This window comes from uncultured Pedobacter sp., from assembly GCF_913776295.1.
Lineage (GTDB): Bacteria > Bacteroidota > Bacteroidia > Sphingobacteriales > Sphingobacteriaceae > Pedobacter.
This window is the reverse complement of sequence record NZ_CAJYOJ010000041.1, coordinates 1-56,879: the sequence shown is the minus strand read 5'-3', so window position 1 is coordinate 56,879 and position 56,879 is coordinate 1. Positions and strand designations below refer to the sequence as shown.

Below are 56,879 nucleotides of genomic sequence, written 5' to 3'. Positions count from 1 at the left end.
TATGGCTGTTCAGTTCCATTAATATTTCATCCTGGTTCTGCTGATTGAGGCCTTTGACCTGTTTTCTTATTCTGTACAGATAATCCTGATAAATCCGTTCAGCCGACTGATCTTTAAATGGTATTTCTTTTAATTTCATTTCGTAATTTTTAATATGGATTGGTTCAGGTTATGCCAGTATTCCTCCATTTTGGTCACCGTGTTTTTCCCTTCGTGCGTAATGCTGTAATATTTTCTTGGGATGCCCGATTCTTGTTCCACCCATTCTGATATAATGAGTTTTTCATCTTTAAGCCGGTTCATAAGTGGATATAAGGTTCCTTCGGCGATTTCGATTTCCGTAATTTTTTTTATTTCATTGATCAGATCATAACCGTAATAGGCTTTTCCGCTTTTTAAAACATTGAGTACAATAAAGGATAAGGTTCCCTTTTTAACCTGCGATATCCATTTATGAATAAAGTCTTCGTTCATAGTGTAAAGGTATAACAAAATACATAGTATAACAATGTATATTTAAATTCAATTGATTTTTTTATTTAAATAGCTGAAAAAGAGTTGCATAATATCTAAGGATTTGATTTGAGTATTTGTTGCCGGGCACTGTTTCCCGCAATGTTGTTGTTGTTACATCCTGATAACAGTGGAAATCCTGTCTGGTTATCATGATTTGAATACGCTGCCATACATCGTAGCTCAGCATTAAAGGATTGTAAAAAGATGGAAATGGATGGCGGAAACAAACTTAAATTTTAATACCCCTACTGCTTTCCAAATAATTAAAATATCAGGTAAAAATTGTCGAAAAGTGTAACCTTGCTTTCGATTACAAATTCTATCTGTTTTGTCGCTTTAAAACGTAAATAGGACACCTTTTTTACACTGATTGATAGTGAAATACAGCTTCATTTTTGCTACCTTTGCACGCAAATTTATTATTCATACCGCATGGGCTTAAATATCCACTACAAGGAAGATTTTCAAAATCGTCATATTGCTCCTAATGAGGCTGATACAGCCGAAATGTTGCAAATTGTTGGCGTAAATTCTATTGACGAGCTGATTAAACAAACCGTTCCTACGGCAATCAGGTTAAAACAACCTTTAAATTTGCCGGCAGCGAAATCAGAAACTGAATATCTTGGTGCTTTAAAACAAACTTCATTGTTGAATAAAGTTTTCAAAAGCTTTATCGGTCAGGGTTATTACGATACCATTACTCCTGGCGTTATTTTACGTAACGTGTTTGAAAACCCGGGATGGTACACTCAATATACGCCATACCAGGCGGAAATTGCACAAGGCCGTTTACAGGCTTTATTAAATTTCCAAACCATGGTAATCGATTTAACCGGAATGGAAATTGCCAATGCATCTTTATTGGATGAAGGCACTGCAGCAGCAGAGGCCATGTTTATGCAATACAGTTTACGCAAAAACCAGGCGGCTAAAAAGTTTTTCGTTTCAGAATTACTTTTCCCTCAAACCATCGATATTTTAAAAACACGTGCCAATCCTTATGGCATCGAGCTGGTTATCGGAAGTCATTTAGATTTTGGGGCTACAGAAGAATTTTTCGGCGCAATTGTACAATATCCGGCCGGAAACGGTGAAGTTTTCGACTATGCGAACTTTGCATCAGCATTACATAGCCAAAATATTAAATTAACGGTAGTTGCAGATATTTTAAGCTTAACCTTACTAACGCCTCCGGGCGAGTGGGGAGCTGATGTTGTTGTAGGTACTACACAGCGTTTAGGAATCCCAATGGGTTTCGGGGGACCACATGCAGCATTCTTCGCAACCAAAGAACAATATAAACGTAACATACCTGGTCGTATTATCGGTGTGACCATCGATAGCCATGGTGATTATGCTTTGCGTATGGCTTTGCAAACGCGTGAGCAGCATATCCGCAGAGATAAGGCAACATCAAACATTTGTACGGCACAAGCCTTATTGGCTATTATGGCCGGTTTTTATGCCGCTTATCACGGTCCGAAAGGATTAAAAGCCATTGCGGAACGTACACATGGTTTGGCCATCAGTTTGGCATCTACCCTTAAAAATTTGGGTTACGAGCAATTAAATTCTGCTTATTTCGATACCATCCGTTTTGATTTAGGTGATTTAAAAGGTGGCATTCATGCTTATTGTTTAGACAATGAAATCAACTTACATTACGTGGGTAATACGATGACCATTTCTGTTGATGAAACCACCACTTTTGAAGACATTACTTTAATTGCTAAAATCTTTGCAAGAGCAAAAGGTATTGCTGGCGATCAGGTAGAGGTAGTAGAAAATGTAGAAACGGTTGTTCCGGCATCTCTACAACGTACTTCTGCTTATTTAACACACCCAATTTTTAATTCGCACCACTCGGAACACGAAATGTTGCGTTATATCAAATCATTGGAAGCAAAAGATTTATCACTTTGCCACTCGATGATTGCTCTGGGTAGCTGTACCATGAAATTAAATGCCACGGCAGAAATGATTCCGGTTACCTGGTCTCACTTCGGTCGCATCCACCCATTTGCCCCAGCCGATCAGGTATTAGGTTACTACTCAGTTTTTAACGAACTGGATAAGTGGTTAAGTGAAATAACCGGTTTCGCGGCAATGAGCTTACAACCAAATGCGGGTGCTCAGGGAGAATATGCTGGTTTAATGGTGATCCGTGCTTATCACCAAGATAGGGGGGATTTCCACCGTAACGTAGCCTTAATTCCGGCTTCTGCACACGGAACAAACCCTGCTTCTGCGGCAATGGCCGATATGAAAATTGTGGTGGTTAAATCTTTGGAAAACGGTAACATTGATGTTGAGGATCTAAAAGCGAAGGCAGAATTACATAAAGACAACTTATCGTGTTTGATGGTAACTTATCCATCTACACACGGAGTATTTGAAGAGAGCATTATCGAAATCTGCGAAACCATTCACGCTAACGGCGGACAGGTTTATATGGATGGTGCCAATATGAATGCACAGGTAGGTTTAACAAGCCCGGCCAATATCGGTGCTGATGTTTGTCACTTAAACTTGCACAAAACTTTCTGTATCCCTCACGGCGGTGGGGGGCCGGGTATGGGGCCAATCGGCGTGGCTAAACACCTGGTCCCTTATCTTCCAGGTCATGCTGTGGTTGATATTGACAAAGGAAAATCTATTTCTGCAGTTTCATCTGCACCATGGGGCTCAGCTTCAATCCTGATCATTTCTCACGCCTATATTGCAATGATGGGTGCTGAAGGTTTAACCAATGCTACGAAATATGCTATTCTAAACGCAAATTACATGAAAGCGCGTTTAGAGCAACATTATCCAGTACTTTATTCAGGTGCTCAGGGCCGTTGCGCACACGAGATGATTTTAGATTGCCGTTCATTTAAAGCTTTCGGAATTGAAGTAACTGACATTGCAAAACGTTTAATGGATTATGGTTTCCATGCACCAACGGTTTCGTTCCCGGTTGCAGGTACCTTAATGGTTGAGCCTACAGAATCTGAGCCTAAGCATGAGCTTGATCGCTTCTGTGATGCTTTAATTGCCATTAAAAAGGAAATAGATCAGGTAGAGAATTTAACTTTTGATAAAACGGATAATCCGCTAAAAAATGCACCTCATACGGTATCAGTGATTACTGCTGACAATTGGGACCATGCTTATAGCCGTCAAACTGCTGCTTTCCCACTTCCTTATGTGTTAGAGCGTAAGTTCTGGCCTTCAGTTGGTCGTGTGAATGATAGCCATGGAGATAGATCATTGATCTGTGCTTGTCCTCCGGTTGAAAGTTATTTGGAAGAAATAGTTCCTTAGGGAGGTAGAAGGCAGGAAGGTAGAGGGTTTAAGGTTTTTTGCAGGGTGCGTAAAGCATGCAGCAGAAAATTTTAAACCCTTTTCAGTTTATGGGGAGCAGCGCATTTTAAAGTATAGAATGGGACCTTCAACCTTAAGCCTTTTACCTTATACCTTTATTGGAAATGAATGTCGGTTTCACATCGGCGGCTACAGCCCCGCCATTTGCTTCAATCTTTTTGTAGTGTTTTCTCTTTCTTGTCGTCATTGCGAGAAGGAACGACGAAGCAATCTTTTACAGTAAGTGCCAACAACAAGGATTTCCGCTGCTGTCAGGTTTAGAATGAACGTTAGAGGGCTGAATCTCAACTGTAAACAATTTTCTACTCGATAAATTAAACCCTTACATCTTGCCACAGTCAATAGCATGATTTAAAATAAATCAGATTATTTTTCAAAAAACTTAACATAGGTCAACAACAAGAGATAGGTAGTTCATCTATATTTGTATCAAATTTTAAAAAACCAGAAAATGAAATTAAAAATCTCTTCAATTTTTTTATTAGTTGCAGTTGTTTCTTTATCAGCTTTTACAACTATTAAACCAGTAACTTATACAGTAGATGTAACAAAATCAACCATTACCTGGATTGGTAAAAAGGTAACAGGCTCACATAATGGTACAGTGGCTTTACAATCAGGTACCTTAGCTGTTAACGGTAAAAGCGTAACTGGTGGTACTTTCGTAATCGATATGACTTCAATTAAAGATGCTGACGGCAGCGCTAAATTAGAAGGTCACTTAAAAGCAGACGATTTTTTTGGTACAGCTAAATTCCCAACTTCAACTTTCGTAATTACTAAAGTTGCGGGTTCAGGTGCTAACGTAACGGTAACCGGTAATTTAACCATCAAAGGTATCACTAAACCATTAAGCTTCCCGGCAACTGTATCTGTTAATGCAGATGGTACAGTTTCAGCTTTAGCTGGTAAAATTGTGGTAGACAGAACTAAATACGACATTAAATACGGTTCGAAATCTTTCTTTGATAGCATTGGTGACAAAGCAATTGACGATAACTTCGAATTGTCTGTAAAATTGGTAGCTAAAAAATAATTTTTCCAGTCTCGGAAAATTCGAAGCCTCGGCATTTGTCGGGGCTTTTTTCGTTTAACCGCAAATCACGCTAAGGTTAACCACATAGGACGCTGAGTTTTGCACAGAGAAGCGTAGAGTTTATTAATAATACTAAATATGCACCCAACTCTGTTTACTTTGTGTCTTTCTCCGTGGCCCTTTGTGGTAAAAAAAAAACGCTGCGCGCTTAGCGCTTCCTTCTTTGCGTGCTTTGCGAAAAAAAAATAGAAGGGCTTAAAGGCTTCGGCATATTAAGAAACAGAAAATTGCAAAGTTCAAAGATCTCTCCCCGCCTGTACGGGCAAGGCCTGTCCGCACAGGCGGGCATTCCACTGCGTTTCAGATGACGGAACGACGTAAGTGCACGCCGAAATAAAAATATATTGATTCTTACATTTCAATGCACAACAAAACCATTATGAAGTTGTTCACCCTAAACCCTAAACCCTAAACCCTAAACCCTAAACCCTAAACCCTAAACCCTAAACCTACCTAATCTTAAATCCACCTTCAACAGCATCCACAAAACCAGTTGCTACACTTTTTCCATGGTAGAACAAACATTCCCAGTTTTCTTCTGCGGCTCTTTTCCCAAACTCTTTTCGTAATTCCATTGCTTGGCGACCGTCGAAATCATATTTGGCAATAAAATTTTTAACCAGTTCTTCAGGTTCAGGTAAAACATCGCCACCAAAAAATACTTTTTGATTGCCTTCTGTTAAAAGAAAAACCTGGTGGTTTGGGCAATGCGCCCCGGTAAATTCGTAAGCAATGGTTTCATCCAAAGCACCATCACCCTCCACAAACTTCAATTGTGCATTGCGCTGAACGAAATCGAAAATATCGGTATGGTAAGATGATGATGTGCTACTGAAAGCAGTTTCCCATTCTCCCCGGTTAATTACATATTCTGCAGCAGGGAAACTTAATTCTACTTGATCATTGCTTTTTTTATGGATCATACCACCAGAATGGTCGTAATGTAAGTGCGACATTAAAACTTTGGTCACATCAGTGGGATCGAAACCTGCATTGCGAATGTTTCGATGTAAAATCAGTTCGCCCTGGTCATCACTAAAACCTAAACCCGTATCGAAAAGTATGAGGTCGTTTTTCAGCTCAACCAAAAAAGGCTGTACATTGATGAATAATGAAGCGGGTCTGTCTTTAAAACTGTGTATAGCGGAATCGAAAGGCACAAATTTCTTTGTTGCATCAACTGAATATGTGCCTTCGAATAAGGTGTGTACTTGCAAAATATGAATCTTTTAATGTGTGTACAAAGGTAACAATCTAAAAATTAGTATTTATCATAAAGCCAGGTCTAATCAATTTCAACAGGGCTTTTCAAAATGATATGATTAAAACCACATTCGTTATTGGAATAAAATTTAACTTTTTCTGTTTAAATGCTTTGTAAAGCATTACGCTAAAGTTTAGCGCCGTCATATCCAATTAAAACGTATATTTACTGTTCGGAGACAGTATAAAATGGAAAAAAGATGGGTACTTGCGTCAGATTGTAATGATGATACGGTAACAAAAGTAGCACAACAACTTAACATAGACCGCTCATTGGCACAGATTCTCGTGCAGCGGAATGTATGTGATTTTGATCAGGCAAAAGATTTCTTCAGACCAGATCTTAATCACCTTCATAATCCTTTTTTAATGAAGGATATGGATATTGCTGTTGCCCGTATTGAAAAGGCATTGGGTAACCATGAAAAGATATTGATCTATGGTGATTACGATGTGGATGGTACCACTTCGGTTGCTCTGGCCTTCAGTTTCTTCTCCAAGCTCACTCAAAATATAGAATATTACGTCCCAGACCGTTATCTGGAAGGCTATGGCATTTCTATTGCCGGGATTGATTATGCCAATGAAAATGGGTTCTCCTTAATTATCGCGTTAGATTGTGGTATAAAATCAATCGATAAAATTGATTACGCTAATCAACTGGGGATCGATTTTATTATCTGCGATCACCATTTGCCGGGAGATGAACTTCCTCAGGCCATTGCAGTTTTGGATCCTAAGCGTGCCGATTGTGCATATCCGTTTAAAGAACTGGCTGGCTGTGGCATTGGTTTTAAATTGGCGCAGGCTTACGCTCAAAAACATCAGCTCCCAAAAGAAAGTTATCTGCAATATTTAGATTTAGTGATGGTGAGTATTGCAGCCGATATTGTGCCTGTAGTAGGCGAAAACAGAATTTTAGCGTACTATGGGCTGAAAAAACTAAATTCCAACCCTTGCGAAGGTCTACGCGCCCTGATGGAAGTTTCGGGCAAAACCGAAAATTATTCCATTACCGATGTGGTTTTTACATTAGGTCCGCGGATTAACGCCGCTGGCCGGATCGATCATGCAAAACATGCCGTGGCCATGTTACTCTGCCAGGTTGATGGTAACGCATTGGAACAGAGTGAACTTATCAATCTAAAAAATACCGAACGTAAAACCTACGATCAGGACATTACCCGCGAAGCTTTGGCATTAATTGGCGCCAGTGAAATCCTCATCAACAGAAAAACAACTGTGGTATTTAACGAAAACTGGCATAAAGGAGTTATCGGAATCGTGGCTTCGCGTTTAACAGAGAAATATTACCGCCCAACCATTGTACTCACTAAGTCTAACGGGCATGTTGCTGGTTCGTGCCGATCGGTAGTGGGTTTTGATTTATATGAAGCTTTAAGCGGATGTGCACATTTATTGGATCAATACGGTGGACATAAATTTGCTGCTGGTTTAACTATGCAGGAACAAAATGTAAATGCCTTTGCCGATAAATTCGAAGAAATTGTATCGGCTAGCATTACCGAAGAGCTACTTACCCCCATGATCAGGATTGACGCCGAAATTAAACTGGCACAGATAGATGGTAAATTTTTCCGCGTTTTATCGCAAATGGGGCCATTTGGACCAGAAAATATGGCGCCAATATTTGTTACCCATAACGTATATCTTGCTCAGCATGCCATGGCGGTTGGTCAAAATCATTTGAAAATTAGCATTAAACAACAAAATTCGCCTATTTTTGAGGGCATTGCATTTGGTTTGGCAGAATTTCAAAATCTTTTACAACCAAGGGTGCCGTTTTCTGTTTGTTATACGTTAGAAGAGAACGTATGGAGAGATAAGAAACGTTTGCAGTTAAATATTAAAGGAATAAAAGTAAATTAATTGAAACCTTACAGGTTTTTAAAACCTGTAAGGTTTAGCTGATAAATATGATATTAAGAGCCGAGAATCTCGTTAAAAAATATAAACAGCGTACTGTTGTTAACAATGTTTCCTTTAACGTAAGTCAGGGAGAAATTGTTGGTCTTTTAGGCCCAAACGGTGCGGGAAAAACCACTTCCTTTTACATGATCGTAGGTTTAATCAAACCGAATGAAGGGCGGATCTTTTTAGAGGAAGAGGATATTACCGAAGATCCGATGTACCGCAGGGCGCAAAAAGGAATCGGTTATCTGGCACAGGAAGCATCTGTTTTTAGAAAACTTACCGTAGAGGATAATATCCTGGCCATTTTGGAAATGAGTAACTTGACTAAAGAAGAGCAGCGTGATAAACTGGAAGAACTGATCAATGAATTTAGTTTACACAAAGTGCGTAAAAATCGTGGCGATTTATTATCTGGTGGTGAACGCCGCCGTACCGAAATTGCCCGTGCTTTAGCTGCAAACCCTAATTTTATTTTGCTGGACGAGCCCTTTGCCGGGGTAGATCCTATTGCGGTAGAGGAAATCCAAAGTATTGTAGCGAAACTGAAGCATAAAAATATTGGTATCTTGATTACCGATCACAATGTTCAGGAAACGCTATCCATTACTGACAGGGCATATTTGCTTTTCGAAGGAAAAATCCTGGAGCAGGGTGTTCCGGAAGTGCTTGCTGAAAATGAAATGGTGAGAAAAGTATATCTGGGCTCGAATTTCGTGTTGAAACGTAAGAAATTTGATATTTAGAATAGTTAACAAACAAAATTCAACCTGGCGTGTTGCCTAATCGCAACATTAAACCAAAAGCTATTAATTTTATTGTGCATAAAAATCGCTGTGTGTCTCCGCGTAATCAATTCGTAAGTATGAAAATCTCTGACAAAACGAGGGTCATTCACTTTAACATTTAGAGATGGCAATTGTAAATTCAATTTTTACCTGGTTAATGAAAAAGCGGATCCACCAGATCGAGCTTTTTATGAAATATCCGCACGATGTTCAGGAAGAATGGTTTCATAGCTTGATTGATAGTGCAGAAAATACTGAATGGGGTAAATTGTACGACTATAAATCAATTTTAACGCAGCAGCAATTCCAGCAGCGTGTTCCCATTCAAAACTACGATACCCTGAAACCTTACATTGAGCGTATGCTTAATGGTGAGCAGAACATTTTATGGCCGTCTGATATCAAGTGGTTTGCAAAATCATCGGGTACCACGAGCGACAGGAGTAAGTTTATCCCCGTTTCTGAAGAATCGTTGGAGGAGTGCCATTTTAAAGGCGGGAAAGATATGCTTTCCATCTATTGTAATAACCGGCCCGACAACCAGATGTTTACCGGAAAAGGTTTGGTTTTAGGTGGTAGCCATCAGGTTAACCAGTTAAACGAAGATTGTTTTTATGGTGATTTATCGGCTGTACTGATTAAAAACCTTCCGATATGGGCCGAATATTACCGCACACCCGATATGTCTATCGCACTGATGGACAATTACGAAATCAAAATGGATAGAATGGCAGAAGCCACCATTAATGAAAACGTAACCAGTATTTCAGGCGTACCAACCTGGACCATCGTATTGGCGAAAAAAGTACTCGAACTTACCGGAAAGCAAAATTTATTGGATGTTTGGCCTAACCTTGAATTATATATCCACGGGGCAGTAAATTTTGCGCCTTATCGCGAACAGTTTAAACAGTTGATTCCTTCCGCTGAGATGTACTATCTGGAAACTTACAATGCATCGGAAGGCTTTTTCGGTATTCAGGATCAGGACCACTCGGAAGAAATGTTGCTGATGCTGGATTATGGGATCTTCTATGAATTCGTGCCGATGGAAAATATAGGAGATGAAAATCCTAAGGCACTACTGTTGGGTGAGGTAGAATTACGTAAAAATTATGCTATCGTTATTTCTACAAACGGTGGTTTATGGCGATACATGATCGGCGATACTGTCCAGTTTACCTCACTTTCTCCATACCGTATAAAAATTACCGGACGTACTAAACACTTTATCAATGCCTTTGGCGAAGAAGTGATTATTGATAATGCAGAACAGGCCTTAACTAAAGCCTGTCAGCAAACGGGTGCTGAAATTAAAGATTATACTGCCGGGCCGATTTACTTCAAAGATGAAAAAGCAGGCGGACATGAATGGATCATTGAATTTGATAAGCAGCCCGATGATTTCCAAAAATTTGTGGATGTGATGGATCAAACCTTGCGCGAGGTGAATTCTGATTACGACGCCAAACGGTTTAAAGATATGGCGCTGGCCCGTCCTAAAGTGCATAATGCTCCTGCCCATACTTTTTACAACTGGTTAAAGGCGAAAGATAAATTGGGTGGACAACATAAAGTGCCCCGTTTAGCCAATGAGCGCAAATACGTAGATGATATTTTGGAGATGATGAAATCTTCTTAGCATATATTGATTATATTTGTTTTAGTTCATAAGAAAACTATGGAAGCTACAGGAAAATTAACAAACGTTCAGTTAGAGTTATTAAAATTATTTCAATATAATTTGCCTGATGCTCAACTAAATGATATTAAAGAGATGTTAGCAACGTATTTTGCTAAATCTGCGTCCGATGAGATGGATAAACTCTGGCATGATAACAATTGGGATGACAATACAATTGAATCTTGGAAGAACGAACATTTAAGAAAAAAATAATCTAGTTAAAGTTGTACTGGATGCGAATATACTTCTTGTTTCAATTCCTAAGAAATCAAAATACAGAGCAATTTTTGATGCATTGCTTGCTAAACGTTTTGATGCCGTGGTCAGTTATGATATCCTTTCAGAATATGTCGAGATTTTAGAACAAAAAACAAATTTTCTTGTAGCAAGTAATATTGCTGAGTTGTTGCTAAACCTTAAAAATGTAGAAAAGGTAGATATATATTTTGAATGGAAACTTATTTCGTCAGATTTAGATGATAATAAGTACGTAGATGCTTACGTGTGTAGCAATGCTGATTTTATCATTACAAATGACAATCATTTTAAAATCTTAAAACAAATAGAATTCCCTAAAGTTAAAGTATTAACAATTGATGAATTTTTATCATTGATTGGATAATATCGTTACTCAATCATGAAAAATATCTTGTTTTTTTTCTTTGTTTTGGGATTGTCTATTTACCAATCAAAAGCCCAATTAAAAGAAAGCTACAAAGCACAGATTGCCTATAAAATTGTAGAAACCTCTCCTCGTTGTAAACAGCTTACCAAAGGGCTCTACGAAAGAGTTGTTAAAAATGGGGGTACCTCTTATGGCATTATGCTCGAAAGTAGTCCAAATCCTAAAACAGATCCATCTCAATCTTACTCACAAAATTATAATTTTAACCTGCACGAAAGTTATACCGATAGGATGCCTATTTTAGCTCGGTTTGTATTTGATCCAAAAAGGCAACAGCTTTACGAAGAAGATGTGGTAAACAATAAACTGATTGCTATCGATTTTGACAAAAAGTTATTGAAACTTTTTAATAAGAAGTAAAGTTTCAGGCTGTTGACAAATGAGCAGAAGACAATGACGACACTTTTGGCCGTTAATTTGTAAAGCGTTAATTATGAAATTGAACAGAAATAAAATACTTGGTTTTTTTAAGAAATCGCAAAGTAAGGCCTCGGTAATTTTGGGCGACAAGACCAAAGCAAGTAATACCATAAAAGATGCTTTGGGTAAGGCGGTAACCAACAAAGGAGATCTGGAGGGAATTTGGTCGAAACTGGTTCTGCTTTTTGCGGTAGCTAAAGACTATGTAAATGGCGATTATACCGAAATCCCGAAAAGATCGATCATTGCCATCTTAGGAGGACTGATTTATTTCCTATCCCCAATTGATGTCATTCCGGATTTTGTTCCTGTTCTGGGCTTTATTGACGACATATACATCTTAAATCTGGTATACAGACAGGTACTCAAAGATTTGGAAAAATATAAAAACTGGAAAGATGCACAAGGAAAAGTAATTGATATAAATGGCCCAACCGCATAAAAGTTTTTTAGAATGGTTGGGCGAACACCTCTTTAGTTGTCCTTTTAAAGCCCATTTCGGTATTGATTGCCCAGGGTGTGGCCTGCAGCGCTCCGTTCTGGCATTATTTCGCGGTGATTTAGCTGCATCCTTAAAGTTTTATCCTGCAACAATTCCCCTTATTTTTGTGGTAATGTTCACTCTTATTCATCTAAAATTAGATTTTAAGTATGGCGCACAGCTGATTAAAATCATCTTTGCAGGAGTTGCAGTAATTATTTTAATCAACTACATTTACAAAATATACACTTACCAATTGATCTAAATATAGCTATGTCAGAAGAACAGGAAAACCCTCAGGAAAATAAACCTATTGATCTTTCAAAGAATCAGAATCCCGAACCAGCACCTTTTCAGCCTCTTGATCAGGGACCAGCAACCCCACCACCATTCCAGCAGCCGCCGCCCTTTCAGCAACCACCGCCATTCGGTCAGTTTGGAGGAGGTTTTGGTCAGCAAAATTTGCCAAATGCTACTGCCGCTCTTGTATTGGGCATTTTAGCAATTCCGGCTTGTTGTTTTTATGGCATATTCGGATTAATATTTGGCGTAATCGCCTGGATATTAGGTGCCGGCGATATGAAAAAATATCAGCTCAATCCTAATTTATATACCGAGTCATCATATAAAAATGCAAAAGCAGGTAAGATCTGTGGAATGATCGCAACCATTTTAAGTGCATTATTTATCGTGATCTTCATATTGATTATAGCTGGTGCGATTACCAATCCTCAAATGTTTGATAATTTTATAAAAGGGATGAAATAGGTCATTAATTTTACCTTAAAAATATAAATCGAATGGTGCATGCCATTCGATTTTCTTATTTTTGTAAAATTGAAATTGTAAATAAAAAACTAAGATAATGTATCCAGAATATTTAGTAGAGCCAATGCGTAAGGAATTAACGAACGTTGGTTTTCAAGAGTTAAAAAATGCAGCAGACGTAGATCAGGCCATTAAAGGCGAAGGAACAGTGTTAGTTGTTGTGAATTCAGTTTGTGGCTGTGCAGCAGCAAATGCACGTCCGGCAGCTCGCGCAGCCGCCGCACACGAAAAACATCCTGATAAATTGGTTACTGTTTTTGCTGGTATGGAAAAAGAAGCAGTAGATCAGGCTAGAAGTTATATGATGCCTTTCCCGCCATCATCTCCCGCAATGGCTTTATTTAAAGATGGTAAATTGGTTCATATGATCGAACGCCATCAGATTGAAGGCAGGCCGGCACAAATGATTGCCGATAACCTGATCGGTGCTTTTGAACAATACTGTTAAAATTGATTACACAGATTGAGGGGATTACACCAATAAAATGATTCATGAAATTATATTGAAAAGGTGAATGGAAGCATTCGCCTTTTTGCATTTAATAATCTCCGTCATCTAGAGCCGAGTGTAACGTAGTCGAGAGATTTATGGAGATAGATCCGCACCTGGTCTAAGGGGCGCTAAGACTAGAGAAGCTACTTCGTGGTCAGCATCTTTCTACCATTAAGACCCTGAAATAAATCCGATTGCTATCGGATCAGGGTGACGGCTTGAAAAAAAAATCTTCAATCAGTGCTTTAAAAATCCTTATTCAGCAATTTTTCTAATTCTCCGAAAGAAACATTCATCCGTACACGGCCTTGTTTAGCGTAAGATATCTCTCCGGTCTCTTCCGATATAATTACGGCGACAGCATCAGTCGTTTCCGAAACGCCGATACCTGCCCGGTGCCTTAAGCCAAATTGTGGGGGCAACTGGTCGTTATCTGTTAAAGGCAAGATGCAACTGGCGCTTTTAATTCGGTTTTCAGAGATCACCACAGCACCATCGTGCAATGGACTGTTTTTCTGGAAAATGCTTTCCAATAAACGTTTCGATATTTTGGAATCAACCAATTCGCAGCTATTGGCAAAAAACTGTTCGTCGTAAAATTTAACAAATACGATTAAGGCTCCTGTACGCGTTTTCTTCATGCTTTTACAAGCATCGATAATGGGCTTTATACGGGTTAAATTGTTCCTTTCAATTTCTTTACGGCCAAATAAGTAGCCCCACCAGGCTTTGTTTTTTTGTAAAAAAGCATTCTTCCCGATCAGTAAAAGAAAGCGCCTGATCTCCGGATGAAAAATTACAATCAAGGCAATAATCCCCACGCTCATAAACTTGTCTATAATGGCAGTCAATAATTCCATGTGCAGGGCTTTTACTATCCAGTAAAAAACGGTGATAATAAACATCCCAACCAACAGATTAACGGCCAATGTATTGCGGATTAGGGTATAAACGTAGTAAATTAATAAAGCCACCAAAATAATATCAACGATATCAGTTGGCGATACTTTAAGGAAGTCAAAATCAAAACCTTTCATTATTGGCAAGATAGCAAAACGGATTCCAGTTTACAATATTAGATTAACCGTTTAAAGTTTGGTTAATTGTTTAAACTGGTTAATTGGTTAAATGTTTGGGAGTATAAGAATTAATTCTTTAATATTGATTTGCGTAATGCATTTAGCTTGTTTGTTAATTCATCAAGTTTCAACCTGAATGAAGTATACTCTTCTTCATTTATATACTCCAAATCATAAGCTCCAATAATGTGATTAATGGTTTCTATTGCACTAGAATAAGACATGGATATAAAATGTGCCTTGTCCTTGGAAGTAATTCTAGCTGAACCTTCTGCTAAGCAATCACCAATACTGCTTGCAGATCTTTTGATCTGACTTGTTAAGCCAAATGTTTCATCTTTAGGGAATTTTCTAGTTAAATTATAAATGTCTTTTCTAAAAATTCTGGCTTTTTGCCAGGTTTCTAATTTCTCAAAGGAATATACATGCATCATAATTAAATTTAAGTGTTGACGTCAGCCAACAGAGGTGTCGTTTAAGATGAATTTACGGCTTTAAGTGTACATACTCAATTAATTTACTTATTACATGAGTTCAATCAATAAATTTGAAGTATTTCAATAGCTAGTCAATAATCCTCAGTTAACCGATTTAAACAATTAACCGATTAACCTTTTAACTTCTCCACCAACCTTACACACTCAATCGCTTCTTTTACATCGTGTACCCTTAAAATCCCGGCACCCTTTTGTAAAGCAATCGTATTGAGTACAGAAGTTCCGTTTAGCGCTTCTGCTGCAGTGATACCTAGTGTTTTATAAATCATTCCCTTGCGAGAGAAACCTGCTAAAACAGGGAGTTTGAAAATTTTAAATGCTTCCATCTGTCTGAGCAGTTCGTAATTATGTCCGATAGTTTTTCCGAAGCCGAAACCAGGATCAATAATGACGTCATGAACATGCAGGGCCTTAAGTGCGGCAACTCTTTTTGACAGATTATCTATTACCTCTAGCAATACATTGTTATATGTAGGATTTTGTTGCATGTTTTGCGGAGTTCCCTGCATGTGCATCATAATATAGGGGACTTGTAGCTTCGCTACTGTTTCGAACATCTGCTCGTCCAGATTGCCAGCGGAAATGTCGTTAACGATGTGCGCACCTACGGCAATGGTTTCTTCAGCAACCTTCGCTCTGAAGGTATCTATGGAAATAATGGCTTCCGGAAAAGTTTTTGTCAAACTTTCTACCACCGGTATCAAACGGTCCGTCTCTTCATCGACAGAAATATCCTTAGCGCCGGGCCTTGATGAATAACCGCCAATATCAATAAATGTAGCACCCTCATTTAAAAACCGGGCTGCTTTGTTCAAGGCTTCATCTATCGTTTTTGTACGGCTGTTGCTGTAAAAGGAGTCGGGGGTAATGTTTAAAATCCCCATTACTTTTGGCGAGCTTAAATCAATAAGTCTGCCTTTTATATTTAAGCTTTGTTTGGACTCAAAAAAGTTTTTTTCTGCCATAATAAACCCTTTCGGGATTTGGGTTTCGCTTTAAAAATGTATCTTTAGCTTTTGTTTTTTCAGGACAAAAATACACTAAAAACTAAATAATTATTGGCTTTGGCACAAACAAATACCTCTATAGAATTTGATGAAGTGATTGCGGTTTGCAGATCATTATTTTTAAAAAAAACTAAAGATTACGGCACTGCATGGCGGATTTTAAGGCCAAGTTCGATCACTGATCAGATTTTTATCAAAGCACAACGTATCCGCACCCTGGAAGAAAAAAAGGTAAGTAAGGTAGGAGAGGGTGTGGTATCTGAATATATCGGGATTGTAAACTATTGTGTGATTGCCATGATGCAGCTTGAACTGACGGAAAGCGACCCGAATGAAATGCCTTATGAAGAAGTTGAAAAAAGGTTTGACGAAAAGGTAACCGAAACTAAAGATTTGATGTTTGCCAAGAACCACGATTATGGAGAGGCCTGGCGGGATATGCGCATCAGTTCGTTAACCGACCTGATTTTGATGAAAATTTTTAGGGTTAAACAGATCGAAGATAATGAAGGGCAGACGCTGGCTTCCGAGGGCGTTAATGCAAATTATCAGGATATGCTGAACTATTCGGTTTTTGCACTGATCAAACTCGGTGTTAAATAATAATAACAAAACAGCCTTTAAGATAGATACATAAATGCGAAATATACTTTTAAGATTCTCCAGGATTTTTGTTGGTGCTTTATTCATATTTTCAGGATTAATCAAAGCAAACGATCCGCTTGGCTTTGGCTATAAACTACAGGAATATTTTGAAGTTTTTCACATGAATTTCCTGAGCGGAATGGCCACTGGTATAGCCATTTTACTTTGTACTTTAGAAATTGTGCTCGGTGCCTTGTTGTTATTGGGTTTCTGGAGTAAAAAGGTCTCCTGGGGCCTATTGTTGCTTATTATCTTTTTTACCCTACTCACGTTTATTTCTGCAGCATTTAAAGTGGTGACCAGTTGTGGTTGTTTCGGCGATGCCATTCCGCTTACACCATGGCAGTCATTTACCAAGGATCTGATCCTCCTGGCGCTGATTATCGTGATTTTCCTAAATAAAAACCTCATTCAGCCACTGTTTAGAAAAGAAGCCACGCAAAAATATATTGCCATTGCCGTAACGCTTGTATCTTTAGGCTTTGGCGTATATACTTATAATGTTTTGCCAATTATTGATTTCCTACCCTATAAGGTTGGCGCACATATTCCATCGTTAATGGTAATTCCTCCGGGAGAAAAACCTGATGAATATGAAATTATGTATCACCTCAGGAACAAGAAAACCAAAGAGGAAAAAGACATGAGCGATAAGGCCTATCTTAAAACGGAGATATGGAAGGACGAAAATTGGGAAATTATTGGCGAACCGACTAAAAGGCTGATTAAAAAAGGGTTTGAGCCCAAGATCAAAGATTTGAATATCACTGATGCTTCCGGAACTGATTATACCAAAGAACTGATCGAAAACCCATACTATAATTTGATTTTTGTGGCTTACGATCTGCATGCAACCAATGAAGCTGCTATTGGTAAATTAAATGCACTGGCTTTGAATGCTACACAACAGTTTAATATCCGTACAGTATTGCTTACTGCTAATTCAGCTCAGGATGCCCAGGCTTTTATCAAAAAAAACAACCTGTTTTCAGAAGTGTTTTTTGCAGATGCCGTTCCGCTGAAAAGTATGGTAAGGGCAAATCCTGGTATTTTATTGATGAAAAATGGAGTGGTGATCAATAAGTGGCATTATCATAATGTACCGACTTTCGAACAACTCAGCCGAAAATATTTCGATAAATAAACATGATTGGATATGCACTAAAAAAACTCATGTATGGACTGCTGGTAATGGGCGGTGTGATATTGGTGGTTTTTGTGCTGTTTAACATTTTGCCCGGCGACCCTGCAAGAATGACCATGGGGCAACGGGCTGATGTGCAGTCGCTTGAGGCTGTTCGTAAAGAATTTGGTTTAGACCGGTCTAAGCCGGTTCAGTTTATTTTATATATCAATGATTTGTCGCCGATCAGTTTACTGGATAATGATAGTGCCAGTCAGCAGAAATACCATTATGCCAAAATAGTCGCTTTTAATCAAAAAGTACTGGCGCTCAAATGGCCCTATCTGCGTAGCTCTTACCAAACCAAACGCGACGTTACTGCAATTCTTTCCGAAACGGTACCCAACACCTTTATCCTGGCTTTAACTGCAATGATTTTTGCCACCATAATCGGTGTGTTTTTAGGTGTGCTATCTGCCGTCTATAAAGATTCGTGGATTGATAAAGCAGCCAATGCATTTGCCATTTTGGGGATATCTGCACCTTCTTTTTTTGCCGGGATTATCATTGCCTGGCTCTTTGGCTTTGTGCTGAGCAATTATACAGGTTTAAAAATGAGTGGGAGCTTATACTCTTATGATCCTTTTAGTGGAGAAATTTTAACGCTCAGGAATTTATGGTTGCCAATGATTACCCTGGGTTTAAGGCCTTTGGCCATTATTTTACAGCTTACCCGGAGTGCCATGCTGGATGTTCTGGCCCAGGATTACATCAGAACAGCAAAGGCAAAAGGTCTGAGCAGAAATGCGATCATTTATAAACATGCCTTAAGAAATGCCATGAATCCTGTAATTACAGCTATTTCCGGATGGTTTGCTTCGCTATTGGCAGGCTCTTTTTTTGTCGAATATATTTTCGGTTATAACGGTTTGGGAAGAACAACAGTAACTGCTCTAGAAATGTCTGATTTTCCGGTGGTAATGGGCTCCATTCTTTTTATTGCCTTTGTTTTTGTGGTCATTAATATTCTGGTCGACATTTTATATGCCTATGTTGACCCTAGGGTTAAATTAAGTTAAGTGATGAGCAACGAAGAAATAGCAAATTATACTGAGCTTGCAGATCAACGCATTATCGAAATCTTTAAGCACGTTAAGATTGAAATGCCTGATGCTGAGCGTTTGTTCAGTCATGTGCTTAATGCACAGCATATCTGGGCATATCGCATTTCAGCACAAAAACCAACATATGGCGTTTGGGATATACATCCAAAGAAAAATTTTGAAAGGCTCTCTTCAGAAAATTTTAAACTGATTAGGGAGGCATTGATTCATTTTCCTTTAGATCAGCGGATTTTATATTCGAATTCCAGAGGCGATCAATACGAAAACTCCATAGATGAAATTTTATTTCATTTGTTTAACCATTCTACTTATCATCGCGGGCAGGTGGTGACTTTGCTGAAAAAGGCAGGTTTTACTCCACCTGTAACCGATTACATTATGTTAAAACGCGATCATTTACTATAGGTCGCCTTATAAAACTTCAGATGAAAATTTTTCTTATCGGATATATGGGCTGCGGCAAGAGTACCAAAGCGAAACAGTTGGCACATCGTTTAGAATGCCCTGTAATTGATCTTGATGCCGAAATTGTTTCAAAAACAGGCAAAAGCATTGCCGAATATTTTGCTGAGTACGGAGAAAGTGGTTTCAGGGATTACGAAAGTGAGATGCTTAAAACCTTCGATTATCCGGAAACTTGTGTGGTAGCTACCGGCGGTGGATTGCCTTGTTTCTTCGATAATATGGAATGGATGAATGCACACGGTACAACAGTTTACCTGCAAATGGAACCCGCTGCTTTGGTTTCTCGTTTACATAACCGGCAAAAACGTCCTTTAATTAAAGATTTGGATGATGAACAACTGCTTGTGTTCATTAAAGAAAAACTTCAGGAACGTGCTCCGTTTTATACCCAGGCGAAAATAATTGTAGATGCATTTGACCTCGATGGGGAGAAGTTGGAGGAAGCGATTAAGGGAAGTTATTAGTACTTATTCCGGAGTCTTCAGTCTATATTCGGTTATCGCTTTAAATAATACTGCTATAGTTTATGAGCTATCCACTATTAAACTAGTAACCAATAAACCAATGGCTAATGAACTATTGAACTGGCCTGATATCATCATCAATAATCCTGGCCGACAACAATGCCAATGGGATTCCGCCACCCGGATGTACGCTTCCACCGCAGAAGTAAAGATTCTTCACTTTCGAACTGAAGTTAGAATGCCTTAAAAATGCGGAAAATTGATTGTTGGAGCTATTGCCATACAAAGCGCCCTGATACGATCCTGTTTTGCTTTCTATGCCTCTAGGATCAAGAGTCTGTTCGCAAACGATATCCCTTTCAATGTTCCGGTTTAAAATTCTGTTGATTTTTTTAATAATATTTGCCCTTGCTTCATTAATCAACTGATCCCAGTTTTGTCCGTTATTGGCTGGCACATTAATCATTACAAACCAGTTTTCAGCATTTGCCGGTGCATCGTTTCTGATATGCTTGGAGGTAATATTGACATAAACTGTTGGATCGTGACTAAGCGTTTTATCTTTCCAAATGGCACTAAATTCTTTTTGATAATCTTTAGCAAAGAAAATATTGTGCAGTCCTAAGTCGCTATAACTACTATCCATGCCCCAGTAGAAAATTAATGCCGAACTGCTTCTTTCCTGGGTCAATAATTTTTTTGGTTCAGTTATATCTTTAAGTAGATTTTTATAAGTGAACCAGATATCAAGATTAGAGACAACAATATCTGCTCGGTAGGTCTTGTCATTCACTTTAACACCCTCTATTTTAGTTTTGCCTGTTTTACTATGTAAAATTTCTTCAACTTTTTGGCTATAATGAAACCTAATGCCTAGTTCTTCCGCTAATTTCACTAAAGCATTCACAATACCATACATGCCGTCCTTTGGGATATAAGCCCCAAAATGATATTCAAAATGTGGAATTACATTCAACGTAGCTGGTGCCTGATAGGGGTCTGAACCATTGTAGGTAGCATAGCGGTTAAAAAGCTGCGCAATGCGCTCATCTTTAAAAAACGATTGGTTTGCTTTGGCCTGTGTTCTGAAAGCATCAATCTGACCAAAACGGAATATTGATTTTAAAGTATCCCAATGCAGGTAACTTTTAAGTTTATGCAAACTTCTTTCTAAAAAAACACGATGTGTAACCTCATAAATCGTCTTGCTTTTTTTAAAATAATGCCGTGCTTCCGCTGCGGTTGAATGGGTTTTTTCGGCTATATCCTTTGCAAACTGATCAAGGTCAGCAGTGGCATTTAACCTTAAGCCATCTTCATAAAAGTAACGGCAAATTTCTTTTAGTTTAATGTATTTAAAATAGTCTTCAGGATTTTTACCCGCCAGTTTAAAGAGTTCATCAACATATTGTGGCATGGTAAAAAGACTCGGACCGGCATCAAACCTGAAACCATTCATGTTTATTTCCCCAAGCTTGCCCCCAGGTTTAGCATTGGCTTCAAAAACATCGACTTGATAACCTTTTACAGCGAGTCGAACGGCAGATGCAATTCCTGCAATTCCTGCACCGATCACTATGGCTTTTAGTTTAGGCATAATGCGAAAATAGAATAAATATTTTACTAACTTAAGGCAATGACTAAGGATGAAATTATAATTTATAAAAATGAAGCAGGACTGCCAGCAATAGAAGTGGTTTTCGACAATGATACTGTTTGGCTTACGCAACAGCAGATGCAGCAACTTTTCAATAAAACTAAACAGAATATAAGTCTGCACATTAAGAATATATTTAGTGAAAATGAACTTGTAAAAGATTCAGTTGTCAAGGAATCCTTGACAACTGCTTTAGATGGTAAGCGTTATAATACATTCTACTATTCACTTGATGTAGTCATTTCTGTTGGTTATCGTGTAAAATCGGTCGAGGGAACAAAATTCCGCATTTGGGCCAACCAAATATTAAAAGATTATCTAATAAATGGGTATGCTCTAAATTATAAAAAATTACAATAACAAAGCCAGCAACTTATAGAATTAAAGCAGGCCATAAGGCTGGTTGGTGCTGTTCAAAATAACCACTTGCTTAATAATGATGAGCTAAAAGATACTTTTAAAATTCTTACAGATTATGTTTATGCTTTAGATGTTCTTGATCGTTACGACCATCAGCGGCTGGAAAATGAAGTTTCTGGCCATAAGGGCGATTTTAAAATAGATTACGATTCTGCACTTGAAGCTATAGATGATTTAAGGGTGAAATTTGGTGGAAGCAAACTTTTTGGAAATGAAAAAGACCAGTCATTTCAAAGTTCATTATATACCATTTATCAAACATTTGATGGGGAGGAGCTTTATCCAAGTATGGAAGAAAAAGCAGCCAATCTATTATATTTCGTTGTAAAAAACCATTCATTTTCTGATGGAAATAAACGGATCGCTGCTTTTTTATTTGTTTGGTTTCTGGACAAAAATAAAATGCTCTATCGCGAAGATGGTACGAAAAGAATCGCCGATAATGCATTGGTTGCGCTTACCTTACTGATCGCAGAAAGTGATCCTAAAGAAAAAGAAATGATGGTTAAAGTAGTGATTAATTTGATCAACTATAAAAATTAACCTACTTCAATTCCGATAAATATACCTGTGTCTGTTTGTCAATCTCGTTGATGGCAAACTTAATGGCCGAATCTACTCTCGTAGTTTCTGGTTTAACAGGCATTTTATTGATGGTTGCCAGTGCATCAACGTACCATTTGCCCCAAACCTCAATAATATGTTTCTCATCATCTGCCGATTTTCCATTTGTAATTGCTTTTTTGCTGAGCTGAAATTCTGTTTTTAAGCGGATCAGCGCATCTGCTTTAACTTGAGAAACGGTAGCAATAGCCGTGTTTTCGTCTGCAGAAATTAAGGTATAGGCCGCAGTTAAACCACTGATGCCGACGTTTTTCATTTCTGTTGCGGAAACTTTATCGATTCTATCGTTATCGGTGTGATAAAAAACATCGGTAAAGTGCCACATCAGTAAACCTGGTATTTTATTTTGTAAAAACGGAGTGTGATCGCTTCCCCCTTCAAAAGGGTTATAGTTAACCGTCCAATTGGCAAATTTACCCTGTGCTTTACAGATATCGAAAATAAAATCGTTGAAATAGTGCGGGAAAAGATCTTTTTCACTCACATCACCAGCACCCCATTCAGTATGTTTATCCGTACCTCTCGTCCAAATGGCTGATGGATCAGGCATTTTTTCGATTAAGAAAGAGCCGCCGGTTTTTTTGGTGTCTTCACCAACCATATCCAAACTCATTCCCCACATTATGCCTTTGGCCCTGGTGGTATCCTCGGTAATATATCTTCTTGTTGATATGATTTCGTCGCCCCATAAAAAAGTTAAACTACGTTGGGGGTTTATCTTTTTTGCCTGATACAATTCTGCTGTTAATCTTGCCATTTCTGCTAATGTGCCCACGCCGCTTGCATTATCGTTTGCGCCGGGTTCTTGTACGTGTGCACTAAATACAAAACGTTCATGTGAATTCACGCTTCCTTTAACATTTGCCACAATGGTTAATTCTTCGGAAGGATAAATTTTAGTTTGAATATTTACTTTCAATTTGGTCTCACCTTTTAGGCAAGCCGCTTTCAACTTTTCTTTTGCTGCGTAGGATAGAAGCAATGTCCATACTTCGCTATTGGCTTTCATGCTACCGAACTGGATGGAAGTTTGATGAAATTCTGGCTGCGTATATTTCGGCATCGAATAGCCTAAAAAACCAATGGCCCCTGCTTTAGTAGCAATTTGAAGTAAACGTGATGGATTATTTTCTGAAAATAGGATTTTTCCTTTTAAATCCATTTTTTCTATTTCTGCCGGAATTATTTTTTCGATGTAAACAACCTTGGCTGTAATGCCATCAGCAGGAGTTGATCCACAGTTGATCGGAATCATGTTACGATTGGTTTTGTAAGATATGAGCGGCTGTACATCACCTATAATATCAATATTGGCATCAACAGGCTCCCATGTACTGTTTTTCATTGCTCTTTTTTCAATCCGATAGGTTAGAGGTGCTTCAAACTCATCTTGCTTTTGTTCTATAAAACCAGCCTTTTTAAGGATATTTTCGACGTAATGGATACTGGCATTAAAACCGGTGTTGCCGGGCACACGGAAGTATTTTTCTACAAAAGCGGTGGTTTCGTAGGCATTTTTTTCTTGGAAACCCGTCCTTGTAAGCTTAAAATATTCATTTGTCGATTGTTGTGCATAACAGCCTAAGTGAACAAAAAGTAGTGCAAGAAATATCTTCGTTTTCATGATCGTTAGTAAAAACGAAAGATACTAAGAATTTAATGTTATTTAGGCGCCGCGCTTACGTGTTTTGCGTTTCAGGCTTCCATCAGCAGGTTATTGCGTGTTCTGGGTGTTTTGTTTATCAATATTACATGATTTGAAACCAGTTGATACGGAAAGCCGTATTTAGATGTTATTTCCAATGCTGATTTTTGTATAAATAACAAATGTAAGTTCTACTACAAAAATCTATGAGAAAGAATTCCAGAAAGAATAGAATCGGTTTAATTAACAGCTTGTGGGTATTTATTATAGCCATATCTCTATTTTCATGTAAGAAAAAGGTTGATACAAACATCGAAATAACTGAAGCCCCAGTTGAATTTAGTTATGAGGTAACCTGTAATTATTGCGACATTTCTTACATTGATATACAAAACCAAAGCAAAACCATCAAGGGCATTATGGGAAAATGGGCTTATAAAATGAATGCTAATGTTTCTTTTGATCTAAAATTGTCTATTAAAACAAGTTTGGTGAGCGCACAGGAGATTCAGGCTTACATTCTTAGAAATGATGAAGCAGTATATGGGATATTTGGATATAATTATGCTGAAATATCTTATGACATCAGGCAAAGTAAAGGCATTTCAAGTTTCGGTAATTACATCGTTACAGGAACAGGGAATAACAGCGGAGGAAATACCAACCCAGTTTCGTCAGTTTGTGGTGCTAAAAATAAAACCGGAGGATATTGTAAACGTATAGTAGTAGGCGGTGGAAGATGTTGGCAACATAAATAGTTGTTTTGAATCTATAATGTAAAATTAACAGAAAATTAATCTATACCGTTTCGGTTTTTGGTCTGAATTTTGTATTATTGTTTAAATAGATTGGTTTTTTGTCATGAGCAAAGAAATATTAGAGTTTTCTGTACAAGTGGATGAAAAATTCGACCTGAAATTTAATTGGCTGGACGGCTTTTGGGGCGCAGCATTTAAATTTTTTGGAAAATAATTTTTTAGCCATAATTATTTACCGGGCAGTTAGTTTCCGGTTGAAAGGTTATACCTTAATTTTTCTAAATTCGTTGTTTAACCTTGTACAGTCGTCCTAATCGCCAGGCCTTCGCCTTGTTTGTTCAGCAGTTTTTAAGCCTTCTGTCTTTCTGTCCTCCACCTTCAACCTCTTTTTCCTATCTTTGCAACATAATGAGTAGAAGAAAACCCGGTACGGTAACTATTGTTCCAAACGTACAAATAATTGATATTGCTGAAGAAGGAAAAGGTGTTGGCAAAGCTGATGAATTGGTCATTTTTGTAGATAAAGCCGTTCCAGGTGATTTGGTGGATGTACGCTTGACCAAAAAGAAAAAGAATTTTGCTGAAGCCATCATCGATCAGCTCCACGAAAAATCCACATTGCGCACCGATCCTTTCTGTCCTCATTTCGGAACCTGTGGTGGTTGCAAATGGCAGCATATGGGGTACGATGCTCAATTAAAGTTTAAACAGAAAAATGTTGAGGCCGCCTTACAGCGTTTAGGTAAAATAGATACCTCTGGAACAGAACCTATTTTGGGGTCGGCAAAAAACAGGTATTACCGCAATAAATTAGAATTTACATTTTCGAACAAACGTTGGTTGGAGAAAACTGATGTAGAGCGCGATGAAGATTTTGATATGAATGCATTGGGTTTTCACGTGCCCTTACGTTTTGATAAGATTTTGGATATCGAACATTGTTATTTACAGGATGAGCCATCCAATTCGATAAGAAACGCTGTCCGTAAATATGCTTTAGAAAATGAACTGTCGTTTTACGATTTGCGTAACCATGAAGGTGTTTTGCGTAACCTGATTATCCGTACTTCCAGCACGGGAGAGGTGATGGTGGCAGTAGTTTTTGCTTATCCGGAACTAACACAGATTGATGGTTTAATGGAGTTCATTAAAAGTGAATTCCCACAAATTACCTCCCTGCTTTATATCGTTAACCAGAAGAAAAATGATACCATTTTCGATCAGGAGGTAGTGGTGTTCTCGGGCCGGGATCATATTTTTGAAGAAATGCCTGCCGGACTAACAGGCGGGGATAGCATCCGCTTCAAGATCGGGGTTAAATCTTTTTATCAGACCAATTCTGAGCAAGCCTTTGAGCTATATAAAATTGCCAGGGAATTTGCCGGATTTAAAGGCGATGAATTGGTTTATGATTTGTACACCGGGGCAGGAACTATTGCCAACTTTGTGGCCAAAAATGTGAAACAGGTAGTGGGCGTAGAATATGTACCCACAGCTATTGAAGATGCTAAGTTCAACGCTGAACTGAACGGCATTGATAATACCATCTTTTATGCGGGTGATATGAAAGACATCCTTACATCCGAATTTATATTGGCGCACGGTAAGCCTGATGTAGTAATCACCGATCCGCCGCGTGCCGGAATGCATGCAGATGTGGTGCAAAGATTATTGGAAATGGAAGCCGAAAAAATTGTGTATGTGAGCTGTAATGCTGCAACACAGGCCAGAGACCTCGAACTGTTAAAAGAAAAATATGATGTAGCTCGCATTAAGCCGGTAGACATGTTCCCTCATACACAACACGTAGAGAATGTGGTACTATTGAGGTTAAGAGCGTAGAAACAGAAATAGAAAAGGTTTTATGGGATTTTAAACATTCTAACATTTAAACCTTTCAACAACAAAAAATGGATAGAGAAGAATTACTAAGTGCAACACCGGAAGATGGAGGGGCACCACAACAAAAACAGGAAAGTCCACTAATCAGTTTAGAGAAAGACCTGGAATTTTATGCTGATGCGATTAAAGAAGTTGCCATAGAAATTATGGTTGAAGGCATTTCCGCTTCTCCTATTTTCATTGCTCACCAGCACGAAGTAAATATTGGAGAGGTAATTTTAAATAAAGAAGAACTTAATACCAATTGGACGATACAGGCCTCTACTTTAGAAGAATTTCTAGAAAAAGGAATTATCAGCAAGGATAAAAAAGAACCTTTCTTAAAAGTATATAAGAAACCGGTAGACTTTATGTGCGTTTTTGTAATCGTTCCTGAAGGCGCTAACTTTATTTATTACCCATATAAAAAGGGTAAAGGGTAGGTGGTGGAGGGTTTATGGTTTAATTCTCACAGCCAATAATAGTCAGAAGTGGTTTAATGCCCGAATATTAGACCTATCTATAAAAAAAAATAACGCCGCTTTGCATCCACAAAGCAGCGAATTATTATTAACTAAACTAAAGTCTTAATTTACGTGGTGTACATCTCCACTTTTTGAAGTCGATGTTTTTTTAAGTGCGGCATTGCCTTTATAACTTACGTCGCCACCACCACTCGCACTGGCCTCCAAGCCCTTGTTCACATAGAGATTTACGTCAGAACCACCAGAAGCCTGCACCTTTGCATAATCTGCAATTAATTCATAAGCATCTATGTCGCTGCCGCCGCTGGATTGAATGGTCATGTTTTCTGCTTTGCCTTTCAAATCAATGTCGCTTCCTCCGCTTGACTGGATAGATAAATCTTTACAAACAACGTTAAGTTTTAAATCTGATCCACCAGAAGAGCGGACAGCAAGTTTATCTGTCCTGATCTGATTTTGTGTAAAAACATCCGAACCTCCGGAAGCTGCAATTGCATTTAGCATTTTAAAGTTTACATAAGCTTTAATGGTACGGTTTTTAAACATGCCGCCCCAGTTGATGCCATCTTTAAACTTGATGGTAATACTGCTGCCATTCTGTTCCACAACAATATCTTGTAATGTTTCCGAATCAGATTTTATACTTACACTTTCGCTACTTCCCTGGGTTAAGTATAAGTCAATTCCACTACTCACCCCAACGCTATTAAAGTTTTTGACCGTGAAACTTTTAGTTTCCTGTGCTTTGGCCATATAGCTGATTGCCACTATAAATAAGATGGCAGATGATTTGATAAGGATTTTCATATTTGTTTTTCGTTAAATGATTTTGAAGTCAATGTGATCCAATATTTGGATGCCAGTACTTCTATTTTCTGTTTTGGTTATGGATTAGACGCATCTCCTGAGAAAACGTTGCAAGCAATTGAAAAAATTTTTTAAATAGTTTGAATTTCATTCTTAAAATCGTTCTTTTTGTATTCAATCCGATTATACAATGGCATCGCAATTACTTATTCTAAATAAGAAACAAATTCAGCAGAAAATAGACCGTATCGCTTATCAGATTTTAGAGGATAACCTGAACGAGAAAGAAGTAGTACTTGCAGGTATTTGGGACCGTGGCTATAAGTTGGCCAAAAGGTTGGAAAAAGTGCTTAAAACGATTTCAGGCTTTAAACTTACCCTGCTACGTATTGATATGCAAAAAGAAAGCAGTAAATTGGTGGCTTCAACTGATTTGGACGAAAATCATTGGAAAAACAAGGTAATTATTATTGTTGATGATGTATTGAACAGTGGTAAAACCCTTGCTTATGGTTTAGGTGTTTTCTTAAACACACCACATAAAAAAATCCGTACGGTAGTTTTGGTTGATCGAAGCCATAAAATCTTCCCCATTGCCACTGATTTTGTTGGACTTGAACTTGCTACGGTTTTAAAAGAACATGTAGATGTGGTGATGGATGTGGAAGGAGAAGAAGATCGGGTTTATTTGAGCTAGTTAAGAATTGGTATCGTCCGCGTTTGTAACGAGAATGGATGAAACAGCGATTTAATAGGTGCATAACGAGTTTTTAGCATTTTAGACCACATTACAAATGTGGCTCTCACTGATCCTTGTTGAAAACGAGGACCATGTTATTGCTAGTCGAAATATATTTAAAATCTTGCAGCAAATTATAAAATGTGGATCTCGACACTCCCGTTAAAAATGAAGGCTAAACTTTTTCTGGTCTATAAAGACCAAATTTGTAAATCACCTCAATTTTTTGCAATTTTCCAAAATGTATCGGCCCCGAAAAAATAATCTGATTTTTAAATTTTTCTCCTGGTATATTCAATTGATCATCAAAAAAGATTTTGCTGCATTCAATTATAATGCAATGGAAATCAAATCTGATTCTTCTGTTCTGATTTTGGCCAACCATTTCAGCTGGTGGGATGGTTTTTTTCTGTTTTACATCAACAAAAAAATATTAAAAAAGCAATTTCATGTGTTGGTGAATGCTGAGAACTATACTAAAATAAGTTTTTTGAAATTTCTTGGAGCCTTTGCTGCTGAAAATAAAGGCAAAGACATTTTAGAAACACTTAATTATGCAGGCAAACTGTTAGATAATCCATCTAACTTAGTGTTGGTGTTTCCTCAGGGAAAATTGTATTCTAACCATTTGAAGGGCATTAATTTTGAAAAAGGGGTGATGCAGATTATTAATGCCAGTCAGAAAAAAATCAATATCATTTTTGCGGCTACCTTTATCGATTATTTTGCGAAAAGAAAACCAACAGCTTATACATATCTACAACATTGGGAGAATGAAGAGTATGTGAGTTTGCAATTGTTAAAAAGCGCTTACAATAAACATTACGATCAATCGGTTGTTAAACAAAATCAACTAATTGAATGACGATTTTTATTTATGCCGTTTTAATTTTCCTGGTGATCCGGTTTTCGGTAACTGTCTTCAATTTTCTATCTAACCCAAAGTTGCCAAGAGTAGTTAAACACCATCATGATTTGGTCTCGATCCTGATCCCTGCGAGAAATGAAGCCGAAAATATTTTAGAATTGCTTATTTCGATAAAAAATCAAGATTATGCTGATTATGAGGTTATTATTTTAGATGATAACAGCAGTGATGATACTTTTACGGTGGTGAAAAAGTTTTGCCTTAATGATCCACGATTCAAAGTGATAAGCGGAAAGGAGTTGCCTCCAGGCTGGCTGGGAAAAAACTATGCCTGCCAGCAGCTTAGCGAATTGGCTACCGGTAAATACCTTTTATTTATTGATGCTGATGAGACCATTAAAAGAGGATTGATCAATAGCCTCATCAGCCGGATGGAAATTGGAAAACTGGCCCTGCTGAGTGTTTTTACCAATCAGACGATGAAATCGATAGGCGAATGGTTAACGGTGCCTTTAATGCATTTTATCCTGTTGAACTTATTACCCTTACGCTTAGTGAAGATTTCTAAAAACCCGGCATTTGCAGCCGCCAGCGGACAATGTATGTTTTTTAATGCCAATCACTACAAAGAAAACCATTGGCATAAGCAGGTTAAACACCAGGTTGTAGAAGATGTGGAGATTATGAAATTGGTTAAACAGGAAAAATTTAACGCAGAAGCGCTTCTGGCCAACGGATTGATTTATTGCAGGATGTATAGGAATTTAAACGAAAGCTTAAATGGCTTTAGTAAAAATTTACTGGCTGGTTTTGGTAATAACATCATAATATTATTACTTTACCAGCTTTTGGTAACCATAGGGCCATTGATTTTAATCTTAAACTTTAACGTTGCTTTACTTGTATTACCATTAACTTTAATCGTATTAAGCAGAATGATGATTTCCTATTTATCCGGACAGCATGTTTTGATAAACTTGGTGTTACATCCTTTACAGATGTTGTTCTTCTTAATCATTTCACTTATTTCTATAAAAAAACATATTTTTAAAACGAGCACATGGAAGGGCAGAACGATCAAAACGATTTAATGGTTAAAAAGATTGCAGTGGCAATAATTGTCGTTTTTCATGTGGTTGGCCTACTTGGCTTTTTACTCCCTGTTGCGCAGCCATATTTTATAAAACTAGTTCCCTTTCATTTATTGCTGATGTTTGCCATAATTGTTTTTTCTTACAATGCCGATGTAAAACGATTGTTGTTATTTGTTTCAGGTGTATTTCTCTGCGGCTTCCTGGTAGAAGTATTGGGGGTACATACAGGGAAGATATTTGGCAGTTACTATTATGGCGATACATTAGGTTACAAAGTTGCTGCGGTCCCATTGTTAATGGGGGTAAATTGGGTAATCCTTATTTTCAGCATTGGGCAAATGATGAAAAGTATGAAAATCAGGCATAGTATTTTAGCTTCGGTTATCGGGGCTTTTTTATTGGTTGTTTTCGATTTCTTTTTGGAACCTGTGGCCATGAAATTTAATTACTGGCAATGGGATTGGCACGAAATTCCAGTCCAAAATTATGTAGCCTGGTTTATTGTTTCTGTTATCTTATTGAAATTTTATTATGCTTTGGGCTTAAAACAGCAGAAGTATATTGGTGTGACCATGTTTGCCTCGCAGTTAATCTTTTTTGTTGTCTTATACATGACAACCGGAACAAATATTTTTGCTTAATTTTGTAAGGTTATGTTAATTAATTTTATAATATGGAAACACTAATCGTACAGCCCAAAAATAAAAAACAGCTTTTGGCAGTTGAGGCGGTGTTACAAGCATTGAACGTTACTTTTAAAAAAGAGAAGAGCTACAGCCCTGAATTTATAAATGAAATAGCTAAAGGAGAAGAAGATATAAAAAATGGACGTTTAACAAGAGTTAAGGATGTTCAAAATATATGGGAAAGTATTTTGTAGACATTACAGATCAAGCTAAAAAACAATTGGCTGAAATCCTTAAATCAGGAGATAAAGCTTCCATTAAAAAACTTCAGCAAATTTTTATATAATTAAGTATTCATCCCTCATCAGGCGTAGGTAAACCTGAAAGGTTAAAATTTGAATATTCTGGTTATTGGTCAAGACAAATAAATAAAAAAGACAGATTAGTTTATAGAATTGATGAAGAGATTATTACTGTATTTGTAATTTCTGCAAAGGGACACTACCACGATAAATAACTATTCCGGAAAAAAAATGAGCAATTTAAACTTACAGGTCAACATCGATAAATCATCAGGCTTTTGCTTTGGTGTGGTATACGCCATAGAAATGGCCGAGGATATTCTGGATAATGAAGGTTATTTATATTGCCTTGGTGATATTGTACATAATGATGAGGAAGTGGAGCGGTTAACCAACCGCGGATTAAAAATCATCGATCACGAAGTTTTAAAAGACTTAAAGGACGAAAAAGTTTTAATCAGGGCCCATGGCGAGGCGCCATCAACCTATCAGCTGGCTTTAGAAAATAACCTCACATTAATCGACGCTTCATGCCCTGTTGTGCTAAAATTACAAAACAGGATTAAAAATTCGCATGATGACGATGAACAGGTACTTATTTTTGGTAAGCACGGCCATGCCGAGGTAATTGGATTACAAGGCCAGACAGACGGTAAAGCCATTGTTTTTCAGGATTTGGCCGAGTTAGATCACGTTGAGCTTCCGGCAAAATTTACATTATATAGCCAAACCACCAAAAGCACTGATAAATTCTATCATATTAAAGATGAATTACTGAGTCGTGGTTACGAAGTTAAGGCTAACGATACCATTTGCAGGCAAGTATCTAACCGATACGAAGAACTGGAAGATTTTGTTGGCGATTATGATAAAATTGTTTTCGTTTCCGGAAAGAAATCATCGAACGGAAAAGTGCTTTATGATGTTTGTAAAAAACATAACGATAATTCTTACTTCATTTCAAATGTTGAAGAGTTAGAGCAAGGCTGGTTTGCTGAAAATGATAAAGTAGGTATTTGCGGAGCCACTTCTACACCCATGTGGCTGATGGAAAATGTTAAGGCTGCTTTGGAGCAGTATTAGATTATAAGAAGATCTGAATAAGTATTAATATAGTAGGATCGTCGTTTCAACTGTAACGCATTGGAATAGAGAGATCTGCTTTGATAGATCTCTCGACTTCGTTGCACTTCGCTCGAGATGACGATCGCATATTTTGAGGTAAAAAATTGGAAAAAATAAACCCATACACCGGAATGCTGGTTGCGTTAACCGTAATTATCTGCTGGTTTATTGCTCTTTGTTTTTTATTAACATGGAATTTTGCCTGGACTAATCCTTTGGTTTACCTCATGATTTTCGTGCAGATGCATTTGTACACCGGTTTGTTTATTACCGCCCACGATGCCATGCATGGAACAATATCACCTAACCAAAAAGCAAATAATTTTATTGGCTATCTTTCTGTTTTTCTCTATGCAGGTTTTTTTTATAACCGTTTGTATGCGAAACATCACCAGCACCACCGTCATGTACATACTGAAAATGATCCGGATTTCGCCCCACACGGCTTTTGGAAATGGTATTTCCGTTTTATGTTAAATTACGTTACCATTATCCAATTGATCATTATGGCGGTAGCTTATAATGTTTTAAAAATCTGGATTGCTGAAAAAAATCTGTTATTATTTTGGGTACTGCCGTCTTTGTTAAGCACTTTTCAATTGTTTTATTTTGGAACCTATTTACCCCATAAAGGTGAGCACAATAATGAATATCACTCTTCAACCTTACAAAAAAACCATTTTGTAGCCTTTATTTCCTGTTATTTTTTTGGTTATCATTTAGAACACCACCAAAAGCCAGGTATGCCCTGGTGGCAGCTGTATAAAACGAAAGGGTAATAATTCACTAATCGTATTGGAAAGATGTTGCCATCTTGCATTAATTTAACCCATTTTCTGCTATTTTATTTGTTATTCCTGTCAGATTGTAAAATCTGACAGCACATCTCTTTTCCAACAGTAAGATGGTAACATCTAATAGAATTAGAGATTCAAAGATTTTGGCTGATAGTATTTAAAAATATGAAATAATAATTTTGACTTAAAAATGTCGGCAATCATATTTTTAGCTTAGTGAAAAGACAATAAAAAGGCGATATTTGCCTCCACAAAACATATTTCTTAATAAATGAGCAAAAAGGGGATTTTACTGGTAAATTTAGGAACACCTGATAGTCCGGCGACGGGCGATGTAAGAAAATACTTGGATCAATTTCTGATGGATGAACGGGTAATCGATATTCCCAAACTGAACAGAACATTATTAGTTAAAGGTATTATCGTTCCTTTTCGTAGTCCTAAAACGGCAAAGTTATATAAAGAAATCTGGGATGAAAATGGCTCTCCACTATTATTTTACAGCAGATTGCAGGCTAAAATGCTTCAGGAGAAATTAGGCAACGATTACCATGTTGAATTGGCTATGCGTTACCAAAGCCCGTCTATTGCATCGGCACTGGCCAATCTAAAAGCAGGTTTGGTAGAAAGTATACAGGTAATACCCATGTTCCCGCAATATGCTTCTGCCAGTACCGGTTCGGTAATGCAACTGGTAATGGAGTTGGTGAGCAAATGGCCAACAGTGCCACCCATCTCATTCATTAATTCATTCCACGATAATGAATTAATGATCAAAGTTTTTGCCGAAAATGCCAGGAAGCACCACATAGACAGTTATGATCATGTGTTGTTCAGCTTTCATGGCTTGCCTGAACGTCAACTTTTAAAATGCGATCATACCGGAAGTTATTGTTTAAAAAGTGCAGATTGTTGCCAAACATTAAATGATACCAATAAATTCTGCTATTCTGCGCAGGGACATGATACCGCCAGGTTAATTGCTAAAGAATTAAACCTGTCAAAAGACCAATATACCGTTTGTTTCCAATCGCGCTTAGGTAAGGAGCCATGGGTACAGCCTTATACCACCGATGTGTTAAAGAAATTGGCTGCCGAAGGCAAAAAACGTCTTTTGGTTTTTAGTCCGGCTTTTGTTGCTGATTGTTTAGAAACGCTTTACGAAATTACTGTAGAATACCACGAAGAATTTAAGGCTTTGGGGGGCGAACATGTTCAGTTGGTAGAAAGTTTAAATGATAGTCCCGTATTTATTGAGGCTTTGGCCGGAATGATAAAATAATTAAAGATGGGAAGTTTTATTATCTTAATGGGCGTTTCGGGAAGTGGTAAAACGGTAATTGGAAAAGCCTTGGCCCCAAAATTAAATGCAGAATTTATTGATGGCGACAACCTGCATTCGCAAAGGAATGTAGATAAAATGGCAGCGGGAATTCCGTTAACAGATGCCGACCGATTGGATTGGCTGCAGTTGATTGCCAAAGTTGGCCGAGAACATGCTGCTCATGAAACCAACTGTATCATTGCTTGTTCTGCACTTAAAAAATCTTACCGCGATTTGTTGAGAGTGGATAATGCATCTATGCATTTTATATATTTAAAAGGGAGTTTCGATCTGATTCACGATCGTATTACGAAGCGTTCGCATCAATATATGCCTTCCAGCTTATTGCAAAGCCAGTTTGAAACCCTGGAAGAACCACAGGCTGATGAACCGGATGTATTGACCGTTTCAATCGATCAAAGTATCCCCGAAATTGTTAAAGAGATTGTTAAGGCTGATTTAATTTCATCATTACCGAAATAATCTGGTCGGTTGCCCCTTTTTTATTGTCCACGTATTTTCTGGCTGTATCGGCTGCCTGTTGGTGGTTTGCAAAGGCATTGAAGGCATCCATCAGTTCTTCGGTTGAGGCTATACTTTTGGCTGCACCAATGGCAATAAGATCCTTAGCTTCCTGAAACTTATCGTATTTAGGTCCGAAAATTACCGGTAATCCAAATGCCGCAGCTTCTAATGTATTGTGGATACCTGTTCCAAAACCACCACCAATATAAGCCAGTTTTCCATACTGATATAAAGCGGAAAGCATGCCAATGTTATCGATGATTAAGATTTTGGAGTTTAGATTTGAGATTTGAGCACTGTTAACTTCCAACTGAGAACTGAGAACTGAAAACCGTATACTGTCCACTGGAAACTGTTTTTCAATGCTTTCTATGTGGCCTTCGTGGATCTCGTGCGGTGCGATGATAAATTTCCAGTTAGGGTATTGCTGAGGCAAAGCCGATAATATTTTTTCATCTTCGGGCCAGGTACTTCCGCAAACTATAGTTGGGGCGCTACCAATAAAGCTTTCAACAATACTAAGCTGTTTAGGCGATTGCGCATTTTCATAAACACGGTCGAAACGCGTATCGCCAGTTACGCTTACCTGATGTAATCCGATTGATTTTAAAAGATCTTCACTTTCTTTATTTTGTACAAAAAAGTAAGTAACCGACTTTAAAATATTACGGTAAAAGCCGCCATACCATTTAAAAAATGCCTGACTTTCTCTAAAAATTCCAGAAATCACATACAAAGGAATGCCCTGGTCTTTTAATTCCTTAAAATAGAAATGCCAAAATTCATACTTGGTAAAAATTACCATTTCAGGGTTAATACCTGTTATAAAACGTTTGGCATTAGCAGCGGTATCAATCGGAAGATAAAATACATCTGCCAGGGCATAATTTTTTCTGATTTCATATCCCGAAGGGGAGAAAAAGGTAACTACAATTTTTTTTGAAGGATAAAGGGCTTTTAATTTTTCTAAAACCGGCCGGCCTTGTTCAAATTCGCCTAACGACGCAAAATGAAACCATACATGTTTTTCAGCAGAATCAATTTTCCGGGCAATTGAGGTAAAGATATTTTTGCGTCCCTTGATAAACAATTTAGCCTTAGGATTAAATAATGAAAATATCCTGATGAGCAAAGTGTAGGCCTGGATTCCGATGATGTAAAGTAATTTCATATCTTCGTGCCAAGATAAAACGAATATATTTAAAAAGCTTAAAAATATAGGGAAACCTACAATTTTAACTAACATTCAATTGAATAAATAAACTTGTAGGTAGTTTATAGCTGATAAAAATAAATTAACAGATGAAGATAGCCGTTATTGGTACCGGATATGTAGGTTTAGTTACCGGAACCTGTTTAGCAGAAACAGGAAATGATGTAATATGTGTCGATATTAATGAAGCAAAAGTAAAACAGATGCAGGCTGGCGAAGTGCCGATCTACGAACCTGGTTTAGATCTTTTGTTCCATAGAAATATCGAACAGGAAAGATTAACCTTTACTACCAATCTTGCTGATGCGGTAAAAGAAGCGCAGATTATTTTTATGGCATTGCCAACGCCTCCGGGGGGTGATGGTGCGGCCGATCTTTCTTATATTTTAGGTGCTGCGAAAGACATTTCCAAACTGATCACCGAATATAAGGTAATCGTAAATAAGTCAACGGTTCCGGTAGGCACTGCCGATAAGGTAAAAGCTGTGTTTGCCGAAAATACTTCAATTGAGGTAGATGTGGTTTCGAACCCTGAGTTTTTAAGGGAAGGCGTAGCGGTTGATGACTTTATGAAACCCGACCGTGTGGTGCTGGGTACCAAAAGCGAAAAGGCTAAAAAACTGATGGCAGAATTATATGGGCCTTACGTACGTCAGGGTAATCCTATTCTTTTTATGGATGAACGTTCTTCTGAACTGACCAAGTATGCGGCCAATTCTTTTCTCGCTACGAAGATCACTTTCATGAACGAGATTGCAAACCTTTGCGAACGGGTAGGTGCTGATGTAGATGCAGTAAGAAGAGGAATAGGTTCTGACGATCGTATTGGTAAACGGTTCCTTTTTCCGGGGGTTGGTTACGGTGGCTCATGTTTCCCTAAAGATGTTCAGGCTTTGGTAAAATCATCTGATGATTATGCCTACGATTTCCAAATCCTTAAATCGGTGATGGAAGTTAACGAAAGGCAAAAGACAGTTCTTGTGAATAAGGTATTAAAATACTATAAAGGTGATATAAAAGGCAAACATTTTGCCCTTTGGGGCCTGGCTTTTAAGCCGGAAACCGATGATATCAGAGAGGCACCCGCCTTATACATGATTGATGAGCTGGTTAAGAATGGTGCTACTGTTTCTGTATTTGATCCGGAGGCAATGGCGAATGTTAAAAACGTTATTGGCGATAAGGTAAGCTACGCCAAAAACCAATACGAAGCTCTGGAAGGTGCTGATGCATTATTGATTGCAACAGAATGGTCGGTTTTTCGTAATCCCGATTTTGATAAAATAGATGGCATTCTTAAAAATAAAATTGTTTTTGATGGCCGGAATTTATACGATCTTCAAAAAATGATCGATCTAGGCTATTATTATAACAGCATTGGTAGAAAATTGATAGATTAAAATGGGGCAGAAAAAAATATTGATTACAGGTGCCGCCGGATTTTTAGGTTCGCACCTTTGCGACCGTTTTGTAAAGGAAGGTTACCATGTTATTGGAATGGACAACCTGATTACAGGGGATATGGCCAATATAGAACACCTGTTCAAATTAGAAAATTTTGAATTTTATAACCACGACGTTTCTAAATTTGTTCATATTCCAGGCAAACTTGATTATATCTTGCATTTCGCGTCACCAGCCAGCCCGATCGATTATCTTAAAATACCGATCCAGACCCTTAAGGTAGGTTCGTTGGGTACGCATAATCTTTTGGGTTTGGCGCGCAATAAAAATGCAAGGATGCTGATTGCATCAACTTCAGAAGTATATGGTGATCCGAATGTTAATCCGCAGCCCGAAGAATATTGGGGAAATGTAAACCCGGTAGGGCCACGGGGCGTTTACGATGAGGCCAAGCGCTTTCAGGAAGCGATTACTATGGCTTATCATACTTTTCACGGTGTAGAAACCCGGATTGTCAGGATTTTTAATACCTATGGACCGAGAATGCGTCTAAACGATGGCCGGGTTTTACCTGCTTTTATCGGGCAGGCATTAAGGGGTGAAGATTTAACTGTTTTTGGTGATGGAAGTCAAACACGCTCTTTCTGTTATGTAGATGATCTGATTGAAGGTATTTACCGTCTATTGATGAGCAACTATGCCCAACCGGTTAATATTGGTAATCCCGATGAAATTACCATTAAACAGTTCTGTGAGGAAATTATCAAACTTACAGGCACCACCCAAAAAATTGTTTACAAGGAACTTCCACAGGATGACCCGAAACAGCGCAGGCCAGATATCACCAAAGCAAGAGAGCTATTAGGTTGGGAGCCAAAAATAGGCCGGGCCGAAGGATTAAAAATTACATACGAATACTTTAAGTCATTGCCTCCGGAGGCTTTGGCAAAAATTGATCATAAAGACTTTACCACATTCAACCGTTAAAATGGCAAAAATATTAGTAACCGGCGGAACAGGATACATTGGTTCGCACACCGCAGTAGAATTACACAACGCAGGGTATGAAGTTATCATCATTGATAACCTTTCCAACTCGAATATCAAAATTTTAACCCAGCTGCATGCCATTACCGGCAAATGGTTCGATTTTCATGAAATTGATCTCCGGGATGAAAAAGCGGTGCAGGAATTTGCAGATAATAATACCGATATTGATGGAATTATTCATTTTGCAGCTTCTAAAGCGGTAGGAGAATCAGTAGAGCAACCGTTAAAATATTATAAAAACAACTTTTACGGATTGATTAACCTACTTACCTCATTTAACAGGAAAATTAATTTTGTGTTTTCTTCATCATGTACGGTTTATGGCCAGCCCGAAACTTTGCCCGTAACCGAAGCCGCACCTGTGCAGAAAGCAGAATCTCCTTACGGAAATACCAAACAGATTGCTGAAGAAATTTTGGCAGAAACTGCTGCGGTAACTCCTGATTTAAATGTAATCGCGTTACGTTATTTTAATCCGGTTGGTGCGCATGAAACTGCTTTAATCGGCGAATTGCCAAATGGCGTGCCCGCAAACCTGGTTCCTTTCATTACCCAATCGGCTATTGGCAAACGTGGTCCAATTACAGTTTATGGCAATGATTATGATACGCCGGATGGTTCAGCTATCCGCGATTATATCCACGTGGTTGATCTTGCAAAAGCGCACGTTGCGGCCATAAAAAAATTAGAAGATGGAAACCCGAACGGCAATTATGATGTTTTCAATATCGGTACAGGTAAAGGATCGTCGGTTTTAGAGATTATTGCGGCTTTTGAAAAGGTAAACGGCGAAAAATTGGACTATAAAATAGGACCTAGAAGAGCTGGAGATGTAGTGAAGGTATACGGCGATGTACAAAAATCGAATAACGAACTGGGTTGGAAGGCCGAACTTGATATCAATGAAATGATGCGCTCGGCTTGGGAATGGGAAAAATATATTAAGGCTAATCCTTTTTAAATGAAGTTATCAGAGCACAAAGACTTAAAAACTGCCATTACCGGACTGCCTGTTAAAGAAAAAGACAAGCTGTTATTGCGTTTGGTAGCAAAAGATAAAGTGCTTACTGAACACCTTCATTATAAATTGTTAGAGGATGAAACCGATCTGGAAGATCGGAAAGAAAGGATTAAAGCTGATGTAGCTGAGCAGATTTCACTTCTCAAACAGCTAAATGCCAAAGAAGCTTTGGTAAAGGTAAGGAAGATGATTACTTCTGTGAATCATTTTTACAAAGTAACCAAAGATCCCGTTGGAGAAGTGGAACTAAAGCTGTATATTCTGAATATCATCCCCTTAGATTATAAAAAATCAATTTTTGGTTACCGTGATTTTATGATGCTTTTTAGTGTTTATTACATTAAAACGGTCACGGTAACCATCAATAAATTTAAAAAACTTCACGAAGATCTGCAGTTTGATTTAAGTGGAAGCGTGAATCAGCTGCTTGACAAAATATATTCCTCGAAATTGGCTGGTGCAGCAGAAGCCGAAAATTTGCCACCAGAGATTAGTTAAGGCCATAACCTATCATGATGTTCGGATTATTTAAAAAGAAAAAAAAAATAGTGCCCGAATTGAATTTTTCCGGTATTAAGACCGACATGCATTCCCATATTATCCCTGGGATTGATGATGGTGCAAAAGATCTTAAAGATGCATTGCTGCTCGCTAAAAAGTTTAAAGCCTTAGGTTATCAGAAATTGATTGCCACGCCGCATATCATGGCCGATTATTTCCGTAATACACCAGCTACCATTAACCGCGGATTGGATTTGTTGAGAAAAGGTTTGGAAGAACATGGTATTGGTTTAGTTGTTGAGGCTGCCGCTGAATATTACCTGGATGAAACGTTGGAAAAAAAAGTGAGGCAGAAAGAGGTGCTAACCTTTGGAGAACACTACCTTTTGTTCGAACTCTCTTACATCAATCCGCCTCAAAACCTTATTGATTTTATAAAAATAATGCAAGATGCCGGTTACAAACCCGTTTTGGCTCATCCCGAAAGATATTCGTACTATCATTATAATTTCGAAAACTATCATCAGATCAGAGAAACAGGCTGTCTGTTCCAGTTAAATGCTATTGCACTAACAGGTTATTACGGAACGGGAGCGAAAAAAGCCGCAGAAAGCATGGTCGATAAACATCTGATCGATTTTTTGGGTAGCGATATGCATCATTTAAAACATGCAGTAGCACTCGAAAACAGCCTCAGCACTCCCTCAATGCAACAGCTGCTTACACAACATCAGTTGAATAACACTTTGCTTTAAGGTTTTATTTGGCATTCATATATTTGCTTTTCATCCTGCTAACGTGGTTTCGTCATCCTGAAACTGTTTCACGAAACTGTAGCAGGATAAACTTTTTATGACCACTTATACATTTTTATTTGTCCTTAGCTAAGTCATAAATAGCCAACCATCAACAAAGAACTATTGCCTTTTAAATTTGAACAGGTAAGTTACTGATCAGATTATTCATACCTTAATGCTTCTACAGGATCCAATCTGGAAGCTTTTTTTGCAGGATAATAACCAGACAGTATACCTACAAATACGCACAGTACAAAGCCGCCAAAAATAAACAACCATGGAATTAAGAATGAACCGCCCATAGCCAGCGAAATCAGGTTTCCTAAAACGATTCCAAGGAAAATACCGAATATACCACCCATTAAACAAATTACGACAGCCTCAATTAAAAACTGGCGACGAATTACTTTGGGATTGGCACCAATAGCTTTACGGATACCAATTTCGCGGGTACGTTCGGTAACCGAAACCAGCATGATATTCATTAAACCTATGGAGGCTCCAATTAAAGTGATAATACCGATTGCCACGCCGCCAATAGCCACAAAGGCCAGGTTTTCAAACAGTGTTTGCGCTATGGCATCGCTTTTGGTTATCTCGAAATTATTGGATTCGTTAACCTTTACTTTGCGGATATTTCTGAATAGGGCAGTAGATTCGCCAATAATGTTTTCCTGCATATCATTATTGGGTACCATTACGGTAATGGTATACGATGGATTGGCGTTGGCATTAATCTGCTTTGCTTTTAACAGCGGTACATAAACGGCCCTGTCTCCACTGAAGCCCATACTAGATCCTTTTTTCTCCAGTATCCCAACAATTTTAAACCGGTTATTGCCCACATTGATGAGCTTATCCAGAGGATCTGAATCTTTGAACAGTTTTTCCACAACTTCGCCACCAACAATACAAACATTACTCCCCAGCTGTATTTCAGAAATGCTAAAATTTCTTCCCTGTGAGAGGTTTAAACCCTGAGCGGCTAAACCATTTTCATCAATTCCCTGAACGTTAATATTGGGATTGGTTTTTAAACTGCCGTATTTTATAGTAGAACCACCACTGGCAAAAACACTTACTGCAACAGTAGCAGGGGTGTTCAGGCTATCTTTAAACTTAACAGCATCTTCGTAACGGATGGCTTTAAAAGGTTTAGGCCTTTTCCCGTTTCCAATCCTGATCCCCGTACCACGGTTCCGGATGGTAAATGAGTTGGCCCCCATACTACTGAAAGCATCTGTCATGCTTTTCTTTACAGCATCCAGCGTGGTTAAAATCCCCACCAAAGCCATTAAACCAATGGCAATAATTAAGGCGGTAAGCATAGTACGCAAGCGGTTCGCTTTAATGGATTCTAATGCCAGTCGGATGTTTTCTCTGTAATTCATTTATTGTAAGTGCCAATTCAAGTATTGAGTATCAAGTATGAAGATGGGATTAACCTTCTACCCTATACCTTTTGCCTTAAGCCTTTATGTGTAAAAATAAAAAAAGTCCCGATGTTTAGACAAGGGGACTGCACGATATGTTACAATAATATTTTATTTACGCAGAGAAACTCGTACCGCAGCCGCACGTACTGGTTGCATTAGGGTTAATGAAGGTAAAGCCACGCGAATTTAGGCCGTCCTGCCAATCGATCATCATACCCATTAAGTACATCTGGTGTGCTTTGTTCATGAAAACTTTAATGCCATCGATCAAAAATTCCTGATCGCCATCTTTTTTCTGATCAAAACCTAAAACGTAATTCATGCCGGCACAGCCACCACCTTCTACGCCAACGCGCAATCCATAATCATCGCCAATTTCCTGCTGATCTTTTAATTTATATAACTCTTTGGCTGCCCCTTCAGAAAAACTAACTGGTGCAAATGCTGTATCAACTGTTGTGCTCATGTTATTTAAATTTTATCTGTTACAAATATAAATAATAATGTACATTTTTGCTTTTAACGTTCAGTTAATATTACTGTACTTAAACAATACTTATGAATACAACACAGATTTTAGTTGATGTAATAATCTTATTTGCAGGAGTTTTCATGGCGTTGATGGCCGTTTATTATATTTTAAGGAACGATATCCAACGTTTCTTTAACTTAAAAACCATCGAGCTTAATAAAGAAAGCCGGGCGCATATTTTACCCCTTCGCTTACAGGCTCATGAGCGTTTAATGATATTTGTTGACCGCATTAACCCCGCCAATTTGTTGGTTCGCCTGCACCAGCAAGGGATTGCCATCAATACTTTACAAGCTGCTATTTTAAATGAGGTCCGTTCGGAATATCAGCATAACATTACCCAACAGTTGTACATAGATAGTGTAACATGGGGAGTAGTGCGAAAGTTAAAAGAAGATACCATTGCCATGGTAAACAACGCAGTACAAGGTTTAGCAGCTGATGCAAATGGAATTGAACTCAGCAAAGCCATTTTGCAGCATATGGCCGGTATAGAGGAAAATCCATATGATTTAACAATTGAATTAATTAAGAAAGACATTCACAGGCTTTTTTAGGGTTAACTGTATTAATAGGGGGTAACTGGTTAATTGTTAAATTGGTTAACCAAAGTCCGATCATAGGTAATTCTACAGTTAACCAATTAACCGGTTTAAACGATTAACCTCAATACTAAGGTAACCGATTAACCAGTTTCAGCAATTAACTAAATAAGCTATGAACTATCAACTATTGGCTATGAACCAATAAATGCCTAATGAACCACTGAATTAATAAACTAACCAAATGAGTGAAAAAAAGCACACCACCACATCTGGTATCGAAATCAAAGCATTGTATACCGAAGCTAAGCCGATGGAAGAACGGCCCGGAGAATTTCCTTTTACCAGGGGAATTCAGAAGGATATGTACCGTGGACGCTTGTGGACGATGCGGCAGTATGCCGGTTTTTCGACAGCTGAAGAATCAAACAAACGTTATCATTATTTATTGGCTCAGGGCACAACTGGTTTGTCTGTTGCTTTTGATCTTCCGACTCAAATTGGTTACGACTCTGATCATGAAATGGCTGATGGAGAAGTAGGTAAAGTTGGTGTAGCTATCGATTCGCTAAAGGATATCGAAATTCTATTTGATGGTATCGGATTGAAAGACATTACAACCTCGATGACGATCAATGCAACGGCTTCGATTTTATTGGCCATGTATATTGCGCTGGCCAAAAAACAAGGTGCAGATTTAAAACAGATTTCGGGTACGATACAGAATGATATTCTAAAAGAGTATGCCGCAAGAGGTACATATATCTATCCACCCAAGCCATCAATGCGTTTAATTACGGATATTTTTGAGTTTTGCAGTAAAGAATTACCGAAATGGAATACTATTTCCATTTCTGGTTACCATATTCGTGAAGCCGGATCTACCGCGGTACAAGAACTGGCTTTTACGTTGGCTAATGGCAAAACTTATCTAAAAGCGGCCTTAGATAAAGGTTTGGATATTAATGTTTTTGCAAAACGTTTGTCATTCTTCTTCAATTGCCATAACAATTTCTTTGAAGAAATAGCCAAGTTTAGGGCTGCAAGGCGGATGTGGGCGAAAATTACCAGGGATTTAGGTGCTACGGATGAAAAGGCGCAAATGTTGAGGTTTCATACCCAAACCGGAGGTTCGACATTAACTGCGCAACAACCCTTAAACAATGTGATCAGGGTAAGTAACCAGGCTATGGCTGCAATTTTAGGCGGAACCCAGTCCTTACATACCAACGGCTACGACGAAGCACTTTCGCTTCCAACAGAATCGGCAGCTAAAATTGCGCTACGTACCCAGCAGATTATTGCCTTTGAAAGCGGAGTTACCGATACGGTAGATCCATTGGCGGGATCGTTCTTTGTAGAAAGCTTAACCGATGATGTAGAGGCTGCAGCCTGGGCTTATATCGATCGGATAGACGCTATGGGGGGATCAGTTAATGCCATTGAAAGCGACTATATGCAAAATGAAATTGCCGGCGCCGCTTATCAATATCAAAAAGAAATCGAAAACGGCGAAAGAATTTCGGTAGGGGTAAATAAATTTACACAAAAAGAGGAGGGGCTAACCGAGGTATTTAATATAGATGATTCGATCCGTAAGCTGCAAGCTGAAAAGCTGGATCATTTAAAATCAACCCGCGATCAGGTTGCGGTTGAACAGTCGCTAAAGCAATTACGTGAAGCAGCCAAAGGCAATACCAACCTGATGCCTTTGATTATAGATGCCGTTGAAAAATATGCTACACTTGGCGAAATTGCAAATGTATTCAGAGATGTTTTTGGTGTTTACTAATTAACCGTAACCGCTTGTTCCTGTATTTTATTACCGGTGGAACCCGACAGGCGTTCGGCTTTTATGAGTAGCCGGTAAAGGATCCGCAATCTTGTTGCTTATTTCAAAATCTTACCCTAAACTGTCAAAAAAATCATACAATAATCTATTCCAATAAAATATTTCAAACGGTTTTTTTAAAGTAAAATCAATTTATGAAAGTTATGGCTTTGATTTCCAGTTTATTTGATATTTAAGAGTGCTAAAACGGTTAAGCCGAATCTAAAATGGCGCAGATTTTGCTTTTCCAGCAGCGATTCGAAATGATGAACAGATATTGATCATAGATCGCATTTAATGTGGATAACCGGTGTTAATAAATAGTTATCAACATAAAAAATTGAGGTTAAGTAGGCTAGGCTATTCCTTATCAGTAGGTTACGATTTATTTGAAATTTTTGTTTAAAATGTTGATAATTTTCTCAATATTCGTAGTCCCTAAACGGACCATCCCTTTAATTCGAATAGGTACTGTAAACCAATAAATTATAGAAATCGCAATGGAAAAAACTTGTACAGAAGTATGGAAGAACTGTCTTCAAATTATTAAGGATAATATTCCGGGCCAAAGTTTTAAAACTTGGTTCGAGCCAATAACGGCTCTTAAATTGGAAGGCAAGGTTTTAACCATACAGGTGCCAAGTTTGTTCTTTTACGAATGGCTTGAAGAACATTATGTGGGCTTGCTGCGCAAGACTGTAAAAAAACAACTTGGAGAGGATGGCAGGTTGGAATATAACATCGTTGTAGATAAATCATCAAACAGCGGTAATCCTTATACTACCAATATGCCCTCAAATGGAAACGGAGCGGAGGCAAAGGTACAATCGATGCCGATTCCGGTTTCCATCAATAAGGATATTAAAAATCCATTTATTATCCCTGGATTAAAAAAATTAAATGTTGATCCACAATTAAACGCTAACTACACTTTCGAAAATTATATCGAGGGAGATTGCAACCGCCTTGCACGTTCTGCAGGTTACGCTGTAGCGGCTAAACCAGGGGGAACATCTTTTAATCCTTTAATGATTTACGGTGGAGTTGGTTTGGGTAAAACACACCTGGCGCAGGCAATCGGTAATGAGATTAAACGCAGCATGCCAGATAAATTGGTAATCTACGTAAGTTGTGAGAAATTCTGTCAGCAGTTTGTAGATTCCTTAAAAAACAACACCATCAACGATTTCGTTAACTTTTACCAGGCAATGGATGTCATCATCATGGATGATGTACACAACTTCGCGGGCAAAGAAAAAACACAGGATATTTTCTTCCACATTTTTAATCACTTGCATCAATCGGGCAAACAGGTAATTTTAACATCTGATAAAGCACCAAAAGATTTAGCTGGCTTGGAAGAGCGTTTATTGAGTCGCTTTAAATGGGGTTTGTCTGCAGATTTACAGGTGCCTGATTTGGAAACACGCATCGCTATTTTAAGGAAAAAGATGTATGCAGATGGTATTGAGTTACCAGGTGAGGTGGTAGAATATGTAGCACATAACATTGATAATAATGTGCGTGAGCTGGAAGGTGCTATGGTATCACTTTTAGCACAGGCCACTTTGAATAAAAAGGAAATCGATTTAGCCCTGGCGAAGCAAATGTTGAAGAACTTTATCAAAAATACCTCAAAAGAAATTTCGATGGAATATATCCAGAAATTGGTTTGTGAATATTTTGAAGTTCCTGTTGATATGGTGAAATCGCAAACACGTAAACGCGAAATTGTTCAGGCCCGTCAGATTTCGATGTACCTTTCAAAGAGTCATACTAAATCATCACTAAAAACAATCGGTGCTTTCTTCGGCGGCCGCGATCACAGTACCGTAATTTATGCTTGCCAAACGGTAGAAGACTTAATCGATACGGATAAGAAGTTTAAAGCTTACGTACACGATATCCAAAAGAAATTAAAAATGAGCTAGCCGTTACAGGCTTATTGCTTCATAAAAAAGCAGCCAGATGTTTAAAATCTGGCTGCTTTTTTTACCTGTAATTTTTGAGATGGGAATAAGGGGCCTATCTCAGATTTTATCAAGCTTTGGCTAGTTCTTCGAGTCCGTAAAACAAAGCTGCAACATGTAAAGCCTGAGCAATTTTATTTTCCATAAGCAGTTGCTTTACCTCATTAACCGTATATTCTTCAACATTTAAAATTTCATGTTCATCTAAATGCTGTTCATGGGTTTTGATACCACCTGTTAAGAAATAAGTGAAGGTTCTGTTGTTTGAGGTTGCCGGATTGGGATAAAGTTCTGCAATAAGTTTGCAGGTTTTAAAACTGTAGCCGGTTTCTTCCAAAAGCTCACGTTTAACGGCAAATTCCGGGGCTTCATCCCCATCAATCACACCGCCCGGAACTTCAAGTGAAACAATATCGGCAGCATGGCGGTACTGGCGCACCATAATTATTTTCCCTTCTTCCGTTAATGCAACAGCATTTACCCAGTTTGGATACTCTAAAACATAATAATCATCTTTTACCACGCCATCCGGAAGTTTTACTTCGTCAACGCGCAAGGTGGCCCACTGTTCGCGTACTAAATATTTAGAGGCAAGTTTCTGCCACTTCTCTATAATCATTTATTTATGTTGTTTATTTTGTTTGGCGCCACGCGCTTAGCGCTCAGCGCAGGTATTGTTGTATTGTTTTCTGTCGGTGCAGGTTCACCAAATGTACGATCTTATGCTCATCAGACAAGTATTGATACACTAAATTAAGTTTTGGCGCAATGATCTGATTACGCTCCTGGCTTACCCCTAACTCGTAGTATAAAAATTCGCTTAACGAGTCGAGTTTTTCCGGGGGGAGATTACCTTCAGCGAGCCAATTTTCAAAAACAGAGAAGTCTTCGTTTTCAAGAATTTCTTTTGGCAGTTGAAAGCCGCCGGCCATAGTTTCATCAAAAAGTTGATTGGCCTCTGCCAACTTACCTTCTAATTTGAGCCCCATAATGCGGGCCAAAACCTGGGCCAGTTTCTGTATTTCAGCTGTAATTAAATCTCTTCTGTACATTAGGGTTGTAATGTTTAATTGTTGCAAAGTTATAACGTTGTGGAACTTTCAAACTGTAAAAAAGTTCCAACTTATGGACTATGGACTATGGACTTGGACTATGGACTATGGACTATGGACTATGAACTACTGCTACCAGCTTCCACTACTACCGCCCCCGCCAAAACTGCCGCCGCCAAAACCACCAAATCCGCCACCGCCTCCGCCAGATGAACCACCTCCCCAGCCACCGCTGCTTCGGCCACCGCCGCTTCCAAACAGCATCGCCCAAAATAGTGCGTTAGACGCTCCTCGTCCGCCAATTACCTCGCTTCCGCCTCCGCCACCTTTGCGTATGATGATGATGATCACAATTACAATAATAATAATGATGACGATGCTACCTGAACCACCTTTTTTAGAAGAAGCTTTCGGATTATCATTTTTATATTCGCCTCTGGTATATTTGATAATGGATGTGGTCGCTTCATCCAGACCTGCATAATAGTTCCCAGCTCTAAAATTGGGTTTAATATCGTTATCAATAATACGCTTGGCATAAATGTCAGGTAAAGCACCTTCCAGACCATAACCGGTTTGAATGGAGATTTTACGGTCGCCCACGGCCACTACGATCATAATGCCATTGTTTTTGCCACTTTGCCCAACACCCCATTTTCTGCCGAGTTCTACAGCATATTCATTAATATCATAATCGCCAATGGACTTTAAAATAGCAACGGCAATCTGAGTAGATGACGAATCGTTAAAGGTTACCAGTTTATTTTCGAGTGCCTGTTTCTGATCTGATGATAAGACATTAGCATAATCGTTGACCAAAGTATTGGGCTTTTCCGGGAAATCCTGCGCAAAAGCAAAGGCGAATAATAAACTGAATAATGATAAAAGGAATATTTTCTTCATCTCTTATTTGTTCTCTAGCTTGTCCATAAAAACAATATCGTTCGGCAATTCATTAATATCGCCTTTTTGCGGAGGAAAAAACAAAGCTAACTTTTCTCCAGCCAATGCTATACCTGCAATAATGCCATCGGCCAAATTGCCTTTTGCAAAATGCGCTGTCATGGCAATTTTTGTGGTTTCCCAGAAGTTATCAGGTACCACTTGATGGATACCAATATCACCGATAATGGCAAATTTATGGTCGGCATGTGCCAGATAGATCAGCACACCATTTCTTTGCGCAGTTTTATCCATATCCAGCTTAGCAAAATACTCGGTGGCTTTTTCATACGGATCACCTGCACAATGTTTATCAATGGCAATTCTGATTTCTCCGGAGGTTGCTCTTTCTGCATCGGAGATTGCATTTGCTATTCTTTCTTGTTCAATATCTGAAAATAACGACATGTACTTATTTTTATATGAAGTAAAAAGGGTAATAAATGTTTAGCTGATAAACATTCACTACCCCTTTTCTGTTGTGTTGGGAATATTAAAATTCTACTTTAGGTGCATCCTTAGCAGAAGCATCAGCCTCAAAATATCCTTTAGGTTTAAATCCGAACATTCCAGCTGTTAAATTAGTAGGGAAAGACCTGATTTTGCCATTATATTCTTGCACCGCATCGTTAAAATCTTTACGGGCAACTGTAATCCTGTTTTCTGTACTTTCTAATTGTGCTGATAAATCGCTGAATTGTTGCGTAGCTCTTAATTCAGGGTAATTTTCGGTAATGGATAATAATTTACCCAAAGCTTGGCTCAATTCTCCTTGTGCAGCCTGGAATTTTTTGATGTTTTCTGGTGATAAATCATCTGTATTCACGGTCATTTGTGTCGCTTTTGCACGTGCTTCAGTCACCGCGGTCAGCGTACCCTGCTCAAATTTCGCCGCGCCTTTTACGGTAGCTACCAGGTTCGGAATCAAATCTGCTCTTCTTTGGTATTGGGTTTGCACCGTTCCCCATTTCGATTTAACGTTTTCATCCAATTTCACCATACTGTTATAACCGCACGAACTTAAAGTGCTTACTGCAATAACTGCAGCTAAAAATCCAAATATTAATCTTTTCATTTTTATGATTTTGTCTTTTTAATAGAATTGATTGATCAATTTACGAATTAGATATCAAATTGCATGCCTTTGTTACACTTTCGGTATTTATCTGACAGGTTGACAAGCGCCACAGGAATTTAGTAAGTTGAAATTTGCGATATTCTGATGGCAATTGAATAATAAATCGGCGCATATCAAAGCTGGTTTTTTGTTTTGGAGCTCAAGGTCTTTCGCTTTTTTTTAATGTTCGTTCCCGCTCATCCGCTTTATCCCCATAGAAACCTGTGAAATAAGCAAGCACACCAAAGTATAACACAAACCGGTGCTTAAAATCGGGATGCCTGCTCAGATCGGGGCTAAAAACTTTGGGGTGTGCACAGAAAACCGGCATAGTAGCAGAAAAACAACCTAATTAAACCCGATCCAACGGATGCCCCCGGCCTTCACCGGGGCAGAAGGTAGAGCGGGGAGAAACCGACCTATGGAATGTTGAAACTGCTTTTTAAAAAAAGAAAAATTAAGCATTCGGCAGCAAATAAATTTCGGGGTGTATTCTGGAAATCAACAAATATTCTTTCCAGATGATTATCTTTGTAACCGTTCAGGATAAAAACCTGACTGGTTATGCAAAAAGACATCGAAATTACTTTGCTCCCTAATCAGGTTGAGCAGGCTGAAGTTATTAAACAAAAACTTGCCGATGGGTTAAAACTTTCCGAAACGAGGATAAAAGGCTACGAAATTCTGAAAAGATCGATCGATGCCCGTTCCAGGAAGGTTATTTTCCGTTTACAGGTAAGAGTTTTTGTTGATCAAGAAGCTGTTCCCGAAGTTTATAATATTAACTATCCCAATGTGAGCGATGCCAAACCTGTAATTATTATCGGCGCTGGTCCGGCGGGTTTGTTTGCGGCCCTGCAATGCATAGAAAATGGACTAAAACCCATTATTATCGAAAGAGGTAAAGATGTTAAACAGCGAAGGAGAGATCTGGCAGCCATAAATAAACAAGGTTTGGTGAATACCGAATCTAATTATTGTTATGGCGAAGGTGGTGCCGGAACCTATTCTGACGGTAAGCTATATACACGCTCTAACAAACGGGGCGACATCAATAAAGTACTTCAGATTTTTGTAAATCACGGCGCTGAGGCCGATATTGCTATCGATGCCCGTCCACATATCGGCACCAACAAACTTCCCCATATCATCACTTCGATAAAAGATACCATCCTGAATGCGGGAGGTGAAGTGATGTTCGATAGCCGGATGACAGATATTTTAGTCGAATTTGGAAAGGTAAAAGGTATTGAGATAAATTTTGAGGAAAAGTTGTGGGCAGATGACATCATCCTGGCGACAGGTCATTCTGCAAGGGATGTGTACGAATTATTGAACAGTAAAAATATCTTAATTGAGGCAAAACCGTTTGCTTTAGGTGTACGGATTGAACATCCTCAGTCCATTATTGATTCGGCGCAGTACCATTGCGATATCCGCTCTGAATTTTTACCACCAGCTTATTACAGTTTAGTTGAGCAGGTTGGTGCACGTGGGGTATTTTCTTTTTGTATGTGTCCCGGGGGTATCATTGCGCCTTGTTCCACTGGTGAGAATGAGATTGTAGTTAACGGCTGGTCGCCATCCAAACGGAATAACCCTTATGCCAATTCCGGAACAGTAGTGCAGGTTACGTTAAATGATGTTCAAGGTTATGATCCGCTAAGAATGTTACATTTTCAATCGGAAATTGAAAAAATGGCTTTTGAGGCCGGCGGTGGTAATTTGGTGGCTCCTGCACAGCGAATGGTTGATTTTGTGAACAATAAATTATCGATCGATTTACCAAAAAACTCCTATCTGCCTGGTACAAAGAGTTCCATGCTCGATAATATTCTGCCCCATTTCGTGTCAGATAGCCTGCGTGCGGCATTGCCGTTGTTTGGAAAAAAAATTAAAGGTTATTATACCAACGAAGCCATTTTGGTAGGGGTAGAGAGCAGAACTTCCTCGCCGGTCAGGATTCCGAGAGATAAAGAGACTTACCAGCATCCTCAGGTAAAAGGTTTATATCCTTGTGCGGAAGGAGCAGGTTATGCCGGTGGAATTGTCTCGGCAGCAATCGATGGAATTAACTGTGCAAATGCAATATTGAACGCATCTTGACAAACTTTATAGCATGCCAATTGTTACTTTGGCATGTTTAGTATTACGAACGAAATAAAAAAAGCCTTTAACGGAGATGCCTGGCATGGTAACCATGTGATGCAAACGCTTAATAACGTTAATCCAGAAGGCGCATTCAGTCATTTTGTTCCCGGTGCGCATTCTATTGCAGAAATAGCCTTGCATTTAACCGCGTGGACAGAAGAAGTTTCTTCCAGGTTGATCGGTAAACCAGCTGCTGAGCCCGAAAGGGGTGATTGGCCAGAACCTGAAGAACGGACAGCCCAGGCATGGGAACGCATTATTTTTGATTTTAAGATTGCGAACGAAGAACTGATCCGCCTATGCGAAAGCTTAAAAGACAACCAGTGGGACGAGGAAGTAAAAAATGAACGTAATCCGGCGCTAGGCACCGGGGTAACCAATGCGGAGCTTTTAAGTGGTTTGGCACAGCACCACGCCTATCACTCCGGCCAGATCGCATTGTTATCCAAATTTTAAACGGTGTTACCATCATCTGTGTAATCCTTAAATCTGTGTAATCAAACTCAAATGAAAAAGACTTTAATTATAGGCGCATCGCCAGATCCATCCAGGTATGCATACAAGGCAGCCCATATGCTCAGGCGTTTCAATCATGACATTGTTAATGTTGGCATCAAGAAGGGAGAAGTAGCAGGTGTTGAAATTGAAAAGCCCGGAGAAATCCATCAGGATATAGATACCATTACTTTATATATTGGTCCTGCTCTGCAGCCGCAATACCACGATTATATTCTGGCTACAAAACCAAAAAGAGTCATCTTCAATCCCGGAACCGAAAATTACGAACTGGAGAAATTACTGGATCTGCATGATATTGAACCGGTTGAGGCCTGTACTTTAGTGTTGCTCAGTACCGGGCAATATTAAAACCGGTATACGATCCCCCAGTTTACGTAATCAGCCTGGGCAAAGTGCATATAGGTTTTGGCCTGTAAACCCAAATGTGGGGTGATATTAAAAGTCGGTCCAAATGTCCAGTACCAGTTTGCTTTTTCCATCAATCGGTTATAGTGGATGTATTTCCCGATCTGAGCCGCAACCGTTACCCGCCATAAATTGATGTCAGCACCGATACTAAGGCCTGTGCGCCATCTGTCATACGAAGTACCGTAGTTTTGGAATGTATCATTAAATTTATCCGGATCGAAGGTGGTATAATAATAAACTGCATCGGCCCCTGCCTTAAGCGACATGACATCATTCAGGTAAAAATTGTAACCCGCATAAATCCCGCTTTTGTATAAGCTTTTCGCTCTATTGCCAAATACGCCCCTCGCGCCCAAACCGGCACTAAGCTCAATTGAATTCCGCTGTAAAGTAGTGTAATTACTCTTTTGCGCAGTAGTTAAGGTTTTTGGATTATTGAGTTTAAGCCCGATGTAGATATTCCCTGTATTTAATCCACCATTGGGAACAGTAGCTCCTCCGTTAGACACATGTAGAAAACCGAAACCAGCCAATAGACCAGTATATCTTCCGATTGGCAGTTCCATGCCTAAATCTGCTTTAATGATTTCGTTAACCGGACTTCCCAAAAACCTGTTTTTGGTATTATTATAGTAATACTTGTTAGTGTAACCCAGCCCAACGCCAGGCGTAAAATTAAATTTGGCTTTTCCGATTTTAAACAACTGGAAATCCATCTGGGCCACTAAGCCATATACTTGTCCGAATGCATTGGCCGAAGTATCTTTTGTGCCTTTCAGTTTGCTTAAATCCCTAAAAACAAAACCGATCCCATAAGACTGAGCGCCGCTGAATCCGATCCATTTATCACTGTTCTGGCTGATGTCTTTAAAATAAGCCGCATCAAATCCTGTAATCTGGTCCTGAAACAAATGTCCCTGGTCGTTATTGACATGTGTGCCAAATATGGGTTTAAGAATGATAGAATGATTTTCAGGAGCAATTTGAGCCTTTGTTAATGAGCAGCCTATAACAACGAAAATAAAAATGAGTAATTTCTTCATTAGTTTTTACTAAAACGGTAAGCAAGACTATAATAGGCATAACGATAGCCGGTGGCACTGTTTTTAACTTCGTTTGAAGTAAAGGTAGCGGTATAATTGGCTGTCCAGCGTGCAATGGCGAAGGTTAAACCTACCTGCGTGGTAAAAACCATTGGCTTCGGCTTAAAGGTAATCGGTCCCTTATCATTCAGGAGCAGACCGCCTTGTAGGCTGGAGTCATAAGCTATAGCGTGTAATTGTGGTGCCACCGAAAGGAAAAGTTCATATTTACGTTTAGCATTATTTTGATGATTGTTGCTTACCAGGCTATTAAATGCAGCTGAACCATCCATTTCATTAAATTTCCCAAATCTGAGTAAAGCGCCAATATTTGCTTTGGTTATTACATTGCCCACCGCTGCTGATGTAGTTCCGGTAACATCAAAGATTTCGTTAGGGGTAGCCAACAGACGCTTGTTGTATGCTATGCCCAGATTTAAAGTGGGTTCGCTATTTAATCCATATTCCCAGCCGGCAATTTGATTTTGGCCAACCAGTTTATGGTAAGTTTTCTGGAATTCTTCTCCAAGGGCATCCTTACCAGTAAGGCCAACCTGTGCCGAAACCTTTAAAAGCTGTTTGTTTTGGTAAAACCTGCTGTAATTGGCCTCACCATAAAGATAGGCGGTAAAAGGCCGGTCGTGCAGGGCAGGGTTAGGAGCGTAGCTATAATAAGGATTGTATATTTTCTGACCGAGTTCAAAACCAATAACCTCTTTACTACGGCCGTTCTTCAGGTTCTCACCATTTAAAGCATGCCTGTATTGAATAAAAAAACCATTGGTGTAATATTTATCGCTCGTAATATCAATGTAGGCATCATTCTCAGTAATCACTACGAGCTCATTTTTGTAATGCTGAGCCTGGCCAAGCTTTGCGATAAAGATAAAGAGCAAAGGTAAGTATGTTTTAAGCGTAATTTTCATTGATAATAAGGCTGGTTTATTAAGCGGTAAAAGTATTAATTATTGTTTAATATCCCGATAGTTGTATCAGTCACTTATTTAATGCTTTTTTTAGCAAAGCAGTTGTTGTGCCGCTATATAAGGATATCCCCGCTATCCGCTCCAAATCCTCGCTCTGCTCCAGGTTTTCCACTGCTGTCGCCTGCCTGCTGGAGTTTGGGTGGCGGTTGTCTTCCGAAGTATCAAAGGATTTAGCGTAGGGGAACTTCGGAAGTTTAACGGCTTTCTCCGGCCGGTCGGTCATCCTGGGCGTAGTCGACGGATCTTTTCGCCAGCCCTTCCAACGGACATTATCATTTCCTGCAGCCGTCCAGAACGGCAATAAACAGGCAGAACGCCTAATTGTTTTGTTTCGGATTAAAATTTTTCCCGTTGAAAACCATAGGGTTACGTAGAAACCTCCATTAATCATTTCAAAACCTTTGCGGTTGAATATATTTTTTCTACTTTTGCATCCCGCTCCGGAGGAGAGGGCAATAAACTGAAAAGGTGCGTGAGCGATAGGGGAAGCGGGATTTATTTTAAAATAAATATTGCGGGATAGAAAAAGATTGCTACCTTTGCAGCCCGGTTCGGAAGAAACGGGAAGCTGAAAAAAGCAGCATATTGAAATAAGAGGATGCAGAAAAAGAAGAAAGAAAAATAAAATTTATTTTATTTGGAAGTTAGGAAAAGATGCTTACCTTTGCAACCCCAACGGAAACGAAGGG

The 56,879-nt window shown here is 38.7% G+C and carries 63 protein-coding genes (1 of these 63 running past the window's edge); 43 read left to right on the top strand and 20 right to left on the bottom strand.

All coding sequences use genetic code 11. From position 1 onward, the window contains the following. Together QZ738_RS07845 and QZ738_RS07840 are read right to left on the bottom strand one after the other, a co-directional pair. Positions 1-139: the start of a DUF1700 domain-containing protein gene (locus tag QZ738_RS07845; protein WP_293786314.1), read on the bottom strand. The gene continues 452 nt to the left of window position 1, outside the view; the window shows 139 of its 591 coding nt (coding positions 1-139); it begins with the start codon at positions 137-139; its stop codon lies off the left edge, out of view. After that, positions 136-474, bottom strand: coding sequence for a PadR family transcriptional regulator (locus QZ738_RS07840; protein ID WP_293786312.1), 339 nt, complete (start codon positions 472-474; stop codon positions 136-138). Before QZ738_RS07840 ends, QZ738_RS07845 begins: the two co-directional genes overlap by 4 nt. 474 nt (positions 475-948) lie before the next feature. Between QZ738_RS07840 and gcvP the strand changes: the two genes are divergently transcribed. Continuing rightward, on the top strand, positions 949-3,825 hold the full coding sequence (gcvP, locus tag QZ738_RS07835) for an aminomethyl-transferring glycine dehydrogenase (protein WP_293786310.1): 2,877 nt from the start codon (positions 949-951) through the stop codon (positions 3,823-3,825). Between the two features lie 511 nt (positions 3,826-4,336). Further along, complete coding sequence (locus QZ738_RS07830; RefSeq protein WP_293786308.1) at positions 4,337-4,921, top strand: YceI family protein; 585 nt, start codon at positions 4,337-4,339, stop codon at positions 4,919-4,921. Positions 4,922-5,430: 509 nt separating this feature from the next. Here the strand turns inward: QZ738_RS07830 and QZ738_RS07825 are convergent. Continuing rightward, the gene (locus QZ738_RS07825; protein WP_293786306.1) at positions 5,431-6,198 is read right to left on the bottom strand and encodes an MBL fold metallo-hydrolase; all 768 of its coding nucleotides are present in this window, start codon (positions 6,196-6,198) and stop codon (positions 5,431-5,433) included. Between the two features lie 235 nt (positions 6,199-6,433). On the opposite strand from QZ738_RS07825, the gene recJ reads away from it, so the two are divergent. The 10 genes from recJ to QZ738_RS07780 all read left to right on the top strand — a co-directional run bounded on the left by recJ (position 6,434) and on the right by QZ738_RS07780 (position 13,510). After that, a complete protein-coding gene (recJ, locus tag QZ738_RS07820; protein WP_293786304.1) occupies positions 6,434-8,134 on the top strand; it encodes a single-stranded-DNA-specific exonuclease RecJ in 1,701 nt (566 codons plus the stop codon). A gap of 47 nt (positions 8,135-8,181) precedes the next feature. Continuing rightward, on the top strand, positions 8,182-8,922 hold the full coding sequence (gene lptB, locus QZ738_RS07815; RefSeq protein ID WP_293786302.1) for an LPS export ABC transporter ATP-binding protein: 741 nt from the start codon (positions 8,182-8,184) through the stop codon (positions 8,920-8,922). A gap of 166 nt (positions 8,923-9,088) precedes the next feature. After that, positions 9,089-10,606: a GH3 auxin-responsive promoter family protein gene (locus QZ738_RS07810; RefSeq protein ID WP_293786300.1), complete on the top strand. Its 1,518-nt coding sequence runs from the start codon at positions 9,089-9,091 to the stop codon at positions 10,604-10,606. 39 nt (positions 10,607-10,645) lie between these two features. Continuing rightward, on the top strand, positions 10,646-10,861 hold the full coding sequence (locus QZ738_RS07805; RefSeq protein WP_293786298.1) for a hypothetical protein: 216 nt from the start codon (positions 10,646-10,648) through the stop codon (positions 10,859-10,861). 16 nt (positions 10,862-10,877) lie between these two features. Continuing rightward, positions 10,878-11,270, top strand: coding sequence for a putative toxin-antitoxin system toxin component, PIN family (locus QZ738_RS07800; RefSeq protein ID WP_293786334.1), 393 nt, complete (start codon positions 10,878-10,880; stop codon positions 11,268-11,270). A 15-nt stretch (positions 11,271-11,285) separates the two neighbouring features. Then, positions 11,286-11,693 (top strand): hypothetical protein, encoded by a 408-nt coding sequence (locus QZ738_RS07795; RefSeq protein ID WP_293786296.1) that lies wholly within the window; start codon positions 11,286-11,288, stop codon positions 11,691-11,693. A 73-nt stretch (positions 11,694-11,766) separates the two neighbouring features. Then, positions 11,767-12,195: a YkvA family protein gene (locus QZ738_RS07790; protein ID WP_293786294.1), complete on the top strand. Its 429-nt coding sequence runs from the start codon at positions 11,767-11,769 to the stop codon at positions 12,193-12,195. Continuing rightward, positions 12,179-12,499, top strand: coding sequence for a DUF2752 domain-containing protein (locus QZ738_RS21295; protein ID WP_367268569.1), 321 nt, complete (start codon positions 12,179-12,181; stop codon positions 12,497-12,499). The genes QZ738_RS07790 and QZ738_RS21295 overlap by 17 nt, the downstream gene beginning before the upstream one ends. A gap of 8 nt (positions 12,500-12,507) precedes the next feature. Then, positions 12,508-13,002, top strand: a complete 495-nt coding sequence (locus QZ738_RS07785; RefSeq protein WP_293786292.1) for a CCC motif membrane protein — start codon at positions 12,508-12,510, stop codon at positions 13,000-13,002. Positions 13,003-13,099: 97 nt separating this feature from the next. Continuing rightward, positions 13,100-13,510, top strand: coding sequence for a BrxA/BrxB family bacilliredoxin (locus QZ738_RS07780; RefSeq protein ID WP_293786290.1), 411 nt, complete (start codon positions 13,100-13,102; stop codon positions 13,508-13,510). 290 nt (positions 13,511-13,800) lie between these two features. Here the strand turns inward: QZ738_RS07780 and cdaA are convergent, their stop codons facing one another. The 3 genes from cdaA to folP all read right to left on the bottom strand — a co-directional run bounded on the left by cdaA (position 13,801) and on the right by folP (position 16,096). Further along, entirely contained in the window at positions 13,801-14,592 is a 792-nt protein-coding gene (cdaA, locus tag QZ738_RS07775; RefSeq protein WP_293786288.1) for a diadenylate cyclase CdaA, read from the bottom strand. Positions 14,593-14,702: 110 nt separating this feature from the next. Further along, positions 14,703-15,068: a four helix bundle protein gene (locus QZ738_RS07770; protein WP_293786286.1), complete on the bottom strand. Its 366-nt coding sequence runs from the start codon at positions 15,066-15,068 to the stop codon at positions 14,703-14,705. A 173-nt stretch (positions 15,069-15,241) separates the two neighbouring features. Next, on the bottom strand, positions 15,242-16,096 hold the full coding sequence (folP, locus tag QZ738_RS07765; protein ID WP_293786284.1) for a dihydropteroate synthase: 855 nt from the start codon (positions 16,094-16,096) through the stop codon (positions 15,242-15,244). Positions 16,097-16,195: 99 nt separating this feature from the next. Here folP and QZ738_RS07760 point away from each other — a divergent pair, with 99 nt between their 5' ends. From QZ738_RS07760 to QZ738_RS07740, 5 genes are read left to right on the top strand one after another with little or no spacing between them, the layout of a single operon-like run. Continuing rightward, the gene (locus tag QZ738_RS07760) at positions 16,196-16,741 is read left to right on the top strand and encodes a DUF1599 domain-containing protein (RefSeq protein WP_293786282.1); all 546 of its coding nucleotides are present in this window, start codon (positions 16,196-16,198) and stop codon (positions 16,739-16,741) included. A gap of 34 nt (positions 16,742-16,775) precedes the next feature. Next, positions 16,776-17,927 carry a BT_3928 family protein gene (locus QZ738_RS07755; protein ID WP_293786280.1) on the top strand — a complete coding sequence of 384 codons (1,152 nt, stop codon included), beginning with the start codon at positions 16,776-16,778 and terminating at the stop codon, positions 17,925-17,927. Positions 17,928-17,929: 2 nt separating this feature from the next. After that, on the top strand, positions 17,930-18,985 hold the full coding sequence (locus QZ738_RS07750) for an ABC transporter permease (protein ID WP_293786278.1): 1,056 nt from the start codon (positions 17,930-17,932) through the stop codon (positions 18,983-18,985). A 3-nt stretch (positions 18,986-18,988) separates the two neighbouring features. Continuing rightward, the gene (locus QZ738_RS07745) at positions 18,989-19,435 is read left to right on the top strand and encodes a DinB family protein (protein WP_293786276.1); all 447 of its coding nucleotides are present in this window, start codon (positions 18,989-18,991) and stop codon (positions 19,433-19,435) included. A gap of 20 nt (positions 19,436-19,455) precedes the next feature. Then, the gene (locus QZ738_RS07740) at positions 19,456-19,959 is read left to right on the top strand and encodes a shikimate kinase (protein WP_293786274.1); all 504 of its coding nucleotides are present in this window, start codon (positions 19,456-19,458) and stop codon (positions 19,957-19,959) included. 112 nt (positions 19,960-20,071) lie between these two features. Here the strand turns inward: QZ738_RS07740 and crtD are convergent, their stop codons facing one another. Beyond that, positions 20,072-21,556, bottom strand: coding sequence for a 1-hydroxycarotenoid 3,4-desaturase CrtD (crtD, locus tag QZ738_RS07735; protein ID WP_293786272.1), 1,485 nt, complete (start codon positions 21,554-21,556; stop codon positions 20,072-20,074). A 39-nt stretch (positions 21,557-21,595) separates the two neighbouring features. On the opposite strand from crtD, the gene QZ738_RS07730 reads away from it, so the two are divergent. Together QZ738_RS07730 and QZ738_RS07725 are read left to right on the top strand one after the other, a co-directional pair. After that, positions 21,596-21,976 carry a RhuM family protein gene (locus QZ738_RS07730; protein ID WP_293786270.1) on the top strand — a complete coding sequence of 127 codons (381 nt, stop codon included), beginning with the start codon at positions 21,596-21,598 and terminating at the stop codon, positions 21,974-21,976. 66 nt (positions 21,977-22,042) lie between these two features. Then, on the top strand, positions 22,043-22,579 hold the full coding sequence (locus QZ738_RS07725) for a type II toxin-antitoxin system death-on-curing family toxin (protein ID WP_293786268.1): 537 nt from the start codon (positions 22,043-22,045) through the stop codon (positions 22,577-22,579). A gap of 1 nt (position 22,580) precedes the next feature. Here the strand turns inward: QZ738_RS07725 and QZ738_RS07720 are convergent, their stop codons facing one another. Beyond that, on the bottom strand, positions 22,581-24,284 hold the full coding sequence (locus QZ738_RS07720; RefSeq protein WP_293786266.1) for a M28 family peptidase: 1,704 nt from the start codon (positions 24,282-24,284) through the stop codon (positions 22,581-22,583). 227 nt (positions 24,285-24,511) lie between these two features. On the opposite strand from QZ738_RS07720, the gene QZ738_RS07715 reads away from it, so the two are divergent. The 3 genes from QZ738_RS07715 to QZ738_RS07705 all read left to right on the top strand — a co-directional run bounded on the left by QZ738_RS07715 (position 24,512) and on the right by QZ738_RS07705 (position 27,387). Next, complete coding sequence (locus QZ738_RS07715; RefSeq protein WP_293786264.1) at positions 24,512-25,063, top strand: hypothetical protein; 552 nt, start codon at positions 24,512-24,514, stop codon at positions 25,061-25,063. Positions 25,064-25,471: 408 nt separating this feature from the next. Next, complete coding sequence (gene rlmD, locus QZ738_RS07710; RefSeq protein ID WP_293786262.1) at positions 25,472-26,905, top strand: 23S rRNA (uracil(1939)-C(5))-methyltransferase RlmD; 1,434 nt, start codon at positions 25,472-25,474, stop codon at positions 26,903-26,905. Positions 26,906-26,973: 68 nt separating this feature from the next. After that, positions 26,974-27,387 (top strand): hypothetical protein, encoded by a 414-nt coding sequence (locus tag QZ738_RS07705; RefSeq protein ID WP_293786260.1) that lies wholly within the window; start codon positions 26,974-26,976, stop codon positions 27,385-27,387. 144 nt (positions 27,388-27,531) lie between these two features. Here the strand turns inward: QZ738_RS07705 and QZ738_RS07700 are convergent, their stop codons facing one another. Beyond that, positions 27,532-28,236 (bottom strand): head GIN domain-containing protein, encoded by a 705-nt coding sequence (locus QZ738_RS07700; RefSeq protein ID WP_293786258.1) that lies wholly within the window; start codon positions 28,234-28,236, stop codon positions 27,532-27,534. Positions 28,237-28,426: 190 nt separating this feature from the next. Between QZ738_RS07700 and QZ738_RS07695 the strand changes: the two genes are divergently transcribed. The 10 genes from QZ738_RS07695 to QZ738_RS07650 all read left to right on the top strand — a co-directional run bounded on the left by QZ738_RS07695 (position 28,427) and on the right by QZ738_RS07650 (position 35,594). Then, complete coding sequence (locus tag QZ738_RS07695; RefSeq protein WP_293786256.1) at positions 28,427-28,933, top strand: phosphoribosyltransferase family protein; 507 nt, start codon at positions 28,427-28,429, stop codon at positions 28,931-28,933. A gap of 382 nt (positions 28,934-29,315) precedes the next feature. Then, positions 29,316-29,840 (top strand): 1-acyl-sn-glycerol-3-phosphate acyltransferase, encoded by a 525-nt coding sequence (locus tag QZ738_RS07690; RefSeq protein WP_293786254.1) that lies wholly within the window; start codon positions 29,316-29,318, stop codon positions 29,838-29,840. Next, positions 29,837-30,934: a glycosyltransferase family 2 protein gene (locus tag QZ738_RS07685; protein ID WP_293786252.1), complete on the top strand. Its 1,098-nt coding sequence runs from the start codon at positions 29,837-29,839 to the stop codon at positions 30,932-30,934. The genes QZ738_RS07690 and QZ738_RS07685 overlap by 4 nt, the downstream gene beginning before the upstream one ends. Further along, positions 30,904-31,578 carry a carotenoid biosynthesis protein gene (locus tag QZ738_RS07680; protein ID WP_293786250.1) on the top strand — a complete coding sequence of 225 codons (675 nt, stop codon included), beginning with the start codon at positions 30,904-30,906 and terminating at the stop codon, positions 31,576-31,578. Before QZ738_RS07685 ends, QZ738_RS07680 begins: the two co-directional genes overlap by 31 nt. A gap of 32 nt (positions 31,579-31,610) precedes the next feature. Further along, positions 31,611-31,817, top strand: a complete 207-nt coding sequence (locus QZ738_RS07675; RefSeq protein ID WP_293786248.1) for a DUF2683 family protein — start codon at positions 31,611-31,613, stop codon at positions 31,815-31,817. Positions 31,818-31,915: 98 nt separating this feature from the next. Further along, entirely contained in the window at positions 31,916-32,080 is a 165-nt protein-coding gene (locus tag QZ738_RS07670; RefSeq protein ID WP_293786332.1) for a Txe/YoeB family addiction module toxin, read from the top strand. Between the two features lie 16 nt (positions 32,081-32,096). After that, on the top strand, positions 32,097-32,948 hold the full coding sequence (locus QZ738_RS07665; protein WP_293786246.1) for a 4-hydroxy-3-methylbut-2-enyl diphosphate reductase: 852 nt from the start codon (positions 32,097-32,099) through the stop codon (positions 32,946-32,948). 146 nt (positions 32,949-33,094) lie between these two features. Then, the gene (locus QZ738_RS07660) at positions 33,095-33,769 is read left to right on the top strand and encodes a fatty acid desaturase (RefSeq protein WP_293786244.1); all 675 of its coding nucleotides are present in this window, start codon (positions 33,095-33,097) and stop codon (positions 33,767-33,769) included. A 289-nt stretch (positions 33,770-34,058) separates the two neighbouring features. After that, positions 34,059-35,069, top strand: coding sequence for a ferrochelatase (gene hemH, locus QZ738_RS07655; RefSeq protein WP_293786242.1), 1,011 nt, complete (start codon positions 34,059-34,061; stop codon positions 35,067-35,069). A 6-nt stretch (positions 35,070-35,075) separates the two neighbouring features. Continuing rightward, complete coding sequence (locus tag QZ738_RS07650; RefSeq protein WP_293786240.1) at positions 35,076-35,594, top strand: gluconokinase; 519 nt, start codon at positions 35,076-35,078, stop codon at positions 35,592-35,594. Here QZ738_RS07650 and QZ738_RS07645 read toward each other — a convergent pair. After that, positions 35,560-36,807: a glycosyltransferase N-terminal domain-containing protein gene (locus tag QZ738_RS07645; RefSeq protein WP_293786238.1), complete on the bottom strand. Its 1,248-nt coding sequence runs from the start codon at positions 36,805-36,807 to the stop codon at positions 35,560-35,562. The two genes, QZ738_RS07650 and QZ738_RS07645, sit on opposite strands and share 35 nt — an antisense overlap. Before the next feature lie 131 nt (positions 36,808-36,938). Between QZ738_RS07645 and QZ738_RS07640 the strand changes: the two genes are divergently transcribed. From QZ738_RS07640 to QZ738_RS07620, 5 genes are read left to right on the top strand one after another with little or no spacing between them, the layout of a single operon-like run. After that, positions 36,939-38,249 (top strand): UDP-glucose/GDP-mannose dehydrogenase family protein, encoded by a 1,311-nt coding sequence (locus QZ738_RS07640; RefSeq protein ID WP_293786236.1) that lies wholly within the window; start codon positions 36,939-36,941, stop codon positions 38,247-38,249. A gap of 1 nt (position 38,250) precedes the next feature. Next, positions 38,251-39,240 (top strand): UDP-glucuronic acid decarboxylase family protein, encoded by a 990-nt coding sequence (locus QZ738_RS07635; RefSeq protein ID WP_293786234.1) that lies wholly within the window; start codon positions 38,251-38,253, stop codon positions 39,238-39,240. 1 nt (position 39,241) lies between these two features. Continuing rightward, on the top strand, positions 39,242-40,264 hold the full coding sequence (gene galE, locus QZ738_RS07630) for a UDP-glucose 4-epimerase GalE (protein WP_293786232.1): 1,023 nt from the start codon (positions 39,242-39,244) through the stop codon (positions 40,262-40,264). After that, complete coding sequence (locus QZ738_RS07625; protein WP_293786230.1) at positions 40,265-40,822, top strand: hypothetical protein; 558 nt, start codon at positions 40,265-40,267, stop codon at positions 40,820-40,822. Positions 40,823-40,836: 14 nt separating this feature from the next. Next, positions 40,837-41,580 carry a CpsB/CapC family capsule biosynthesis tyrosine phosphatase gene (locus QZ738_RS07620; protein WP_293786228.1) on the top strand — a complete coding sequence of 248 codons (744 nt, stop codon included), beginning with the start codon at positions 40,837-40,839 and terminating at the stop codon, positions 41,578-41,580. Positions 41,581-41,783: 203 nt separating this feature from the next. Here QZ738_RS07620 and QZ738_RS07615 read toward each other — a convergent pair whose 3' ends face one another. Beyond that, the gene (locus QZ738_RS07615) at positions 41,784-43,013 is read right to left on the bottom strand and encodes an ABC transporter permease (protein WP_293786226.1); all 1,230 of its coding nucleotides are present in this window, start codon (positions 43,011-43,013) and stop codon (positions 41,784-41,786) included. A 157-nt stretch (positions 43,014-43,170) separates the two neighbouring features. Then, positions 43,171-43,524 (bottom strand): iron-sulfur cluster assembly accessory protein, encoded by a 354-nt coding sequence (locus QZ738_RS07610; protein ID WP_293786224.1) that lies wholly within the window; start codon positions 43,522-43,524, stop codon positions 43,171-43,173. A 92-nt stretch (positions 43,525-43,616) separates the two neighbouring features. On the opposite strand from QZ738_RS07610, the gene QZ738_RS07605 reads away from it, so the two are divergent. The 3 genes from QZ738_RS07605 (at position 43,617) to dnaA (ending at position 47,894) form a co-directional block, all read left to right on the top strand. Further along, positions 43,617-44,147 (top strand): hypothetical protein, encoded by a 531-nt coding sequence (locus QZ738_RS07605; RefSeq protein ID WP_293786222.1) that lies wholly within the window; start codon positions 43,617-43,619, stop codon positions 44,145-44,147. A gap of 229 nt (positions 44,148-44,376) precedes the next feature. Further along, entirely contained in the window at positions 44,377-45,924 is a 1,548-nt protein-coding gene (locus QZ738_RS07600) for a methylmalonyl-CoA mutase (RefSeq protein WP_293786220.1), read from the top strand. A 539-nt stretch (positions 45,925-46,463) separates the two neighbouring features. Beyond that, positions 46,464-47,894: a chromosomal replication initiator protein DnaA gene (dnaA, locus tag QZ738_RS07595; RefSeq protein WP_293786218.1), complete on the top strand. Its 1,431-nt coding sequence runs from the start codon at positions 46,464-46,466 to the stop codon at positions 47,892-47,894. A gap of 109 nt (positions 47,895-48,003) precedes the next feature. Here the strand turns inward: dnaA and QZ738_RS07590 are convergent, their stop codons facing one another. The 5 genes from QZ738_RS07590 to QZ738_RS07570 all read right to left on the bottom strand — a co-directional run bounded on the left by QZ738_RS07590 (position 48,004) and on the right by QZ738_RS07570 (position 51,002). After that, on the bottom strand, positions 48,004-48,552 hold the full coding sequence (locus tag QZ738_RS07590; protein WP_293786215.1) for an NUDIX hydrolase: 549 nt from the start codon (positions 48,550-48,552) through the stop codon (positions 48,004-48,006). 43 nt (positions 48,553-48,595) lie between these two features. After that, a complete protein-coding gene (locus QZ738_RS07585) occupies positions 48,596-48,985 on the bottom strand; it encodes a hypothetical protein (RefSeq protein WP_293786213.1) in 390 nt (129 codons plus the stop codon). A gap of 132 nt (positions 48,986-49,117) precedes the next feature. Next, positions 49,118-49,888: a YgcG family protein gene (locus QZ738_RS07580; RefSeq protein ID WP_293786211.1), complete on the bottom strand. Its 771-nt coding sequence runs from the start codon at positions 49,886-49,888 to the stop codon at positions 49,118-49,120. A 3-nt stretch (positions 49,889-49,891) separates the two neighbouring features. After that, positions 49,892-50,335: a TPM domain-containing protein gene (locus QZ738_RS07575; RefSeq protein WP_293786209.1), complete on the bottom strand. Its 444-nt coding sequence runs from the start codon at positions 50,333-50,335 to the stop codon at positions 49,892-49,894. A gap of 85 nt (positions 50,336-50,420) precedes the next feature. After that, positions 50,421-51,002, bottom strand: coding sequence for a LemA family protein (locus QZ738_RS07570; RefSeq protein WP_205058518.1), 582 nt, complete (start codon positions 51,000-51,002; stop codon positions 50,421-50,423). 606 nt (positions 51,003-51,608) lie between these two features. On the opposite strand from QZ738_RS07570, the gene QZ738_RS07565 reads away from it, so the two are divergent. From QZ738_RS07565 to QZ738_RS07555, 3 genes are read left to right on the top strand one after another with little or no spacing between them, the layout of a single operon-like run. Next, the gene (locus QZ738_RS07565; RefSeq protein WP_293786206.1) at positions 51,609-53,150 is read left to right on the top strand and encodes an NAD(P)/FAD-dependent oxidoreductase; all 1,542 of its coding nucleotides are present in this window, start codon (positions 51,609-51,611) and stop codon (positions 53,148-53,150) included. Between the two features lie 33 nt (positions 53,151-53,183). Further along, on the top strand, positions 53,184-53,651 hold the full coding sequence (locus tag QZ738_RS07560; RefSeq protein ID WP_293786204.1) for a DinB family protein: 468 nt from the start codon (positions 53,184-53,186) through the stop codon (positions 53,649-53,651). 51 nt (positions 53,652-53,702) lie between these two features. After that, positions 53,703-54,062 carry a CoA-binding protein gene (locus tag QZ738_RS07555; RefSeq protein WP_293786202.1) on the top strand — a complete coding sequence of 120 codons (360 nt, stop codon included), beginning with the start codon at positions 53,703-53,705 and terminating at the stop codon, positions 54,060-54,062. On the opposite strand, the gene QZ738_RS07550 is transcribed toward QZ738_RS07555, so the two are convergent. The 3 genes from QZ738_RS07550 to QZ738_RS07540 form a co-directional block, all read right to left on the bottom strand. Then, the gene (locus QZ738_RS07550) at positions 54,059-55,165 is read right to left on the bottom strand and encodes an acyloxyacyl hydrolase (RefSeq protein WP_293786200.1); all 1,107 of its coding nucleotides are present in this window, start codon (positions 55,163-55,165) and stop codon (positions 54,059-54,061) included. The two genes, QZ738_RS07555 and QZ738_RS07550, sit on opposite strands and share 4 nt — an antisense overlap. Further along, the gene (locus tag QZ738_RS07545) at positions 55,165-56,130 is read right to left on the bottom strand and encodes a lipid A deacylase LpxR family protein (protein WP_293786198.1); all 966 of its coding nucleotides are present in this window, start codon (positions 56,128-56,130) and stop codon (positions 55,165-55,167) included. The genes QZ738_RS07550 and QZ738_RS07545 overlap by 1 nt, the downstream gene beginning before the upstream one ends. A 70-nt stretch (positions 56,131-56,200) precedes the next feature. Beyond that, entirely contained in the window at positions 56,201-56,581 is a 381-nt protein-coding gene (locus QZ738_RS07540; protein WP_293786196.1) for a hypothetical protein, read from the bottom strand. Between the last annotated feature and the right edge of the window lie 298 nt (positions 56,582-56,879).

Excerpts from the sequence above, each read along its gene's own strand:
- QZ738_RS07665 (WP_293786246.1), top strand. The coding sequence starts at position 32,097 with ATGAGCAATTTAAACTTACAGGTCAACATCGATAAATCATCAGGCTTT.
- QZ738_RS07680 (WP_293786250.1), top strand. The coding sequence starts at position 30,904 with ATGGAAGGGCAGAACGATCAAAACGATTTAATGGTTAAAAAGATTGCA.
- folP (WP_293786284.1), bottom strand. The coding sequence starts at position 16,096 with ATGGCAGAAAAAAACTTTTTTGAGTCCAAACAAAGCTTAAATATAAAA.
- QZ738_RS07705 (WP_293786260.1), top strand. The coding sequence starts at position 26,974 with ATGGATAGAGAAGAATTACTAAGTGCAACACCGGAAGATGGAGGGGCA.
- QZ738_RS07550 (WP_293786200.1), bottom strand. The coding sequence starts at position 55,165 with ATGAAGAAATTACTCATTTTTATTTTCGTTGTTATAGGCTGCTCATTA.
- QZ738_RS07745 (WP_293786276.1), top strand. The coding sequence starts at position 18,989 with ATGAGCAACGAAGAAATAGCAAATTATACTGAGCTTGCAGATCAACGC.
- gcvP (WP_293786310.1), top strand. The coding sequence starts at position 949 with ATGGGCTTAAATATCCACTACAAGGAAGATTTTCAAAATCGTCATATT.
- QZ738_RS07605 (WP_293786222.1), top strand. The coding sequence starts at position 43,617 with ATGAATACAACACAGATTTTAGTTGATGTAATAATCTTATTTGCAGGA.
- QZ738_RS07805 (WP_293786298.1), top strand. The coding sequence starts at position 10,646 with ATGGAAGCTACAGGAAAATTAACAAACGTTCAGTTAGAGTTATTAAAA.
- QZ738_RS07795 (WP_293786296.1), top strand. The coding sequence starts at position 11,286 with ATGAAAAATATCTTGTTTTTTTTCTTTGTTTTGGGATTGTCTATTTAC.
- crtD (WP_293786272.1), bottom strand. The coding sequence starts at position 21,556 with ATGCCTAAACTAAAAGCCATAGTGATCGGTGCAGGAATTGCAGGAATT.
- QZ738_RS07785 (WP_293786292.1), top strand. The coding sequence starts at position 12,508 with ATGTCAGAAGAACAGGAAAACCCTCAGGAAAATAAACCTATTGATCTT.
- QZ738_RS07695 (WP_293786256.1), top strand. The coding sequence starts at position 28,427 with ATGGCATCGCAATTACTTATTCTAAATAAGAAACAAATTCAGCAGAAA.
- cdaA (WP_293786288.1), bottom strand. The coding sequence starts at position 14,592 with ATGAAAGGTTTTGATTTTGACTTCCTTAAAGTATCGCCAACTGATATC.
- QZ738_RS07640 (WP_293786236.1), top strand. The coding sequence starts at position 36,939 with ATGAAGATAGCCGTTATTGGTACCGGATATGTAGGTTTAGTTACCGGA.
- QZ738_RS07555 (WP_293786202.1), top strand. The coding sequence starts at position 53,703 with ATGAAAAAGACTTTAATTATAGGCGCATCGCCAGATCCATCCAGGTAT.
- hemH (WP_293786242.1), top strand. The coding sequence starts at position 34,059 with ATGAGCAAAAAGGGGATTTTACTGGTAAATTTAGGAACACCTGATAGT.
- QZ738_RS07615 (WP_293786226.1), bottom strand. The coding sequence starts at position 43,013 with ATGAATTACAGAGAAAACATCCGACTGGCATTAGAATCCATTAAAGCG.
- QZ738_RS07770 (WP_293786286.1), bottom strand. The coding sequence starts at position 15,068 with ATGATGCATGTATATTCCTTTGAGAAATTAGAAACCTGGCAAAAAGCC.
- rlmD (WP_293786262.1), top strand. The coding sequence starts at position 25,472 with ATGAGTAGAAGAAAACCCGGTACGGTAACTATTGTTCCAAACGTACAA.
- QZ738_RS07830 (WP_293786308.1), top strand. The coding sequence starts at position 4,337 with ATGAAATTAAAAATCTCTTCAATTTTTTTATTAGTTGCAGTTGTTTCT.
- QZ738_RS07790 (WP_293786294.1), top strand. The coding sequence starts at position 11,767 with ATGAAATTGAACAGAAATAAAATACTTGGTTTTTTTAAGAAATCGCAA.
- QZ738_RS07590 (WP_293786215.1), bottom strand. The coding sequence starts at position 48,552 with ATGATTATAGAGAAGTGGCAGAAACTTGCCTCTAAATATTTAGTACGC.
- QZ738_RS07675 (WP_293786248.1), top strand. The coding sequence starts at position 31,611 with ATGGAAACACTAATCGTACAGCCCAAAAATAAAAAACAGCTTTTGGCA.
- QZ738_RS07625 (WP_293786230.1), top strand. The coding sequence starts at position 40,265 with ATGAAGTTATCAGAGCACAAAGACTTAAAAACTGCCATTACCGGACTG.
- recJ (WP_293786304.1), top strand. The coding sequence starts at position 6,434 with ATGGAAAAAAGATGGGTACTTGCGTCAGATTGTAATGATGATACGGTA.
- QZ738_RS07575 (WP_293786209.1), bottom strand. The coding sequence starts at position 50,335 with ATGTCGTTATTTTCAGATATTGAACAAGAAAGAATAGCAAATGCAATC.
- QZ738_RS07540 (WP_293786196.1), bottom strand. The coding sequence starts at position 56,581 with ATGATTAATGGAGGTTTCTACGTAACCCTATGGTTTTCAACGGGAAAA.
- QZ738_RS07690 (WP_293786254.1), top strand. The coding sequence starts at position 29,316 with ATGGAAATCAAATCTGATTCTTCTGTTCTGATTTTGGCCAACCATTTC.
- QZ738_RS07715 (WP_293786264.1), top strand. The coding sequence starts at position 24,512 with ATGAGAAAGAATTCCAGAAAGAATAGAATCGGTTTAATTAACAGCTTG.
- QZ738_RS07600 (WP_293786220.1), top strand. The coding sequence starts at position 44,377 with ATGAGTGAAAAAAAGCACACCACCACATCTGGTATCGAAATCAAAGCA.
- QZ738_RS07580 (WP_293786211.1), bottom strand. The coding sequence starts at position 49,888 with ATGAAGAAAATATTCCTTTTATCATTATTCAGTTTATTATTCGCCTTT.
- galE (WP_293786232.1), top strand. The coding sequence starts at position 39,242 with ATGGCAAAAATATTAGTAACCGGCGGAACAGGATACATTGGTTCGCAC.
- lptB (WP_293786302.1), top strand. The coding sequence starts at position 8,182 with ATGATATTAAGAGCCGAGAATCTCGTTAAAAAATATAAACAGCGTACT.
- QZ738_RS07565 (WP_293786206.1), top strand. The coding sequence starts at position 51,609 with ATGCAAAAAGACATCGAAATTACTTTGCTCCCTAATCAGGTTGAGCAG.
- QZ738_RS07755 (WP_293786280.1), top strand. The coding sequence starts at position 16,776 with ATGCGAAATATACTTTTAAGATTCTCCAGGATTTTTGTTGGTGCTTTA.
- QZ738_RS07620 (WP_293786228.1), top strand. The coding sequence starts at position 40,837 with ATGATGTTCGGATTATTTAAAAAGAAAAAAAAAATAGTGCCCGAATTG.
- QZ738_RS07560 (WP_293786204.1), top strand. The coding sequence starts at position 53,184 with ATGTTTAGTATTACGAACGAAATAAAAAAAGCCTTTAACGGAGATGCC.
- QZ738_RS07685 (WP_293786252.1), top strand. The coding sequence starts at position 29,837 with ATGACGATTTTTATTTATGCCGTTTTAATTTTCCTGGTGATCCGGTTT.
- QZ738_RS07740 (WP_293786274.1), top strand. The coding sequence starts at position 19,456 with ATGAAAATTTTTCTTATCGGATATATGGGCTGCGGCAAGAGTACCAAA.
- QZ738_RS07840 (WP_293786312.1), bottom strand. The coding sequence starts at position 474 with ATGAACGAAGACTTTATTCATAAATGGATATCGCAGGTTAAAAAGGGA.
- QZ738_RS07545 (WP_293786198.1), bottom strand. The coding sequence starts at position 56,130 with ATGAAAATTACGCTTAAAACATACTTACCTTTGCTCTTTATCTTTATC.
- QZ738_RS07610 (WP_293786224.1), bottom strand. The coding sequence starts at position 43,524 with ATGAGCACAACAGTTGATACAGCATTTGCACCAGTTAGTTTTTCTGAA.
- QZ738_RS07810 (WP_293786300.1), top strand. The coding sequence starts at position 9,089 with ATGGCAATTGTAAATTCAATTTTTACCTGGTTAATGAAAAAGCGGATC.
- QZ738_RS07730 (WP_293786270.1), top strand. The coding sequence starts at position 21,596 with ATGACTAAGGATGAAATTATAATTTATAAAAATGAAGCAGGACTGCCA.
- QZ738_RS07720 (WP_293786266.1), bottom strand. The coding sequence starts at position 24,284 with ATGAAAACGAAGATATTTCTTGCACTACTTTTTGTTCACTTAGGCTGT.
- dnaA (WP_293786218.1), top strand. The coding sequence starts at position 46,464 with ATGGAAAAAACTTGTACAGAAGTATGGAAGAACTGTCTTCAAATTATT.
- QZ738_RS07750 (WP_293786278.1), top strand. The coding sequence starts at position 17,930 with ATGATTGGATATGCACTAAAAAAACTCATGTATGGACTGCTGGTAATG.
- QZ738_RS07570 (WP_205058518.1), bottom strand. The coding sequence starts at position 51,002 with ATGAAAAGATTAATATTTGGATTTTTAGCTGCAGTTATTGCAGTAAGC.
- QZ738_RS07645 (WP_293786238.1), bottom strand. The coding sequence starts at position 36,807 with ATGAAATTACTTTACATCATCGGAATCCAGGCCTACACTTTGCTCATC.
- QZ738_RS07700 (WP_293786258.1), bottom strand. The coding sequence starts at position 28,236 with ATGAAAATCCTTATCAAATCATCTGCCATCTTATTTATAGTGGCAATC.
- QZ738_RS07650 (WP_293786240.1), top strand. The coding sequence starts at position 35,076 with ATGGGAAGTTTTATTATCTTAATGGGCGTTTCGGGAAGTGGTAAAACG.
- QZ738_RS21295 (WP_367268569.1), top strand. The coding sequence starts at position 12,179 with ATGGCCCAACCGCATAAAAGTTTTTTAGAATGGTTGGGCGAACACCTC.
- QZ738_RS07585 (WP_293786213.1), bottom strand. The coding sequence starts at position 48,985 with ATGTACAGAAGAGATTTAATTACAGCTGAAATACAGAAACTGGCCCAG.
- QZ738_RS07780 (WP_293786290.1), top strand. The coding sequence starts at position 13,100 with ATGTATCCAGAATATTTAGTAGAGCCAATGCGTAAGGAATTAACGAAC.
- QZ738_RS07635 (WP_293786234.1), top strand. The coding sequence starts at position 38,251 with ATGGGGCAGAAAAAAATATTGATTACAGGTGCCGCCGGATTTTTAGGT.